Below are 42,273 nucleotides of genomic sequence, written 5' to 3' on the forward strand. Positions count from 1 at the left end.
CCGGTATAAGCCGCTTCCACTCTTCCCGTTACAATGTTATCTTCCAGATCAAGATAATATGTAATCTCCGGCTTGTCAGGCACAAAACTCATTGCCTCGGGAGCATTATCTACTATATTCGCATAATCTTTTATACTTGGCAATACATTGGAATAAAACCTGCCTATATTTCTTCTTCCTATCTTTATCTCCCGATACCCGTATCCTGAATCATTCATTGCTTTAAATATCTTCAGAAGATTTTCATCGCATCTGTTAAGATAATTATCTTTAATGCAGTATACATAATTGCTTGATACAAACGACAGTGGAAAATCCACTTCCAGATTTATACCTGCAAACAGATCTCTGTCATAAATAGGATTTATCTCAATAGTAATCTTTTCATTGAAGTCTCTAAGCTCAATATCCGTAACAGTCTTCTTAGAAAAGTACTCTGTTGTCAGCTCTACTTTTTCTCCAAAAAGTAAGTTGAAAATATCATCTATATTTGCTCCGTCTACCTGTATTCTTGATACATTAAGACCTGTCTTTACATAATCAAGCAGTTTATAGCTTATAGATGCCTCCGTATCCACAAGTCCTTCAATAAACTTTACATACTTTATACTCTTATCGTCAAATGCCGCATAGCCAAGCTTAACACTGTCATTTTTCCCAAGAGGATAAATTTCATTATCTCTTAGTGCATCAACAAAATTTCTATAGCTTTTTATCTGTACAAACTTCTTTCTGCCGATTTTAAACTGTATATATAAGCTGCTATCATACGTGCTCTTATATGACATTATAAGCTTAGGTACTATATGTACAGGTTCTTCATTAAGATCGGTTTCTTCATCAAAATACGAAAGGAATGCCTCTCCGAAGTAATTTGTTTCATCTCCAAGCTCATGGCTGTCTAAATACGCATTTAAAAGAAATACTGCTGCAACCACATGTTCACAATTCCTTGTATCATTAAAGTAACCTCTAATTCTGTTTTTATCCAAGCATTTCGAACAATTACAATGTGCACTTCTTAAACTGTCTTTGCCAAACTCTATATCCACTTTGCAATTTTCGGATGATTCAACTTTTGCAACCGCTCTTCCACACACATTCGGGTCCTGAGTATAATACCCGTATACATTTCCATATGCTATTATACCGTCACTTACATCGGTCAGGCGTATCTGATTGTTTTTTATCAGCTCTTTGGCCTTCTTTGCAGTATCGGCAGACATAGAAAGGCTATCTATAATAGCCTCTCCGTCGAAGTATTTATAAATAGCCTTTTTCTCTTCCGTATCCGATGCGGATATCATATCCGCCTTTATATTTTCCATATCTTCTTTTTCTTTTTTTAAATCGGCAGCTGTCTTCATGCCTTTAAGAAAGCGAAAATCCATTTTTATTCCTCATTCTTTAATATATCGATAGCGGTACTGAGCTGATTGTCGGAATCGGTTCCTATCTTTGCACCTTCATTCAAATCAACCTCTACATCAGGCTTTATTCCTACCTTATGTAAGTCATAACCTGACGGCGGATAGTAATGCTGTGTAGTAATTTTAACTGCGGTACCGTCTCCAAGCGGAAGTACATTTTGTACTATACCCTTACCGAATGTAGTTTTTCCTACCACTTTACCCCACTCAAAGTCTCTAAATGTAGCTGTAAAAACCTCCGATGCGGATGCCGAGTTCTCATTTACAAGTACAACCATAGGAATCTTCAACTCATGACTTCCGTCAGAATAATATTCCTCTCTTTCTCCGTACTTATCTTCTGTATATAAAACCAATCCCTCAGGCAGAATATAATCAAGCATATCCACCACCTGATCAAGCAATCCTCCGGGATTTCCACGAAGGTCCACTATCAATTTTTTCATTCCCTGTGACTGTAACGACTCTATATTTGATTTGAACTGTTCTGAGGTAACCGCATCAAACTGACTTACGGCTATATAGCCGATATTGTTATCAAGCATTTTACCCGCTACGGTCTCCACCTCTATAGATCTTCTTGTAAGGTCAAGTTCAACTTCTTTTCTGTCATCACCTCTGAGGACTGTCATTTTAAAACTTGTGCCCTCTTCACCTCTGATTTTGGTCTTTACAAGTATATCCATATCCGTTCCGGCAACTTCTTCACCGTCTATCTTATAGATAATATCTCCGACCTGAAGCCCCGCATCATTTGCCGGACTGTTATCAAATATCTTTACAATAGTGATAATCTTAGTATTCGGATTTTGTGAAACCATGGCACCTATACCTGAGTACTTACCCTCGGTATCTTCATTGAGCGCCTTGTATTCCTCCTTTGTATAATATACTGTATAAGGATCTCCCAGGCCGTTCATCATTCCGGCGTAAATACCGTCTTCCACCTTTGTCATATCTTCATCAAAGAGAAAATATCTGTCTATAATATTTTGTAGAACCGATGTCTTTTCTTCAATTTTTTTATAGTCAAGCTTATTATTTCTCTTTAAAAACAGAGACAGTACATTTCCGTTATTGAATGCAAAAGCAAAACCTACATATACTAAAACAAACGATGTCATAATTCCCAGAATAAATCCTATAACCCCGTTCATTCTTCCTTTTCTTTTTTGATTTCTTTCCCGGTTTCTTTCTTCTCTTAAACCCGGTCCTTCCATGCCGGCTCTTCCTTGTTGCCTTTCATTGATATATTTCTCATAGTCATCTATTTCACGATGCTCAAACATATAACACCTCCATTTTCTCTATCCTCTACTATATCACACATTAAAAATAAAGGGGAGATATAAATCTCCCCATATCATAATTTATTAAATTTTATTTTCAAGCTTAGTAACCGAGCTTATCCATGTATGACATATACTTTACAACCATCAATGCAATCTTAAAAGTGATTGCATCCTCAAACATTCTAAGATCAAGTCCTGTACTCTTTTGAAGCTTATCCAAACGATATACCAAAGTATTTCTGTGGATAAAGAGCTGTCTTGATGTCTCGGATACATTTAAGCTGTTTTCAAAGAATTTGTTGATTGTAGTAAGTGTCTCTTCGTCAAGATCCTCAGGATTCTTTCCGTCAAATATCTCCTTGATAAACATCTTGCAAAGAGGTATAGGTAACTGATATATAAGTCTTCCTATTCCAAGTCTTGAATATGCAACAATGTTCTCCGCAGCATAGAATATCTTACCTACATCAAGTGCCATCTTAGCCTCTTTATAAGACTTTGACACCTCTTTAATCTCATTTACTATAGTTCCGTAAGCAACTGTAACGTTCAAAATTCCGATAGAATTAAGCTCATCAATAACAGATCTTGCCACTCTGTCCAGATCCTCGTATGCAGATCCTTCCTTCATCTCTTTTACAAGAATGATATCTCTCTCATCAACAGCTGTAACAAAGTCCTTATTTCTTGATGCAAAAAGAGCTTTTACAGCTTCAAGACTTGATACATCTCTCTCATTCTTTGTTTCAATAATATACACCACTCTTCTTACAGTAGTCTCGATATGTAATTTCTTTGCTCTGTTGTAGATATCTACAAGCAACAAATTGTCAAGCAAGAGATTCTTTATGAAGTTGTCTTTATCAAATCTCTCCTTATACGCTATAAGAAGGTTCTCCACCTGGAATGATGCCATTCTTCCCACCATATAGGTGTCATCGGTTGTTCCCTCAACCATAAGAACATACTCAAGCTGGTGCTCATCAAAAATCTTGAAAAACTGGAATCCTCCTATTGCCTGAGAGTCTGCCAAAGAACTCGCAAATGTACTTACCTGTAATCCGTAAGTATCGGCCTCGGCAAAAGTTGTTGCTAAAACCTTACCCTCAATGTCACAAACACAAAGTTCTGTTCTCGTAATACTCTTTAAACCATCTATGGTATTTTGAAGAATCTGGTTTGAGATCATATAACTATCTCCTTTACTCTATTACTTTTCTCTACCATCTCATACAAAAATCAGAATGAGACAGTCATTAATCGGTCGTCATATTTGACAACAATTAATTTTCGAATTCGATCTGCTCTAAATACCTGATAGCAGATATTAACAAGTTTCACATAAATAATAATGCATTATCACAAGTAAATCAATAGGAAATACGATTTTTTTTAATTTGTTTATGTAATTTTGCCTATACATAACAGGGTATGCAGGTGTTCTATTAAAAATTTACCATATCTATAAAGAACGTCATGTACCGTTTTTACTTATTGTGTATTTTATATGAAAACTTTAAAAGTTTATTTCACCTGTAAATACATACTCGGCTTTACCTCTCATATATATCTCATCACCGACAAGACTGATATCAAGATTCCCTCCAAGCAGGTGAACTCTTACCGTAGTTTCACATAATCCTCTTTTCATTGTAGCAAACGCACTTGCACATGCCCCCGTACCGCAGGCAAGAGTTTCTCCCGAGCCTCTCTCCCATACTCTCATATGAATATTCTTTCTGTCTTCTATATAGATAAATTCTGAATTTACCTTTTGAGGAAATCTCTCATGTTTCTCATAGTACTCGCCGACATTTTCAAGATTCATCTCTTTAAGTTTTTTCAAAGAATTTACATAATATACGGCATGCGGATTTCCTATATCCACTCCTATAAACTCTTTCTCTTCACCGTTTATCAATATCTTCTCAGGAAAATCGGATGTAATGGTTGCCTTGCCCATGTTTACATTAATATATTCGGCAACACCGTCTTTTGGCTCCACTTCAATATACTTAATACCTGCGCCTGTTTCCATGGTAAACTTTTCAGACTTCACATAGCCATGGTCGTATACATATTTAGCCACACATCTTGAGCCGTTTCCACACATAAGCCCCCTACTTCCGTCGGCATTGTACATATCCATCTTTACATCCGCTATATCTGAAGGGCATATAAGTATCAGACCGTCACTTCCGATACCGAAATGTCTGTCACTTACCTTTACAGCAACCTCACTTGGATTTTCCACCTTTTCCTTGAAGCAGTCCACATATACATAGTCGTTTCCCGCTCCCTGCATTTTTACAAACTTCATACTATTCTCCATCTATATTTATTCCTTACCACCATATAACAAACAAATCTTTTTTGCCGTATTGATAATGGTTTCTCCGTTTTTCATACTGCTGATCTGCAAATATTTATGCGCCTCAGGCTCAGTCATATTTTTGTGCTTTATCAAAAGTTCCTTGGCTTTTTGTATAGCCATAAAATTTTTGCCGCCTCGCTCTTCCTGCTTTTTCTTTCTTTTCCGCTCATAATAAAGTTTATCCGATATTTCACTCACCTTTTTTACCAGTTCTATTACTTTAAAAGGCATCGGTAAAAAGTTTATATCATCATCAGGCGCCTCATTAAGCTTGCCCGGTGAACATACCAGCAAAAGCTCGCAGGTTTCATTCATATTCTCCTTAAGCTCCATATATTGCATATCATTAAGCTGATAAGCACAGACCACAATGCCATAATCAATATCGTCAGACAGATTTATTGCCTGAGCACCTGATGCCACTACTCCGACAATAGAATATCCGTTTTTTATCAAAATCGACCTCAAAACCTTGCTGTCACCCGGATTTGGAAATGCAATGATTATATCCGACATTACTGTCCTTTCTCCTTGATTAAAAAATCAAAAGTTCTTTACTAGAATCTTTCCAGATATTTCTTAATCTCCCAGTCTGTTATAGCATTGTTAAACTCGTTCCATTCGATTTTCTTTGCCTCTACGTACTCATTAAATATTTGAGTTCCAAGCTTTTCCTTCACAAAATTTGAATTTTCAAATTCATCAATCGCCTCACTTAATGTATCCGGAAGCTTTTTAATATTATAATTTTTTCCTGAGTACATATTTTCATTAATAGCATCTTCAAGCTCCATACTGTTTTCAAGTCCGTCCAGTATTGAATATATAAGCATAGCTATACAAAGATACGGATTTGTAGCGGAATCGGGACTTCTAAGCTCAAGTTTTATCTGATTGTTTCTTTCTGTCGGTATTCTAAGAAGAGCACTTCTGTTGGAATTTGAACTCCATGACACATAAACCGGTGCATCAAAATTCGGCTTCAATCTCTTATACGAATTTACCAAAGGATTATTTATAAGTGATAATTCCCTTGAGTGATGAAGAATTCCTGCAATTGTTGATTTTGCCCTGTCACTGAGCTTAGCATTATCTTCAAATATATTCTTTCCGTTATCGTCAAAAGCGGATATTTTAAAATGCATTCCGCTTCCGTTTTCATTCTCAAAAAGTTTCGGCATAAAGGAAGCACTGAGACCATGTCTTTTTGCCAAAGTTTTTACCGCCATTCTGAATGTCTGAATGGCGTCCGCACATTTTAATGCATCCTGATCCGTAAAGTCTATCTCGTGCTGTGCCTTTGCTATCTCATGATGTGAAGACTTTATCTTTATACCCATCTCTTCCAAAGTCAGTACAATATCTCTTCTGATATTTTCAGACATATCAAGAGGGCCGATATCAAAATAGCTGGCCTTTTCCCTCACATTCAGACTTACCTCACCTTTATCATCAGTGTTGAGCAAAAAGAATTCACACTCGGCTTCAATAAATATATTAAGTCCTAACCTCCTTGCTTTATCATATGCATCAAGCAATACCGCCCTTGGGTCGGCTTCAAAAACGCTTCCGTCAGTTCTGTGAATATTGCAGATAAATCTTGCAACCTTCCCCTGCTGCGGCCTCCATGGGAATATACAAAAGGTAGAAAGATCCGGATGTAAATACAAATCCGAATCTTCTATAGGTGCAAATCCCTTTACACTTGAACCGTCAAAAAGGATCCTGTTTTCCATGGCATCCTCAAGCTGGCTTGCAGTTATTGCGATATTTTTCAAAGTTCCGAAAATATCGGTAAACTGTAATCTGATAAATTCTACATCTTCCTCTTCAACTATGGCAAAAATCTCTTCCTTCGTCATTGCTCACCTTTTCTTTAAAACTTATTAAGCACCCTTTTTAACCTTTCGAGTGCATCATCAACATCTTCTTTTGAAATAATAAGTGGCGGAATAAATCTCAATACATTGCTTCCGGCATTTATAAGCACCATTTTCTCATCAACAAGCGCAGACCTTATAATATCAGCCACAGTCATATCAAACTCTACTCCCAGAAGTAATCCCCTGCCTCTGACCTCTTTTATAAAAGGATATAAGTCTGCAAGTTCCGTAAGTTTTTCTTTGAGATAATCTCCCACTACTTTTACATTTCCCGTTATGTCATCTTCCTTAAAGATATCAAGTACCTTGGATGCCACCGCACATACCAAAGGATTCCCTCCATATGTAGAACCGTGATCTCCGGGCTTTAATACATCGCTTGCCTTACCCGATGTCAAAAATGCACCTATAGGTACTCCGTTACCAAGTGCCTTTGCCACCGTCATAACATCAGGCTTGATGCCGTATTCCTGCCAGGAAAAATACTGTCCTGTTCTTCCCATTCCACATTGAATTTCATCCAAAATCAGTATCAAATCATGTTCATCCGTAAGCTTTTTAATACCTTCAAGAAACTCTTTCGTTGCAGGATGAATTCCACCCTCACCCTGTACCGTCTCAAGTATTATAGCACAGGTTTTGTCACTAACAAGATTTTTTACAGACTCTATATCATTATATTTTGCAAATTTTACTCCCGGAATCAGCGGATAAAAATCCTCCCTGTAATGCTCATTTCCTGTTACCGAAAGTGCTCCCAGACTTCTGCCGTGAAAACTTCCTTCCATTGCAATTATTTCAAATCTTCCACCGGTTTTTGTACCGTACTTTTTTGCAATCTTTATCGCACCCTCTATAGCTTCCGTACCTGAGTTTGTAAAAAACACCTTTTCCATCCGGCTGATATCAAGAAGTTTTTCTCCGGCCTCTATCACAGGCTCATTATAAAAATAGTTTGATATATGCCAAAGCTTATCCGCCTGAGATTTTAATGCCTCATTTATTCCCCTATAGTTATAACCGAGTCCCTGTACCGCAATACCTGCAAAAAAATCCAGATATTCATTTCCGTCGGTATCAAAAAGTTTTATCCCGTCACCGTGGTCAAATACCACCTGATACCTGTTGTATGTCTTTAATAATAATTGCTCGGCGCAATCTATTGAATCTTTCATCTTCATAGCTGATCTCCTACTATCATGGTGCCTATACCCTTGTTTGTAAACATCTCAAGCAAAAGGCAATGTGCAACTCTGCCGTCGGCAATCGTCACCCTGTTTACTCCGTTTTTTACCGCATCTATACAATTTGAAAGCTTCGGCAGCATACCTCCACCCATCTGTCCGTTTTCTATAAACTTTTCAATTTCACTTATGCTTATCTTCTCTATCAGGCTGCTCTTATCATTAAAGTCCTTGTATACACCTTCAACATCTGTAAGAAATGCCAGCTTTTCAGCCTTCAGCGCCTTTGCAATTGCACATGCCGCATCGTCCGCATTTACATTGTAGCTTGTATACTCTTTATCAAAACCTACAGGGCATATGACAGGTAAAAAATCTTTTTCCAAAAGATCAAAGATGATGTCGGGGTTTACCTCACTTACTTCTCCGACAAGGCCTATGTCATCACCTTCCACTTCCTTTTTATGGCAATGTAAAAGGGAACCGTCCTTTCCGCTGATACCTACCGCCTTCATTCCAAGTTCTCCAATCATCTGCACCAGCTCTTTATTTACTTTGTTTAACACCATTTCAACAACTTCCATGGTTGCATCATCCGTAAACCTTAAGCCGTTTACAAAATGAGGTTCAATATTCACCTTTTCAAGCCACTTGGAAATCTCCTTGCCTCCTCCGTGAACTATAACAGGCTGCATACCTACAAGCTTTAAAAGTACGATATCCTGTATTACCTTTTTCTTTAAGTTCTCATCAAGCATTGCGGAACCGCCATACTTTACGACCACTATCTTTTTATTAAACGCCTGTATATAAGGCAAAGCCTCTATAAGAGTCCCCGCCTTCTCAAGTAATTTATCCATTACACACCTCTCTAGCTTCTGTAGTCCGCATTTATTTTTACATAGTCAAATGTCAAATCACATCCCCATGCCGTTGCACAAAAATCTCCCATATTTAACTTTACCAAAGCTCTTACTTCCTTTGCGGATAAGATTTTGGTAGCTTTTTCCTCATCAAATCCTACAGATACACCGTCCTTATATATCAGAATCTTTCCGTTTTCACTCTCAAAGTAAAGCTCCATATTGTCGGGATCAAACTTTTCACCACTGTAGCCAAGCGCACAAAGTATTCTTCCCCAGTTGGCATCATGTCCGAATATGGCAGCCTTTGTAAGTGATGAGGTAACTACAGATTTTGCCAAGGTTCTTGCAGTCTCCTTAGTCTTTGCACCCTCCACCACGACTTCAAAAAGTGCAGTTGCTCCCTCGCCGTCTCCTGCAATCATCTTTGAAAGAGTGGTTGTAACAAAATTTAAATTGCTTTTAAATACTTTGTAGTCTTCACTGTTTTCATCAACTATTTTTTCATTTTCAGCTAAACCGTTTGCAAGTATTATAAGAGAATCGTTTGTAGATGTATCACCGTCCACACTTACCATATTGAAAGTATCCACCACATCATCTCTGAGCGCCTTTAACAAAAGCTCCTTTGAGATGTTCACATCTGTTGTGATAAATCCAAGCATTGTGCACATATTCGGATGTATCATACCCGAGCCCTTACACATAGCTCCCATCTTTACCGTCTTTTTTGATATTTCAAACTCTATTGCAACTTCCTTTGAGACTGTATCAGTAGTCATTATAGCTTTAGCTGCTTCATTGGCAGCTTTCTCACCCTGCTCTAAAGAGTCTGAAAGCGATTCTATTCCGGCACAAATCTTGTCTATAGGAAGCTGCATACCTATAACACCTGTGGATGCCAAAAGTATCGAATCTTCTTCCACTCCCAGCTTGTCAGCCGCTTTTTTTGCACTCTGTTTACAGTACTCCATGCCCTCATCCTTGGTACAGGCATTTGCAATACCTGAATTTATAACTATTGCATTTACAACAGTTTCACTGTCCGTTATTTTTCTGTCCCAAAGTACAGGTGCAGCCTTTACAAGATTTGTGGTATAGACTCCTGCAGATATTGCAGGGACTTTGGAAAAAATCATGGCCATATCGGTTCTGTTTTTATATTTTATATTCGCCTCGATTGCACTTGCCAAAAATCCCTTCGGTGCACATATTCCGCCATTTATTATCTTCATACTTTCTCCTTATATATTGTTATGATTTATACTCTTTATATAAATCTCCTAGGCTGTATCGCCGATTATGCTACTATACTTGATATATTTTCCTCATTCAGTACAAGCTCATAGCTGTTTATATCCTTATTTTGCTTCCAGTTTTGACTCTTCCAAAAAATATTTCCTGCAAGATTTTGCTTGAATGCTATAAGAGTTATCTTACTTATTCCTTCGGCATTTACCCTTTCTATAGCTTCCTTTACCATCTTTGCCGCTATATTCTCACCTCTGTACTGTGAATCCACACATACATGATAAAATGTCGCCTGTCTGCCGTCATGACCTGAAAGTATGGTTCCTACTATTTTGTTATCTTTTACAGCCACAACACTAAGCCCGATATTTCTTTCAAGAAATCTTTTTATATGTTCAAAATCATCATCAACCGCCCTGATCCTAAAACCCTTTATACTTTGCCAAAGAGACATTACCTCAGTGTAGTCCTCTATTGTCATTGTCCTTATTTCTGTATCTTTTCTTATCATATTGACATCGGTAAACTTTTTAATCCACATTCTTCATCTATCCCAAACATTAAATTCATATTCTGTATGGCCTGACCTGCCGCTCCCTTTATCAGGTTGTCAATCGCACCGGTCACTACTATCCTGTTTGTCCTATTATCTATTACATAGCCTATATCTACAAAATTGCTTCCCTTAACAAATCTTGTTTCCGCATTCTCATTTTTTCTAAGCAGTCTTATAAACTTCTCATTTGCATACTCACTCTCGTAGGCATTTTTTATATCCTCTTCGGTGGTACCTGCCTTTAGTGAAGCATATGCAGTCACCAAAATTCCTCTCATCATCGGAACCAGATGAGGTGTAAAACTTATTACAATATCCTCTCCTGCCGCCTTTGAAAGCTGAGCTTCTATCTCAGGGGTATGTCTGTGACTGCCTATTCCATAAGCCTTCATATTTTCATTTACTTCACAAAAAAGATTGTCAACCTTGCCACTTCTTCCTGCACCTGAGATTCCCGACTTTGCATCTATTATGATACTTTTTTCATCTATCAGCTTATGCTTTAAAAGCGGTTGCAATGAAAGTATTGAGCAAGTAGGGTAACATCCCGGATTTGCAACCAGTCTTGCTTTCTTTATCTCTTCACGGTAAAGCTCAGGCAATCCGTATACCGCCTCTTTTATAAGCCCCTTAGACTTGTGCTCAAGCTTATACCACTTTTCATATACATCCACATCCTTTATTCTGAAGTCCGCCGAAAGGTCTATTACCTTGGCATTTGCAAGTACTTCATCATTTATATTCTCAGCCAGAAAGCCTTGAGGTGTGGCCGTAAATATAATGTCCGCTTTCTTTGACAGTTCCGAAACATTGTCGTTTTCACAGACATCATCTGCATATTTATACATACTTCTAAAAATACCGGAATAGCTCTCACCTGCAAAGCTCTTTGAACCGTATCCCACTATTTTTACATCTTCTCTTTGCAATAACAGTCTTACAAGCTCAGCTCCTGCATATCCCGTAGCTCCCACAATACTCGCCTTTATCATAAAAACACCTCATTTCCCTTCCTGCTATTTTATAATTACTTTTATAGTTTCATAATTATACACTTTTTATGAATAAAATCAAGGTTTTGTGCATAAAAATTTTGGGCAAATAAAAGAGTCCGGTAGTTTGACGTGCTGATACTCAGCTTTATGTAATCAAATATTTACATTTGATTACAGCAGTATTATACTAAAAATGTAATGATATTTATATTCGGAGGCATTAAATATGGCAAGTACACTTATCCAATTTAGAACAGAAGAAACTGAAAAAATTAAGTCCATGCAAATTCTTGATAAACTCGGGCTCTCACTTCCGGCATATCTTAAAATGTGTATGTCAAGACTCAATCAGGAACAGGGTATTCCGTTTAGTATGAAGCTTGACAGCACTGATACTCCCGGAATCAGTGCTTTAAAAAAAGCAAGCAAGATTGCAGAGGAATATAATATTTCCGATATGTCACAGGATGAGATAAATGCAGAAATAGCAGAGGCAAGAAAATAATTATGAAGTATTTCGTGGTTATTGATACTAATGTTCTTGTCTCTGCAGTATTAAAATATAATTCTATTCCTGGAAGTATCATTGAGTTTGCCTTCAATGGTAAAATCATACCTGTATTAAATAAAGAAATCGAATCAGAATATAGAAATGTTTTATTGCGTCCAAAATTTCATTTAACAACTGATATTGTAGATGATATCATAAACGAATTTAAGCAAAGAGGACTGTATATTAATGGGACTCATGTGGATATTGAATTACCTGATCCTAAAGATGTTGTTTTTTACGAAGTTGTTATGGAACAGAGAGAATCAACTCAAACTTGGCTTGTGACAGGAAATATAAAACATTTTCCAATTGAGACATTTATTGTAACTCCAAGGCAAATGCTTGATATTATTTTAAATGAAGACGATTATTAAAAACATATGGGCCTGTCATTTCATGACAGACCCAAATATATTAGTTAGTATAGATTTTTACATTAACTCCCATATATCCTACTGCATCCAGTGGCTCTCCACCTTCTGTACTATACAGCTCCGGTTCTCCTCCAACAAACGCAATAGTTACATTTTTACCTTCATACCCTCTCCAAGAAACAAAACTTCCATCCGGTGTATTTTCTGATGCATTACGAAAATGTATTCTTGACACTGTAGTAACTCTTCTATCTTCTAAAGTAACACAATCTGTTACTACCATCTGCCTTGGATTATTCAAAGTTAGTATTGCAAAGTTTATATTATCAGGGTACATACTAAGTATTATTCTTCCTGATTGTTGATTATAATATTGTGCCAAGCCTGTTCTTTTATCGTAATATCCAAGATTTCCTGTAACACTTATACATCTTTGTACTGCTCCGTTTACTGTCCAAGCACAATTTTGATCAACGGTGTAGCCATCTGGAGTAGTTGTATTTATATAGCAATTTCCATTCTCGTCAAAGCGATAGCACTCTGCATATCCGTCCAAGTTTCCATCAATCCAAACCCACTCATTTACAGGATATGAGCCCTCTTCTCTTATTATATATTACTGAATCAAAAGCTCATCAAACATCACAAAATCCAAGTCAGGACTATCACTTATTGTAAAGTAGGCATTGAACTTTCTTGCCGGAATATATCCCAATCCCTCTTTATAAAGAAGCACATCACCTGTAATCTTCACTCTATTGCCTTCAATACTTAGTTGCAAATCATTTTCTGACAGATATGCCATACCTGCATCTCCAAAGTCTCCACTTGCCATTACCCAGTATTTATTCTCTTTTATAGTTGCATACTTTGCAAATGCCTGTATATCACTTTCATTACTTGAGCCTGTAAGGTCTTTCATAATAGCCATTATATTTTCCTTACCGGCTACTTTATAAGGCTCGTATCCCTTATTTACATTTGTAAGCCTATAATCTCCGTGTTGGTAGATATATGCATATGTCAAAAATGCTTTATCTTCTGAAGTGAAATTCTCTCTTTTTACATTCATCTTCAAAGTCTTTTGAGAATTATATTTATAATTGAATACCATTGCAACTATATCAAACATACGCAACATATCATAATCATAGAAATCACCATAAAAATTGTTCAAATCTCTTTCATCAATCCAATGACCTGCAAGATTTATTTTATAGCCATCAGGACTTATAGTTGCACTTATAGGATGAGTATTATCAGCTATGTAATACCAAAGTGATCTTCCCTCATAGTTCACATTAACCCATTCATTTCTTGCATACTCACCATTGTCTTTCTTATAAACACAGCCCTCATTATTTTCACATAAAAGTCCTACAAATCTTTTGTTTGAATACGCAAACACATTAGCTATACTTGTAAATGTAAGCAATGCAGCCATTAAACCAATATATAATTTTTTCATACTATCACCTCATTATAAACAAAAACAAATTCACATCAATACAAAAACATCACTCTCAAACCTTCATAATCTATCACCTCTTATATCTATATATTTACACTTCTAACAATTTTTTTTGCGTTGTGATAAATACTTGTATAATTTAATCTTAATATTTTTGTAATAAAAAGTCAATGTTGTATAGATTTTTAGTTGCACTATTATAAACTTTTTAATAGACTTAAGATTAAGTGTTTTTGTATAGACCTCTCAGACATAAATCTCCTTATTACCCTCTTTATAGTACATCGTATCAATCCAATTAAAGACATACAAAAAGGACACCCTTTACAGTGTCCTAATTATTTTAAGTCATACCAAGTCATTTACATCTTTTCATTTAAATATTTCTGGAACTTACTTACGCTTAGGTTTGCTCTTTTTGCAGCATCTTCTACTGAAATTATTCCATCTTTTACAAGCATAAGTAATGTATTTATTACACCTTCTTTTCTGCCCTCTTTTATCCACTTATTTTTAGATTTTTCTAATACTTCCTGATCAATGTCCTCTTTAAATATGTCATATAACTCTTTCATCGCATCCGTCATCTTATTACCCTCCTTAACATACTTAAAATCATATTTCATTTTAGATGTTACAGGAAAATTGTCACTGTAACAATCATCTTTTGTAAAAACTCCCATTAGTTCAGATAATATGGTACCGTCATTTATATTGGCACTGATATATATTTCTTTAAGCCCATTGTCAACTTCCGTATTACTTCCGTCTATCACCCTTTTTATTAAATATGAGCTCTTATTTTCTTTGAATATATCAAAATTGCAAATATATATCATACATACTTCCGGCACATTATCAAAGCTTTCGCCTTTTTTCATCAAGCTTGTAGTCAATACACTACTGTAATATCTCACTCTTTTTTGATGATTTACATTGTCAGCATTTTGAACCTCAATATTCACTCGCCTTCCGTCTCTTAACTCACAATATGCATCAAGTATAACGGAGCGTCTTTCTATATTAGTTATAGCATATTGTGACTTATTATTTAAGACCTTCAGCTGATAATCTTGCAAAAATGTTCTTAATATTTCTTCACAAAACTCCTTATTCTCTGCCATTTTTCTAAATATAATGTCATCAATTGGATTTAACTTTTGTATGTATTCTTTGAATTTTTGTATAGACCTGTCAGACATAAACCTCCCTTATAAATAGAACTTTTTAAAATTAGAAAATATAAGAAATGTAGATACAAAATTATTAGATATAATGAATTTGTATTTTTAATTATTATAATCAATGATTTTGATTAAATCAATAAAAAATCCCGAGTTTCCTCGGGTTGAAAATTAAAATAAATCACTATGGCCACCTGTTCTGATAAGTCTTAGTATCAATTCATCATCCATAGCTTAAGCATCTAACGCTCTCATCAAATCTTTTACACTATCAAATGGGCCGTATATGTCTTCATTATTTTTTGCAGACTCCATAGCTTTATATGTGGTTTCGTTCGGCTCATCTATTTTCACCTCAAATGGTAGGCCATGACATCTAAGAGCCTGTCTGTAAAAAATTCCTGTTGCGGTACTCAAATCCAATCCCAATGCCTTAAACGGTTCCAATGCTTGTACTTTCAACTCACTGTCCATCCTTAATGTAAGATTTCCCTTTGCCATTTCCGCACCTCCTATCTAACATAAGTATAGCAAAAGATATGTATATTACAAGTGCATTGCAATAAAAAGCCCCGGTATCCTATTGCAATAAAAAGCCCCGGTATCCCTGAGGCTTTTTTATTATCCTTTTTCACTTCCACCAACGTACCATGAAAGTTTCGATATTTTAAATTTCGATTCTTATTCCATCTTGTCCCTATCCTCTTTCTCCTTCAGCGCCATCTCCTGAGCAAGATTCACTATCTTATTTTCAAGAAGTGACATATGTATACTCATAAAGAAAAGCTTGATAAGGAGCATGCCTATTATTATCAGATATACGATGTTTGCAGGGGATTTGGCACCTACAAGATCTGATATAAAATAAATTATTCTTGGGAATATGGCAAAAATTATAAGTACGATGGCAAAAACCACCCAAAACAGTCCGTCTTCAATTCTTATCTTTGATTTTCTTATTTTTCTTATAATGACAAAAAATGACATTATTGATATCAAAATCAAACCTATTCTTAGTATAGCAGTCATATTATTTCTTCTTCTCTCTAAAACTTTGAATAAATATAATGGAGCAAAGCATTCTAAACATATATTTGGCGGCATTTATAGGAGTAAGATAACTTATTCCGGCCACTCTTTCATCCATCTCACCCTGTATCTCACATACTTTCACGCCTTGCTTTATCAGATAGGATATTGTGTCCGGCTCCGGTGCATAGTTAAGTCTAAGCGCAAACTCAGCAATCAGTTTTTCATTATACATTCTCATACCTGAGGTAGGATCATGGATAGTAGCACCTGTACTTAATTTTATTGCAAGAGCAATAAGTCTGGAACCGAGCATTCTCGGAGTGAACGGCTTTTTCTTGGTGACAAACCTTGAAATGATGACTATATCACATTCCTCACATTTTTTCCTCATTTCAGGAATGTATTCGGGTCTGTGCTGTCCGTCACCGTCAAATTGCACAGCGTATTTATAGCCATGCTTGTGGGCATATTTCATACCGGTTTGAAAAGCACCTGCAAGGCCCAAGTTTACCGGCAAATCTATAATGTTAAATCCTCTTTCTCTGCAGATTTTGGATGTAGAGTCAATGGAGCCGTCATTTACAATTACATAGTCCACATCATTTAATGTATTTGTAAGTCGCTCTATTACATTTGCAATATTCTTTTCTTCATTAAACGCCGGTATTATTACCAATGTATCAGCCATATCTATCTCCAAAACTCTCTGTTCATACTAAAGGCTCTAACAATACTCTTCGGCAGTTTTTTATAATTTTTTCCTGCCAAAAATCCCGCATATTTACAGGCACTTATATATATAAGCCTGATTGCACTGATATATGAATGTGTGGAAAGAAGGTGCTCCATGGTTTTTAATACCATTTTTTTGCCTTCGTTCTCACTTTTTATATTCTTAAAGATATCAGAATTGCTTGCCTGCGATACTCCGATATCAAAATTTCTTTTAAACTGCGCAGCTCCGCTGTAGTTGTGAGAATGTATTACCTTTGCCCATGCTTCATATTTTATAAAATATCCGTTTTCTATAAGCTTGTAGGCAAAAAGCATATCTTCATTCAAAATCTGTCCGGTGTCAAATCTTCCCAAAGCATCAAAAGTTTCTCTTTCATATGCCGCACAGACATTTGAAGCAAAATATGTCTTAATTCCAAGCGTCTGTCTTTCATTAAATGACTTTATAATTGACTCTGCAGGATAATTAAATTCTCTTGTAAATTTCTCGATTTTATTTGCAATTTTATCCGGTACCTGTCTTGCATAAGTCATCTTTATAGACTTATCCATACCTCTAAGCAAATATTCAATAGTCTTCTTATCAAAACAGACCGCATCCTGAGTCATGCAAACAAAATACTCAGCCTTTGACTTTGATACTCCGAAGTTTCTGGTAGCACCATGGTCAAAATCCTGCTTTTCTATATGCTCCAATATAAGTTCGGTATTGCTTTCTTCAAAAAGCTCTTTTAATTTCTCTTCTATCCCGGTCTTATCCCATATATTTTTATCTGTATTTATAATAATAATCTTACCCGGCGCCACTGTCTGAGCCAGAAGTCTTTTTATTGATACCAAAAATTTATTGTCAGGTTTGTATGTAGGTATTATTACATCTACTAAATTCATTTTTTAACCTTTCTGAGTCCGAAAATCACTGCAACAAGGAATGATATTGAAAGTAACAGCATTGTTATCATATATGCAAAAGCCGCTCCGTTCATTCCGAAACTCTTTACCATAAAATCACTGATAAAGTATGCAAACACTGCCCCTACAGCATATATTGAAAATATAACTCCTGTCATTTCAAAGATAACCAAACAGTAATATCCGAGATTTACTATTGCATAAAGTCCGCCGCCAAGTATTACCAAAACCAAGGCCGGTTTGTAAGGCTCTATTGCATTTCCTACACTTCCAAGTGCAAGTTTCAAAACAGGAATTCCCAAAGTATATGCCGTTCCCATTCCAAATAAAGTTGCTACAAATATAAATACCGCAATCTTTGATATGGTCGAAATAAACTTTTTTCTGTTACCTGTCTTATACAGCAATGAAAGTTTTGTAAGTATCGGCCTTATTATAAAACCTGCCATCAGATTTATAATGGATGTCGGGATAAATATTATACTGAAGTAGCCGTTTAGCTCCTCTCCGAGTCTGTAATTTACAGCGTACTTTGCGGCGGCGAAGATATAAAGATCTATAAAAGCTCCTAAAAAAAGCCATTTGCTCTTATTTATTAAGCTTATATAAGAATTCTTTTTTACAACTTTATCAGGGCCTAATCTTCTTAAAGGCAGTATATCAAATATTATTGCGGCTATCACTATACTTGGCAAAAGTGCCAAAGAACTTAATTTTAAATCCTTTGTAACTCCAAGTGTAGCGAGGAATATGCCTACACAAAATATTGTTCTGAAAAGCGTTGCCTTTCCTGTCATATCAAGCCTGTCCTGTCTTTGCATTTCAGACTCAAATATATCACAAAATCCGTCTAAAATCTTATACAGTGACAAAATCATGTATACTTCAAAGACATAGCTGTCTTTAGTCATAATAATCGTATATACAAAACCTGCTAAAACAGCCAGAGCCGAGGTAATAACTCTAAGCCTCAGATAATCTCCGAAACTGTATTCATTTGAAACATCGGTAACCTGTATCGGTCTCATTCCAAAGTATGAGACTATATAAAGCTGTTGGCCCAATGTAGAAAATCCGAAGAAAAATATTCCTCCTGCATATGCTCCTGCAAGCTTTGTTACAGCCACACCCAGAAGCATACTTGTAACAGCATATACAAGGCTTCCCAGCATATTCCAAAAATATGCACTTCTTTCTTTACTGTCCATAATATATCCAAATCTATTTTAATTCCACCATGGTTATTTCTTTTGCAAAGCAGGCGTATTTTTTAACACTTAAATCATTAAGTTCCATGCCGCCAAAAAGTCTTATAATTGCTTCCAGCTCGTTTACACCGGCATTGTGAGTAAAAGGATAGCCTCCTCCAAATCTCGCATTCATATCTATTATATAGGCTTTCCCGTCTGATAAGAGTATATCCATATCAAGATTTCCTATGTGAGAAAGGCTTTTTGCTATCTTCAGTCCTACTGCTTTAAGCTCGCTGTTTTCGGTAACCTCTGCAATATCGGTTTCACCGGATCTCATTGCATATTTTCTCTTTACCGTAACACTTAAGTTCTCGCCTTCAAGATCATTGAAAATATCCAGCCCGAACTCATCTCCTTTGATTTTTTCCTGTATAAGTATTGCTCTGTTCATATCGGCATTTGACTCAAATCTTAAATAAGATTTTTGAATACTTCTCTTTGCCTTTTCATAGAGAACTTCAAGTTCTTTTTTATTCTCGGCTTCAAATATGCTTAGAGAGCCCATTCCCCATCTGGGTTTTAAAATATAAGTTTTTTTATGAAAATCAGCATATTCAAGTGCCTTATCAAGATCCAAATAGGTCTCCGGCACAGGCATATTTATCTTCTCAAAATATTTAAGCATTTCAAATTTATCATTACAAATATTTATAACATCCTCATTTGAAACAATGACCTTTACACCCAAAGCCTCAAATTCGGCTTTATTCTTTGCAAGTATCATAAGGTCAATGTCAAAGAGTGAAATTAAAATATCTATTTTTTCATTTTTGCATATTTCCAGTAGAAACGGAATATATTCTTCATCATATATAAGCGGTGACTCAAAAGCCTTATCAGATACACTCATAGCTGTTGTATTCATATCCGAATTTGTTGCTATTATCTTCCCCTCTAATCCGAGGTTCTTATATATATCCCTTAAATAATCGATTATATATGCTCTTCTACCTACACTGGTCAAAAGTATATTCATTATTATCTCACCTTACTCATTATCATCTTAAAGTTCTCATTTTTCATAACTACAGCCAATTCTATATAAATAATTACACCAAGCACTATCTGTATCAAAAGACTTAAAATACCGATTCCTATATGCTTACCTGCAATGTAAATAATAATTCCCATAATTATAGCAGGGATGAAGTTATTTAAAGCATCCATACTCTGTTCTTTTAGCGTGTAACCCAAAAGCCTTTCGTTCGGTGCTGCATTGATATATGCACAGATCAAATCTGAAAAGGCCTTAAGTCCTACAAACACAAATACATTATACCTTATTCCTATCAGCAATATGGCAATTCCAAGAATCTTTTTTATAATCTCAAGCTTTAAGAATATATCGCTTCTGCCCATAGCATTTAACGCCTCAAGGTTTGATACATGAATCGGCCAAAACACATATGAAAAACACATCATCTGCAAAAACGGTATTGCAATCCTCCACTTCTCTCCAAGCAGTAAAAGTATCAGATTGTCACTGACTGCCGCCAGTCCGCACATCATAGGTGCCACCACAAATGTGGAAAGTCTTACCGAGGACTTTAAAAGTGATTTTACATCTTCCTTACTTTCCTGTTTCTTTGACATGGCGGGAAGAAGTACGGACTGTATAGCTGATGAAAGATTGCTTACTACCAGCTTTGGAAATTGCTCACCTCTGTTGAATGAGCCAAGCATATCTTCACTGTATGCCTTACCTATGACAAGTCCATGTATATTTGTAAAAATCGTATCTATAAGTGATGCCGCCAGGAGCTTCGAGCCATAGGCAAACATGGTTTTTAATCTCTCCAAGCTGAACTTAAGCCCCGGAAAATATTTTATACCTATACCGAGTATTATAAGAAGCGCAAAATAATAGACTATCTGCTGAAAAACCAAGGCCCAGACCTTGGCTCCCTCAAGTGCCATAATTACACTCAAGCTGCCTGAAATCACAGATGAAAGAAATGTTGCTATGAAAAGTGTTTTAAACTTCATATTTCTGGCAACATATGAATTTTCTATTGATATAATACTTCCCGGCAGTATTATTATGCCCATAACTCTAAGTATATTGGTAAGCTCGGGATTTTTATAGATACCGGCTATTATGGGAGAGCCCAAAAATAGCAGTATATATATCGCCACCGATAAAAGTACATTAAAAATCAGCACAGATGAAAAGTCCAAATCATCTGCATGAAACTTTTGTATCAGTGCTGAAGCAAAACCGTTTTGTACCAAAACATTTGCTATTGTCGTAAATATCAAAACTATTGCAACTATTCCATATTCTGACGGACTTAAAAGCCTTGCAAGGAGCACAGATACTATAAATTGGACTCCCTGTGAACCTCCGTTTTCAAGTATTTTCCAAAAAAGAGATGTGGAAATCTCACTTTTATTTTTTTTATTCATCAGATATTCAACATCTCTCCTATTGTAAGTATTTTTGAACTTTTAAAAAATGAATATTTCAAGATATCCCTTATCTTTGATATCCTGTTTTTAGATTTCATATTTACAAAGGCATTTAAATATTTGTGTGCATAATAGGTATCGGCCAACCTGCTTTTTCCAAGTTCATCCTTATATAATCTTAAAAACTCCTCCACCTGTGCAAACATACAGTCATAATTTTCTCTTATCCTTTGTTTGTTCCTCTTTTTTATATTACAAAGTTCAAGCGGATTCTTTGCACCAAGTTCATTGCTTTCGTGTTGACGATATTTTACCAGGCACTCATTAAGAAATCCCACCTTACCGAATGTAAAAGCGATCAGTCCAAGCCACCAGTCGTGCATAAAAGAAACCTCAGGCCTTTTATATATATCAAGCAATGCTTTATTTATAATCACCGTATTTCCTGTAATATTGTTTTCAACAAGATATCTTGAAAAACTTTTTTCGGTACTTATTGTATAGAGGTATTTTGACTCCTTTTTTGCATACTTTATGGCTTCACTCATACCTGTAAGCTCGGACATTTTTTTGTTTTGTGAATTCAAGTTTTCATCCACTATCTCCAAATCCGAATGCACAAGTATCGGCGTTTCTTTGCCATACCTTCTTTCAAGCCTTTGTACAGCCTTCAAGCTTTTTTTGAGTCTATCGCTTTGCCAAAAGTCATCCTGATCGCAGAGTGCAATATATTCGGCATCAGCCATATCAAGCAGATTGTAAAAGTTTTCCTTTGCGCTGTGAGTATTGCTCTGAACGACCTTTATTTGTTCCCCCAATACACTCTCATAGCTTCTTAATATTTCAAAAGTATAATCGCTTGAATTATCGTCACTTGCAAGTATTTTGTAGTCCGTATAGCTTTGACCTATTATACTTTCTATCTGCTCAGGCAAAAATCTTTCACCGTTAAAGGTCGCAAGTAAAATCTCTATCATAAGCTTTCCTACAGTAACCCGAAAATAATCACTTCAAGTCTTACAAATGCAAAGAAAACTTTTGCAAACATCTGCTGAAGTAAATTTATCTTCAGATAATTTTTATAAAAATACATTGTGGACTCTTCTCTTATTTTCTGGCGTGAATAAAGGCTCTTTAAACTTTTTTTAATGCTCGCGGAATGTATATGCTTATACTTATATCCTGTAATAACAGCAGTCTTTAGGCCGATACCTTCCATCTTTTTTGAAAGCAGATCCTCCTCACCGTATAGAAACATCTTTTCATCATAACCGCCGACCTTTATAAAGGCGTCAACTCTTACCATAAGGAGTGCACCAAGTACGGCGCCCACTTTTCTTATCTTTGCATTATAAAAGTTCCTGTCATAATGAAGTGACTTTGTAAATATTCGTCTGCATATCGGACCGTTCTCCGCCAAGGAATGAAGAAAATCTCTCATCGGCCAACATGACGCACCTTTAAGTACATTTTCTCTGCTGCCGTATACATCATTTGTTTCTACCAAAGGAGCGCATATGCCGATATTTTCATTTTTTTCCATAGCGGACTTTAATACTTTAATCACTCGTTCTTCAAAATCCGTATCAGGATTTGCTATCAAAGCCAAATCCATTCCAAGCTTCTTTGCCACGAAAATACCGATATTATTTCCGGCACCATATCCCTTGTTTTCATGATTTTCTACAAAGTATATTTTTTCATTATCCTCGCAGTAGCTTTTCAATCTGATTCTTGAATCGTCATTTGAAGCATTATCTACCACAATTACTTTATCAAATACATCATAATGTGCAACATTCCCAAGAACCTTTAAGGTATTATCCGCATCATTATAATTTAATACTACTAAAGCTAATTTCATTTGCTCTCCTTATTTTCTTTCAGAATGCTTCTTGTATGCTTTATCTATGTAATACTCGGATATCCTTTTTCTTAATGTAGGACAAATAAATGTAACCAAATCCATTATATGGTATATAAGCATATACAAATTCTTTCCCTTTTCTATAGGAACATCTCTAAAAGGAGTCTTCTTCTTAAAGTAATCATATGCTTTCTTATATGGATTCATACTCCCTGCAATCCAAGGCCTTTCATCTCCGGCAAAATGTAATATCACCGGTCTTCTCTTTGCTTCCTTTAGATCCTTCTTTGTGTATGAAAGGCTTGCACCATAAACTTTAATAAATGAATTGTATGAAAAATATTTATAATTTGAAAAGAAATTATACTTAGGTAAAAGCTTCTTTATCTTCCATCTGAGTACACCGTTTATGGCATCCTGCTCACCGAAAAGACTTTTATCCCATATACTTTTGCTGTAACTTATAGTCTTTTCACCGAGATTATTCTCTCTCCACTTTTTTAAATCTATAAGCAGGAGTCCTGCATTTACATAGGATGCCTCATAGTCAAGTCCTATTTCATACCTTACTCTCTCAAGTACTGTAGGCTCTTCCACTGCAGCTATTATATTTTCTCCAAGCTCTGTATTGTATAATTTCCTTATAGAATGCAATATAACCATATCGCAATCCAGATAAAGTACTCTTTCCACATCTTCCGGCAAAATCTCGCCTACAAGCAGTCTACCCATCTTACTGATATCAAATGTCGAGTCCTGTATACCTGTATCAAAATATTTTGATGTATCATTCAGTTCTATTATTTCTACATCTCTGCCGAACTTCTTTGCTATACTTTTCAACTTACCCAAAGAGTCCTCACCAATTCCTGTGGAAATGATGAAGACTCTGATATCTTTTTCGTATCTGTTTCTCTCATATAGCGAATATAAGCTGACACCCAGGTGCACTGCAAATTTCTCATTTGCTATATAAACTATATTCATACTTACCTCATTTATTATTATATGAACATAAAGGAATACACACTTTAATACGCATGTATTCCTTTAATTAAAAGTACTTTTAATAGAACAATCTATTTACTGCAGAGAATAAAGCTCTGATAGATGATCTTGTGATATTACCTGAAATACCCACACCATAAGTGGTCTTTCCGCTTTCCACATCAAGCATATGGATATATGAAGCCGCCTTTGCGTTTGAACCTGATGTAAGAGCATGCTCATTATAATCAAGAACCTTAATTCCCTTGCCGACAACATTTTCAAGACCTCTCTTAACAGCATCGATAGGACCGTTTCCGGTACTCTCAAATACTTTCTCTTCGCCGTTAAATGTGTATGTAACCTTAACATATGTAGAGAAATCTCCGTCCTCATCTGCATCTGTAATAATGCATTTTTCAAAATACAGAGGTTCTTTCTTCTCAATGTAATTCTTTTCAAATTCCTTGTAGATTTCTTCCGGTGAAACTTCACCCTGTGCTTCTGAAATCTTCTGAATAATATCTGCGAATTCCTTGTGCATACCCTTCGGCAGTTTGAAGCCGTAGAATGTATCCATAACAAATGCAACTCCGCCCTTTCCGGACTGTGAGTTTATTCTTACTACCGGCTCATACTCACGACCTATATCTGCAGGGTCTATAGGCAGATAAGGAACCTCCCAGTATGGATTGTTTCTCTGTCTCATCGCCTGAACACCCTTATTTATAGCATCCTGATGTGAACCTGAAAAAGCTGTAAATACAAGCTTTCCTGCATATGGATGTCTCGGGTCAATGCTCATCTTTGTGGTTCTCTCATATACATCTATGATTTCTTTAATATTGCTGATATTAAGATTCGGATCAATACCCTGTGAAAACATATTGTAGGCAATATTAAGTATATCCACATTTCCTGTTCTCTCACCGTTTCCAAAAAGTGTACCCTCCATTCTGTCGGCTCCTGCCAAAAGCGCAAGCTCCGCAACAGCTGTACCTGTACCTCTGTCATTATGAGGATGTGTAGAAAGTATAATCGCCTCTCTGTTTTTTAGGTGTGTACCCATCCACTCTATTCTGTCTGCAAATACATTAGGTGTTGTCATCTCAACAGTGTTCGGCAGATTGATTATTATCTTATTATCTTTTGTAGCGCCCCATGCATCTACAACTGCGTCACATACATCAAGTGCAAAATCAAGTTCTGTTCCCATAAAGCTCTCAGGTGAATATTCCAATATAATTTCACCGTCATGGTCTTTCATATACTTCTTTACAAGATCCACACCTTCAAGTGCAATATTTTTTATTCCTTCTCTATCAAGAGCGTATACTACATCTCTTTGTAATGTATCAGTGGAATTATAGATATGCATTATACATTTTTTAATTCCCTTTATAGCTTCAAAGCTTCTTTTTATAAGATGCTCTCTACACTGGCAAAGTATCTGTACCACTACATCATCAGGAATCAATTTTCTGTCCACAAGCTGACGAAGGAAATCAAATTCTATCTGGGATGCCGCCGGGAAACCTATCTCTATTTCCTTAAAGCCCAACTTTACAAGCAGATTAAACATTTCTATTTTTTCTTCCACCACCATCGGCTCGACCAATGCCTGATTGCCGTCTCTTAGATCTGATGAACACCATATAGGTGCCTTTTCTATTTGCTTATTCGGCCATGTTCTCTCTTTGAAATCCACTACGGGATTTCTTTTATATCTTTCAATATGATACATTTAATCTCTCCTCTTTCCTAATCTAAGTTTAAGCTTTGTCCCATTCTCTAATTTTTGTCCCCCCTATATTAAAAGTCCTTCTTTTTCCATAACTTTTATTACTTCATCTGTATATTTTTCGCATTCTTCCATGCTCTTTGCTTCTACCATTACTCTGATAAGAGGCTCTGTACCGCTTGGACGAAGAAGTATTCTTCCGTCATCTCCAAGTGCTTTGCTTACAGCATCTACAGCCTCAAGCACCGCCTTGTTTTCTCCGGCTTTTTGCTTATCCACAACTCTCACATTCTTTAGAACCTGTGGGAATATATCCACTTCACTTGCAAGTTTTGACAGAGTCTGCTTGGTTTCAAGCACCACCTCCATTACCTTAAGAGAAGTAAGTATTCCGTCACCTGTTGTGGCATGTTTTGCAAATATAATATGTCCCGACTGCTCACCGCCAAGGCAGTGACCGTTGTTTTGCATATTCTCATATACATATTTATCACCTACAGCAGTCTTTTCAAAATTTATATTTTCTCTTTCAAAGGCTTTATACAATCCGAAGTTTGACATAACGGTTGTAACTACAGTATTGTTGAAAAGTTCTCCCCTCTCCTTCATATACTTACCGCAAATATAAAGGATCAAGTCTCCGTCCACCACATTGCCGTTCTCATCAACACAAAGACATCTGTCGGCATCTCCGTCATAGGCAAAACCTATATCACAACCGTTTTCCAAAACGCATTTTTGTAGACTCTCTATATGTGTTGAACCGCAGTCGGTATTTATATTTATACCGTCAGGATTGTTGTGAATCACATAGGTATCAGCTCCCAAGGCATCAAAAACATTCTTTGCAATACTTGAAGCCGAACCGTTTGCAAGATCCAGTGCCACCTTCTTTCCCTTAAAGGATCTGGTAGCTATAGAGATAAGATAGCCGATATATCTGTTTCTGCCTGCTGCATAGTCTATAGTTCTTCCGATATCTTCCTTTATTGCAAAAGGAATAGCATCTGCAGGTCCGTCGATATAGCTTTCTATTTTTTCTATAACTTCCTCTTCAAGCTTTTCACCCTTGCCGTTGATTACCTTTATACCGTTATCATAGTATGGATTATGGCTTGCGGAAATCATTATTCCGCAGTCAAAATCATCGCTTCTTACAACATAGGATACACTTGGTGTTGTAGTAACATGTAGCAGATATACGTCCGCTCCGGATGCTGTAAGTCCCGCCACCAAAGAATATTCAAACATATAGCTTGATCTTCTTGTATCCTTACCTATAGCAACTCTGCATTTTTTCCCGTCCTTAGAGTAGAAGCTTCCCAAAAATCTTCCGACCTTATATGCATGTTCAACTGTAAGGTCTATGTTTGCTTCTCCTCTAAATCCGTCTGTACCGAAATATTTTCCCATTAGCCATTCTCCAGTTCTGACAAGTATCTCTTTAGGGCATCCTGCCATGAAGGCAAAAGCTCAAATCCGTTCTTTGTCAGCTTTGATTTATCCATTCTTGAGTTGTGAGGTCTCTTTGCCTTCACCGGGAAAGCGTCAGAGTTCACAGGTGTGACTGCCACATCAAGGTTTGCCTGCTTAAATATCTCACAGGCAAATTCATACCAGGAACAAAGACCCTCATTAGTAGCATGATATCTTCCGTATTTATCGGTTAAAATCATATCCACCAAAAGTCTTGAAAGATCGGGAGTATATGTAGGTGAGCCGATTTGATCGTTTACCACACTTACAGCTCCTCTTTCCTTTCCAAGTCTAAGCATTGTTTTTATAAAGTTGTTTCCATGAAGGCCGAATACCCAAGAAATTCTTACTATAAAATATTTCTCAAGTAATTCCTCAACATATAGCTCTCCCTTATATTTTGCCATACCGTAAATATTAAGAGGTGCTCTATTATCATCCGGTTCCCATGGTCTTTCGCCCTCTCCGTCAAATACATAGTCTGTAGAAATATACATCATGGAAAGGTCAAGTTCCTTTGCCACCTTCGCAATATTTTTTGTACCTTCCGCATTTATCTTAGTTACAAGGGCTTCATTATCTTCTGCCGCATCCACTGCGGTATATGCCGCACAGTGGATGATTGCATCAAGCTTTTTTTCACCGTTGATTTTTTCTATTACTTCCTTTGTCGCCTCAGAATCTGTAATATCCAAATCATCAATGTCTATACCCACTGCATCAATATTTCTATTTGACAACTCGCAAAGAAGATCACTTCCAAGCTGACCCTTTGCGCCTGTTACCAATACTCTCATTAAAGTCTTTCTCCATACATATTCTCAAAATACTTTGTGTATTCACCGCTGATGATATGCTCCCACCACTCTTTATTGTTAAGATACCATTCAATAGTTTTTACAATACCTGTATCAAATGTATACTCAGGCTTCCATCCAAGCTCAGTCTCCATCTTGGTCGGATCTATAGCATATCTTCTGTCATGTCCCGGTCTGTCTGTTACAAATTTTATAAGACTCTCAGGCTTACCAAGTGCCTTAAGTATTGTCTTTACAACTTCAAGATTGGTTCTCTCATTATGTCCGCCGATATTGTAAACTTCACCGACTCTACCTTTTCTTACTACCAAATCGATTGCTTTACAGTGGTCTGTAACATAGAGCCAGTCTCTTACATTATCACCTTTTCCGTATACAGGAAGTTCTTCATCATTAAGTGCTCTGCTTATGATAAGCGGAATAAGCTTCTCAGGGAAGTGGTACGGTCCGTAGTTGTTTGAACATCTTGACACTGTCACAGGAAGGCCATATGTTCTATGGTATGCAAGCACGAAAAGGTCCGCACTTGCCTTTGATGATGAATATGGGCTTGATGTATGTAGCGGTGTCTCTTCTGTAAAGAATAAATCAGGTCTGTCAAGTGGAAGATCTCCGTATACCTCATCTGTTGATACCTGATGGTATCTTTTAATTCCGTACTTTCTGCAGGCATCAAGTAAAGTTGTTGTTCCCATAACATTTGTTCTTACGAAACTCTCAGGATCTGTGATTGATCTGTCTACATGACTCTCTGCAGCAAAGTTGATTACAACATCAGGCTTCTCTTCTTCAAACAGCTTGAAAATAAATTCTCTGTCTGCGATATCGCCTTTTACAAACTTGTAATTCGGTGCATTTTCCACCGGCTTTAAAGTCTCCAGATTTCCTGCGTATGTAAGAAGATCAAGGTTTATAATCATATCCTCAGGATACTGATTTACCATATAGTGAACAAAATTTCCGCCTATAAACCCTGCACCGCCAGTAACAATAATTTTCATAGTTAACCTCTTTTATAGTTTTAATTATATCAAACAGCTTGAGTCTTTAAAGGTTCTCAGGCCTAATAAATCGTAAATTATGACTAATGTATATTATCTATATATTTACCGTCATATACATCTTTCAGATATTTACCATACTGATTTTTCTTAAATATTTCATAAGCCTTTAAAAGATCTTCATCACTTATCCAGCCGTTTAAGTATGCTATTTCCTCTAAACATCCGATCTTTCTGTGCTGATGTGTTTCAATGGTATATACAAAGTTGGTAGCCTCCACAAGACTTTCATGTGTTCCTGTATCCAGCCATGTAAATCCCTTTCCAAGCAGCTGTACATCAAGTTCTCCCTTTTCAAGATAGATTCTGTTAAGATCTGTTATCTCAAGTTCTCCTCTGGCAGACGGCTTTAAGTTCTTGGCATACTCCACTACATCATTGTCATAGAAGTAAAGTCCTGTAACACAGTAATTGCTCTTCGGCTTTTCCGGTTTCTCTTCTATTGAAATCGCTTTACCGTTTTTATCAAACTCAACGATTCCGAATCTTTCAGGATCATCTACATAGTATCCGAATACTGTAGCTCCTTTTGCCTTTGAAGCTGCTGATTTTAAATGATTCTTAAGCCCGTGTCCGTGGAAAATATTGTCTCCGAGTATCATCGCCACAGGCTCATTGCCTATGAACTTCTCTCCGATAATAAATGCCTGTGCCAGTCCGTCAGGACTTGGCTGAACGGCATACTCTAATTTAAGTCCGAAATGCGCACCGTCTCCAAGCAATTCTTTAAATCTCGGAGTATCATCCGGTGTGGAAATTATAAGTATCTCTCTAATCCCTGCCTCCATCAATACGGAAATAGGATAATAAATCATAGGTTTGTCATAAATAGGCAATAGCTGTTTTGATGTAACCTTTGTAAGCGGATATAATCTTGTGCCGCTACCACCTGCTAATATAATACCCTTCATTGTTCGTCCTCACTTTCGCTAGGGCTTTTTCAACCTCAAAGCCGTTATGAATATAACTTTCAATAACTTTTATAATACCATAATTTGACAAATCTGTGAAGAAATAAAAAAGGATTGTATGTTACTATCCTTTTAAAACAAACATACAATCCTTATAATTTATTTATATCCTGCTACATCCAGACGAACCAATGCTCTTCTGAGTGCAAGCTCAGCTCTGGCAACATCTATACCGTCTCTTTGAGAAAGTCTTTTTTCGGCTCTCTCTTTTGCTTCTTTGGCTCTGTTAACATCTATCTCATCACTGTACTCACATGAATCGGCAAGTATTGTGACTTCATCCTGTAAGATCTCCGCAAAGCCTGAGTGAAGAGCACAAGTCTTTACACTTCCGTCCTCACAATGTATAGATAATTTACCCGGTGCTATTACATTTACCATAGGGATGTGCTTGGCATATATACCGACATTTCCCTGTGTTGTGGTAAACTCCACCATTGTAGCATCCCCTTCAAAAAAAACATGGTCGGGACACATTATTTTTAATGCAAACTTGTCCATACTACCTCCTATTTAGAGGCACGCTCTACAACCTCGTCGATAGTTCCTGCATTTAGGAAATATTGCTCAGGTATATCGTCATGCTTTCCTTCAAGAATTTCTCTAAATCCTCTGATAGTCTCTGATAGAGGTACATATTTTCCGTCAATTCCTGTAAACTGTGTTGCCACGAAGAAAGGCTGTGAAAGGAATCTCTGGATCTTTCTTGCTCTTGCTACAGTAAGCTTATCTTCTTCAGAAAGCTCATCCATACCAAGCATGGCAATAATATCCTGTAACTCTTTATATTTCTGCAATACCTCTTGCACTCTCTGTGCTACCTGATAATGCTCTTCTCCAACTATATGAGGTGAAAGTATTCTTGAAGTGGAACCAAGAGGATCTACCGCAGGATAAATACCCATCTCCACTATAGAACGGTCAAGAACCGTAGTAGCATCAAGGTGAGCGAATGTATTTGCAGGAGCAGGGTCGGTAAGGTCATCCGCAGGCACATATACAGCCTGAACGGATGTGATGGAACCGTTCTTTGTAGAAGTGATTCTCTCCTGAAGCGCACCCATCTCTGTTTGAAGTGTAGGCTGATAACCTACCGCAGAAGGCATACGTCCAAGAAGTGCTGAAACCTCTGAACCGGCCTGTGTAAATCTGAAGATATTGTCGATGAAAAGAAGTACATCCTTTCCACCCTGATCTCTAAAATACTCCGCCATCGTAAGACCTGTAAGTCCTACTCTCATTCTCGCACCCGGCGGCTCATTCATCTGACCGAATACCATGGTTGTCTTATTGATAACTCCCGAGTCGGTCATTTCGTGGTATAAGTCATTACCCTCTCTGGTTCTCTCACCTACACCTGTAAATACTGAATATCCACCATGCTCTGTTGCGATATTTCTGATAAGCTCCTGTATAAGTACGGTTTTTCCTACACCCGCACCACCAAAGAGTCCTATCTTTCCACCCTTTTGGTATGGACATAAAAGGTCAACTACCTTGATTCCCGTCTCAAGAATCTCAGTCTGAGTAGACTGCTCCTCAAAGCTTGGAGCCTTTCTATGTATAGGAAGATACTCCTCTACCTTAGGTGGTTCTTTCTTATCAATTGCCTCTCCGAGTACATTGAAAATTCTACCAAGAGTGTTTTCACCGACAGGAACTGAAATAGGTGCTCCTGTAGCTCTTGCTTCCATTCCACGAACAAGTCCGTCTGTGCTTCCCATGGCAATTGTTCTTACTATATCATCTCCCAGATGCTGTGCAACCTCTACAGTGAGCACTCCGTCCGCTGTATCTATCTTTATTGCCTCATTGATCTGTGGCAAGTGTCCTCTGGAAAACTTAATATCCAAAACGGCACCGATAATCTGGGTTATTTTGCCAATATTTGGCTCTGCCATCAACTTTTCTCCTTCCTCTTCTTCATCCGTTTCCGGTAGTTATTCTATGGCGTTGGCTCCGGCCACAATCTCTGTAAGCTCTTGAGTGATAGCACCCTGACGAGCTCTGTTATACTGTAAGCCGAGCTTATCTATAAGTTCTTCCGCATTTGATGTTGCGGAATCCATAGCGGTCATTCTGGCACCGTTTTCTGAAGCAACAGACTGCATCAGACCGCCATAAATAACAGAAGAAATGTATTTTGGAATTATAGCATCCAATACTTCATCTTCATTGGGAGAATAATTCATAAGGGCTCTCGGACCCTCACTTTCTGTAGTCTCAGGCTGTAATAAATCTTCCTTGCTGATAGGAAGCAATTTCAAAAGTACAGGATCATGTACCACCGTATTTTTGAAATTGGTATATATCACATAAATCTCTGAGAGCTTTCCGCTTTCATAGTCGTCAAGCAATACCTTTGTAATATCTGCGGCATCCTTGTACAACGGCTCTTCCACAATCTCTGAAAAGTCTCCCTCTACTTCAAAGCCTTTATGTAAGAGTGTATCTCTACCTTTTTTACCCGCTGCATATATAAGTGTTTCATTGCTTTTGAATTCGCTTATTACCTGCCTGCTTACAGCATTGTTATAGCCTCCTGCAAGACCTCTGTTACCTGTAATAACCAATACGCCTATCTTACCGCCGTCATTTTTCTTAAGATACTTATGAGATATATTCTCACTTTTCTCAAGCATTGATGCGATAGTTTGATACATTACGGTAAAGTAAGGCTTGGAAGCATCCGCTTTTGTCCTTGCTTTTTGAAGCTTAACCGTTGCTACAAGTTTCATGGCTTTGGTAATCTGAGCAGTGCTTTGTATCGCCGCACGCCTACGCTTTATTTCCTTCATTGAAGCCATAATACACCTGCACTATGCTTTCTTACATTCATTGATAACATCTGTAAGTCTTTTTGCCAAATCGTCGGAAATTTCTTTCTTATCTCTAATTTCAGCAGCTATCTCAGGATGCTTGCTCTCTATAAATCTGAACAACTTATCCTGGAACTCAAGTACCTTCTCTGTAGGAACATCAAGCAAAAGTTTCTTTGTAGCAGCAAAGATAATGATTATCTGATATTCAACCGCCATCGGCTTATAGTTAGGCTGCTTTAAGATTTCTCTGATTCTCTCACCCTGTGCCAACTGATTCTTTGTAGCTTCATCAAGCTCCGAACCGAACTGTGCAAATGATGCAAGCTCTCTGTACTGTGCAAGCTCCAATCTTATAGGTCCTGCAATCTTCTTCATAGCCTTTATCTGTGCGGAACCACCTACTCTTGATACTGAAAGTCCGGCATTGATAGCAGGTCTGAATCCCGAATTGAACATCTCTGTCTCAAGATAGATCTGACCGTCTGTAATAGAAATAACATTTGTAGGGATATACGCTGAAACGTCTCCTGCCTGTGTCTCTATTATAGGCAATGCGGTAAGTGAACCGCCGCCAAGATCATCCGACAATCTTGAAGCTCTCTCAAGAAGTCTTGAGTGAAGATAGAATACATCACCCGGATAAGCCTCACGGCCCGGTGGTCTCTTAAGAAGAAGTGAAAGTGTACGATATGCGGCAGCATGCTTTGTAAGATCATCGTATACTACAAGCACATCCTCTCCTCTTTCCATCCATTCCTCACCTATGGCACAGCCTGAGTAAGGTGCGATATATTGAAGCGGCGCAAGATCACTTGCAGTAGAAACCACTACTGTAGTGTAGTCCATAGCACCGTAATCCTCAAAAGTCTTTACAATTGATGCAACAGTGGAAGCCTTCTGCCCTATAGCGACATAGATACAATGAACATTCTGTCCTTTTTGATTGATTATAGTATCTACAGCGATAGAAGTCTTTCCTGTCTGTCTGTCACCGATTATAAGCTCTCTTTGTCCTCTTCCTATAGGAATCATGGCATCAATAGCCTTTATTCCTGTTTGAAGCGGTGTATCTACAGATTTTCTTTCGATAACACCGTGTGCAACTCTCTCTATTCTTCTAAAGGTATCTGTAGTTATAGGTCCCTTTCCGTCGATCGGCTGTCCAAGCGCGTTTACAACTCTACCTGTAAGTGCATCTCCTACAGGAACCTCTACAACTCTACCTGTGGTCTTTACTGTATCACCCTCGCTGATATTCTTCTTATCACCAAGTAAAACAGCACCGACATTGTCCTCTTCCAAGTTAAGAACCATGCCGTAAACATCTCCCGGGAATTCCAGAAGCTCACCCTGCATAGCCTTTGCAAGACCATGTATTCTGGCAATACCGTCTGCCACCTGGATAACAGTACCCACATCTGATACCTCGAGTTTAGTTGAATACTTATTTATCTGCTCTTTTATAACTGAGCTGATTTCTTCAGGTCTTAGATTCACTAGACTCGTACCTCTTTTCTTTAAACTTTTTGCCGGTAATACGGCTTATGATAACATTTTTCTCATCTTATCAATTCTTGTTTTTACACTTGAATCCACAACTCTGTCACCGATTCTGATGACAATACCGCCTATGATACTCTCATCTACCACATATTCTACTTCAAGAGATTTATAATGTGATGACTTCAAAAGTTCATCCACTATTCTCTCTTTCTTTGAATCATCAAGTGGCAATGCGGTGGTAACAGTTGCCTTTCCGATAAGAAGAAGCTCCTTTACACAATCTATAACATAATCAAGTATAGGTATAAGTTCAGCCTGTCTCTTCTTTTCGATTATAGTCAATAAAAATCCCAATGAATCAACACTGATGTGATTCTCAAATATTCCCTTTATAAAGTCGATTTTTTCCTCATCATCCATCTTAGGTGAATCAAGAAGTTCTATAATCTCGACATTCTCAAGTAAAATGTTTTTTACGGATTTTATCTCTTCAAGTGCATCAATCAGATTGTTCTTTTCAGATACTACCGACACATAAGCATCTCCATATACTTTGGACACTAATTTTGCCATGTACCATCTCCGATTTCTTTTAAAGTCTCTTCAACAAGTCTATCCTGCACTTCAACATTCATTGCAGAATTGACTGCCTTGCTTGCAATAATCGAAGCAACATCCACTATATTTGATTTTACTTCTTCCATGGCTTTTTTCTTTGCCAACTCTATTTCGTTGTTAGCCCTGTCAGTAATTCTTCTAGCTTCCGCCTTTGCTTCTTCTATGATTTCGTTTTCTCTATCCTTTGCCCTTTTTCTGGCATCCTCTAAGATAGCGTCAGCCTGCTTTTGGAAAGAGGCCAATTTTTCTTCGTACTCCGCCTTAAGAGCATCAGCTTTTGCCTTTGCATCTTTCGCACTTTCCAGGTCTCCGGCAACTCGCTCTCTTCTTTTTTTGAGCATTTCCTTAGCCGGATCAAAAAGCAAATAGGAAAGAATAAAGAACAAGAAAAGGACCGCAAAGCCTGTGATGGCTGAATCAGCCAAAAGCTGAGGGTCAAATCCTATCAGTCTTTCCATAAAACCTCCAAATTAAGCGCCGAAAGGCTTAACGAACATAAGAATCATAGCAACTACGAGTCCGTAAAGACCTGTTGTCTCTGCAACCGCCTGTCCAAGAAGCATTGTTGATGTGATATCCGCTCTTGCTCCCGGGTTTCTACCTACTGCAGCCGCACCATGTCCTGCCGCAATACCCTGTCCGACACCCGGTCCGATACCTGCTATCATTGCAAGTCCTGCACCTATAGCAGAGCAACCAAATATAAAATCCTGTCCTGTCATATTCATAAATAACCTCCAAAATATATGATATCAAGTAAGGCACTTCCTCACTTAAATCCATGAAAATATTTTACTATTCAATGAACTATTCTAATTTGTCATTGATATAGACCATGCTAAGCATACAGAAAACATATGTCTGTAATGCTCCTGAAAATACATCTGTATACAGATGTAAGAATGACGGCACACCAATCTTTAAAAAGATCGGCATCATACCATACCAAAGCCCCATGATCAAAACACCTGAAAGCACGTTTGCAAAAAGACGCAATGATATAGATATCGGGTTTGCTATCTCACCGATAACATTTATCGGAAAGAGCAACGGTATCGGCTCAAAAAGCGATGTAAAATGTTTTAACTTTCTGTTCTTTATACCCTGGAAATTTACTATTAAAAATGTAAAAAATCCAAGTAAGAATGTTACACCATAATCCGCTGTCGGGTTTCTAAGTCCGAGCAAACCGCTGAAGTTAGAAACAAAAATAAAGATAAAAATTGTTCCTATATAGTTTAAGAATCTATCCTTGTTTGCACCAAGTATAGTATCGGTCATTCCCTCTAACGCTTCAATACCACATTCCAAAAAGTTTACAAATCCGCTTGGGACATTGTATGGATCTGCCGCCTTTATTGCTCTGTTTGCAAAAACAGCAAATACAGTAATCAATAAGACAACGATCAACAAGGAAACTGTAGTCGTAGTCAAATAGAGTTCCTGTCCAAAAAGCTTATACTTAAATAGGCCATGAATCATGAAATCCAAATTTTTGCTTCCGGCTGCACTTTCAGCTAAAATACTTAAGCTCATGTCTCCTCCTTTCTTCCTTTTTCAAATATTTTTTTAAACAATGGATACATATATGCACCCGATTTCAGTCCGAAAACAGATATGACAATCGCGAGTGCATTTATGTATCTACTATTCCAAAATATTGCAACAACAATAAATAGAGCCGCCTTCCTAAGCAAAGAATGAATCATAATCTTTCTCTGTGCAAAAGAAGGATTTCCCCCGTACAGGCTGTCTTCTGTGGATATTCCCATATCAATGACCATGCCTATTACCAAAATAGTGCCTGTCAGTATACCAAGTTCGACCGGTAAAAGTGAATACTTCATAATCCTCGTAAACGGGATTGCCGCCAGGCTCAAAATGATTTCATAAAGTAAAACTCCCATACCCATATAAAGGCATGTTCTTCTTGTTTCCTTATTCATCCTTATTCTTAAAAATCCTACTTTCTCTTTTTGGCAAAACAAAAGTATTTTCTTGTTTTTGCAGGTTTGTTTCTTCTTTCTTTTTGTCCATCTTTTTTATGGTATTCATGATAAGTCTATACCCTGACATACATCCGCTTATTACCCCGAGAAGCATAAAGATCAGAGTAAACGGAAAGTGAAATCTTTCCTCCAATTTCATACCCAAAAATGTACATAGTAAAATCGGTGTAACCATGGTAAAGCCGACCTGCGAAATCAGTGACAAATATTTTAAGGCTTCCATATCTCACACCTCCTACTATACTCCAAAACCTCAAAAACTTTCAATATTGCATTTTATACTAATTTTTTTTTTGGTTTTCTTATTATACCTATATAATTCTTACTTGTCTATATCCGTGTTATTTTTATCAGTATCATTGTTAAATTAAAAACTTATTTTCAAAAAAATTATACAAAAATTTTTTGAGCTTAAAGATGATAAAATGGTGTTCTGTAAATCGTAAATATTTGTTATAATATAGGAACTATTTTATTGTTGACTAAGATGCTATAATAACTTGATATAGGGAATCGTGAGATTAAAATCTGTTTTATTCCCGATTAATCTGATAAAAGGAGGAAATATGAAACATAATATCAGGAAAATGTTGGTTACAGGTATGATAAGCGGCTTGCTTTCACTTTCTGCCGTTTCTGCGGTATATGCTGCAAACGGTTGGAAAGAGTCAAACGGTACCTGGACCTATCTGGATGACAACGGACAATTGCATAAAAGTTGGCTCCCGTCCTCAAACGGGTATTATTATATGGATCTTTCTACAGGCGTTATGGTGACCGGATGGAAGAAAATCGATTCCAAATGGTATTACTTTAAGTCTAACGGAATAATGGCTACAGGCTGGTTCAAAGTTGATAATGACTGGTATTACACACTCAGCAGCGGAAACCTTGTGCAAAACAGCTGGTTAAAGAGCGATTCTAACTACTTCTACCTTAAGGGTACAGGTGTCATGGCCAAAGGTTGGAGGCAAATGGACGGTGCATGGTATTATTTCAAGCCTGACGGAAGAGCCGCTTTCGGTTGGACAAAAATAGGCGACAAGACCTATTATTTCTCCAGTTCCGCAAAGATGTATACATCATGGAATCAAATCGACGGTATTTACTACTATTTCAATGCTGACGGTTCTATGAAAACAGGTTGGATAAATGACGGTACTCATAAGTTCTATATGGAAGAAGCTGAAGGCGAAAATCACGGTAAAATGATATTCGGTCTGAAGAAGATTTCCGGAGCATCTTACTATTTCAATGAAAAAGGTCATATGATTACCGGTTGGTTACAATCAAACGGCAAATATTATTACTTTGATGCCGACGGAAAGATGGTTACCGGTAAATCCATAAATATAGAGGGAAAAGAATACACATTCGATGCAAATGGTGTATGTACAAATCTTAGTGGCACTCCTAGCAGTGTCACTAATGCTATATCCGAAACAAAAAAATCGGACGGCAAGAGCAGTACGGCAGCACCTACTGCAGCCGCTAATGAGGCACCTACAGTTGCACCCGGAGCTAAAATCGAATCTTCAAGTTCTCCTTCCACTTCAGCTGCCCAGACTTCGGCAGAGGCAAAACCCGGAAGCAAAGAAACAACAGCTCCCGCTTCACCGGTTGATGAAGCAAAAGCAAAAAATAATAAAGAGGAAGCGAAAAGTCCGGCTGATGAGAGCAAAAAGAATGCACAAAGCTCTTCTTCAAGCAAGGATGAAGTAGGTTTAAAACCCGGTGAAATATCCGGACCGAAATAGAGGTAAAAAATGCATTTTAATAAATTTATAAAAACGGCTATATCTTTGTCACTTGCACTGTCTTTGCTTAGTCCGGTTACATCATTTGCAGCCAATGAATGGACAATGCAAACACCGGGAGTATATCAAATGCTTGACGGATCATCCCTCACCGGAGTAGTTGCAAGAGGTATTGACCTTTCACATTATCAAGGTGATGTTGACTGGGACAAGGTTGCCGCAGATGATGTTCAGTTCATCATACACGGTACCAGATACAAAGGTCAGATTGATCCTGTTATAAGAAGAAATCTTACTGAAGCAAACAAAAGAGGTATAAAGCTCGGAGTATATATTTATTCCTATGCAATGACAGTCGCACAGGCTGATGCAGAAGCCGATTTTGTTCTGGATATAATAAAGGATTATCCTATTTCATATCCTGTAGCTTTTGACGTGGAGGATGCCAATACACAGGGTAAACTTCCGAAAGACGAGCTTACCGCTATAATAAAGACATTCTGTAATAAGGTGGAAGCCGCAGGATATTATCCTATCGTATATGCAAACGACTATTGGATTGCAAATAAGCTTGATATGAATGCTCTGAAAAAATACGATATCTGGGTTGCCAGATATAATGTAAAGCATTCATATCCGGATCCTGTTATTTGGCAGGCTACAAGCACAGGTAAGGTAAACGGTATAAAAGGTAATGTAGATATTGACTTCCAATATAAATCTTTTTCCGACAAAATCCCTGCAAATACCTGGAGAACCATTGCAGGAAAGAGATATTATTACAAAGACTACAATATGGTAAAGGATTCATGGGTACATGACTCCAACAATTCCTACTATATGGATTCAAACGGTTTGGCAAAGACCGGTTGGTTTACTTCAAATAATGCAAGCTATTATCTGGATCCGACAAAAAGCGGCGCCGCAAAAAAGGGATGGTACAAGGAAAATTCCGATTGGTACTATCTTGACAGTACCGACGGAAAGCTGATGACCGGTTGGATCACTGACGGCAGCAAAAGATACTACGCCGACAAAGACGGTAGAATGCAGACAGGTTGGCTTGTAGACGGTAAAAACACATATTTCCTTGCTCCGTCAGGTGTTATGACTACCGGTTGGGTAAATGACAATAACACATGGTACTACATGGATAACAGCGGTAGAATGCAGACAGGCTGGATAGACTCGGGAAATCAGAGATATTACATGGATAATACCGGTAAGATGCAAACCGGTTGGACTGATGTTGGAAATTCAAGATACTTCCTCACCAAGTCAGGTGCTATGTATAAGGGTTGGCTGAACGATTCAGGTGCCTGGTATTATATGGATAATAGCGGTGCTATGAAGACAGGTTGGATAAACGATAAGAACACTTGGTACTACACGGATAACACCGGTAAAATGCAAACAGGCTGGATAAATGACGGAAAGAACAGATATTTCCTTACCGACTCCGGTGCTATGAAAACAGGTTGGTTAAAGGATGGCAACGACTGGTATTATATTGACAAGTCAGGCTCTATATCAACCGGATGGGTCAATGACGGCGGTACTTGGTACTATTTGGACGGCTCAGGCAAGATGCAGACCGGCTGGCTTGATCTAAACAATCAAAGATACTTCCTCTCTCCAAGCGGTGCTATGAAGACAGGTTGGATAAATGTAGATAAAAACTGGTATTACATGAATAATTCAGGAAGTATGGCAAGAGGCATGATAAATATCAATAATGTTTCATACTATCTTGATGAAAGCGGAAAGATGCTTTCCAATACAACAGTAAATGTAAACGGTACAGACTACAATATAGATGCGTCAGGCGCTATGTCTCAGATTGTTCCTGCGACAACAGCAAGTCCTGAGACTTCATCAGCCGTTTCTACACAAGCAAGTGTAGGACCGGCAGGAAACTAAATTAAAATGATAAAGAGGAGCTGTCGGGAAATACTGAATTTTAATCCCTACAGAACTAAATAGAAATATCCTGACAAGTACAAGGCGTTTTGGCTTTGTGACTTTGTCAGGATATTTTGTTTTTCTATTATGCTGTCTATTTTTGGGCACAAAACCCCCTTGGCTGAGATTTTGCTTTTGCATTTTTTACTATGCGGTTTTCTCCTGTATTTTTCCTTCAAATTTCTTTAGTTTTGCGTAGAGAAAACGATGATATTTGTTTATATTTCTTCCTATTGCAAAAAGCATAAATTCTTTATATACCTTATCTGAAGAACGATAGTTAAAGCGTCGGAAATCTTCATTCTCTTTAATATCTCCAAAATGACCTTCTGTTTGAATAGAGCGTGTCTGTCGTTTCAGAATACCTTTTTCACTCTGTATGTTAGTATGTGACTTCTCTCGAAGCTCTTCCCATACTTCATTGATCTTCATCACTTTGTTCTTATCAACATCTTTATCAGGATTATATTTGTATAAGCATTTAGACTTATGTTCACATCCACTACAGTCTGAACATCCATATACTTCATATGTTTGTGTATAACCATTCTGTCTTTTCTTTTCAGTGTTGATATGTCTCAGTTCACGACCGTCATGACAGATATAGACTTGTTCATCCTCAAATACCATTGTCTTCATGTTGTAGTATTTACCTATATCGTTACTGTATGCTCTTGTTTTTCTTTTCTCATGATCCTGCAGTTTTATATAACTGTCTATCTTATTTTCTTTTAGATATAAGAGATTTTTCTCACTACAATAACCGCTGTCTGCTGTCACTTCTTCAAGTACTTCTCCAAATGCTTCCTTATGCTTTTCAAGGACCGGAATTAATGTATTATAATCTGTACGATCATTACTTACATAACTATGTACAATAAAATAATTCTCTACTGCTATCTGTACATTGTATGCAGGCTTTAGCTGCCC

Annotated in this window: 44 protein-coding genes (1 of these 44 cut by a window edge); 4 read left to right on the forward strand and 40 right to left on the reverse strand. The window is 37.3% G+C overall.

Annotated elements, in window-relative coordinates:
- From EHV10_RS08420 to argC, 11 genes are all read right to left on the reverse strand, one after another.
- Positions 1 to 1,391 carry the 5' end (the start) of an SNF2-related protein gene (locus EHV10_RS08420; protein WP_128674264.1) on the reverse strand. 2,035 nt of this gene lie to the left of the window's left edge, so only the first 1,391 of its 3,426 coding nucleotides appear in the window; the start codon lies at positions 1,389 to 1,391; its stop codon lies beyond the left edge, outside the window.
- Between the two features lie 2 nt (positions 1,392 to 1,393).
- Positions 1,394 to 2,719: a S41 family peptidase gene (locus tag EHV10_RS08425; protein WP_128674265.1), complete on the reverse strand. Its 1,326-nt coding sequence runs from the start codon at positions 2,717 to 2,719 to the stop codon at positions 1,394 to 1,396.
- A gap of 103 nt (positions 2,720 to 2,822) precedes the next feature.
- Positions 2,823 to 3,911 carry a PucR family transcriptional regulator gene (locus EHV10_RS08430; protein WP_007594353.1) on the reverse strand — a complete coding sequence of 363 codons (1,089 nt, stop codon included), beginning with the start codon at positions 3,909 to 3,911 and terminating at the stop codon, positions 2,823 to 2,825.
- 327 nt (positions 3,912 to 4,238) lie between these two features.
- A complete protein-coding gene (dapF, locus tag EHV10_RS08435) occupies positions 4,239 to 5,042 on the reverse strand; it encodes a diaminopimelate epimerase (protein WP_128674266.1) in 804 nt (267 codons plus the stop codon).
- Positions 5,043 to 5,060: 18 nt separating this feature from the next.
- Positions 5,061 to 5,612 (reverse strand): ANTAR domain-containing response regulator, encoded by a 552-nt coding sequence (locus tag EHV10_RS08440; RefSeq protein ID WP_009663904.1) that lies wholly within the window; start codon positions 5,610 to 5,612, stop codon positions 5,061 to 5,063.
- A gap of 41 nt (positions 5,613 to 5,653) precedes the next feature.
- A complete protein-coding gene (glnA, locus tag EHV10_RS08445) occupies positions 5,654 to 6,958 on the reverse strand; it encodes a type I glutamate--ammonia ligase (RefSeq protein WP_128674267.1) in 1,305 nt (434 codons plus the stop codon).
- A gap of 14 nt (positions 6,959 to 6,972) precedes the next feature.
- Complete coding sequence (locus tag EHV10_RS08450) at positions 6,973 to 8,160, reverse strand: aspartate aminotransferase family protein (protein ID WP_128674268.1); 1,188 nt, start codon at positions 8,158 to 8,160, stop codon at positions 6,973 to 6,975.
- On the reverse strand, positions 8,157 to 9,023 hold the full coding sequence (argB, locus tag EHV10_RS08455) for an acetylglutamate kinase (protein ID WP_128674269.1): 867 nt from the start codon (positions 9,021 to 9,023) through the stop codon (positions 8,157 to 8,159). Before argB ends, EHV10_RS08450 begins: the two co-directional genes overlap by 4 nt.
- A gap of 11 nt (positions 9,024 to 9,034) precedes the next feature.
- Entirely contained in the window at positions 9,035 to 10,261 is a 1,227-nt protein-coding gene (gene argJ, locus EHV10_RS08460) for a bifunctional ornithine acetyltransferase/N-acetylglutamate synthase (protein WP_128674270.1), read from the reverse strand.
- Positions 10,262 to 10,326: 65 nt separating this feature from the next.
- Positions 10,327 to 10,818 carry a GNAT family N-acetyltransferase gene (locus tag EHV10_RS08465; protein ID WP_128674271.1) on the reverse strand — a complete coding sequence of 164 codons (492 nt, stop codon included), beginning with the start codon at positions 10,816 to 10,818 and terminating at the stop codon, positions 10,327 to 10,329.
- On the reverse strand, positions 10,785 to 11,825 hold the full coding sequence (gene argC, locus EHV10_RS08470) for an N-acetyl-gamma-glutamyl-phosphate reductase (protein ID WP_128674272.1): 1,041 nt from the start codon (positions 11,823 to 11,825) through the stop codon (positions 10,785 to 10,787). Before argC ends, EHV10_RS08465 begins: the two co-directional genes overlap by 34 nt.
- 229 nt (positions 11,826 to 12,054) lie before the next feature.
- On the opposite strand from argC, the gene EHV10_RS08475 reads away from it, so the two are divergent.
- Both EHV10_RS08475 and EHV10_RS08480 read left to right on the forward strand, forming a co-directional pair.
- Positions 12,055 to 12,333, forward strand: a complete 279-nt coding sequence (locus EHV10_RS08475) for a type II toxin-antitoxin system RelB/DinJ family antitoxin (protein ID WP_128674273.1) — start codon at positions 12,055 to 12,057, stop codon at positions 12,331 to 12,333.
- A 2-nt stretch (positions 12,334 to 12,335) separates the two neighbouring features.
- Positions 12,336 to 12,755 carry a putative toxin-antitoxin system toxin component, PIN family gene (locus tag EHV10_RS08480; RefSeq protein ID WP_128674274.1) on the forward strand — a complete coding sequence of 140 codons (420 nt, stop codon included), beginning with the start codon at positions 12,336 to 12,338 and terminating at the stop codon, positions 12,753 to 12,755.
- Between the two features lie 40 nt (positions 12,756 to 12,795).
- Here the strand turns inward: EHV10_RS08480 and EHV10_RS08485 are convergent, their stop codons facing one another.
- The 28 genes from EHV10_RS08485 to EHV10_RS08620 all read right to left on the reverse strand — a co-directional run bounded on the left by EHV10_RS08485 (position 12,796) and on the right by EHV10_RS08620 (position 37,847).
- Entirely contained in the window at positions 12,796 to 13,311 is a 516-nt protein-coding gene (locus EHV10_RS08485; protein ID WP_128674275.1) for a hypothetical protein, read from the reverse strand.
- Positions 13,312 to 13,371: 60 nt separating this feature from the next.
- Positions 13,372 to 14,223, reverse strand: a complete 852-nt coding sequence (locus tag EHV10_RS08490) for a hypothetical protein (protein WP_128674276.1) — start codon at positions 14,221 to 14,223, stop codon at positions 13,372 to 13,374.
- 365 nt (positions 14,224 to 14,588) lie between these two features.
- Positions 14,589 to 15,428: an Rpn family recombination-promoting nuclease/putative transposase gene (locus EHV10_RS08495; protein WP_128674277.1), complete on the reverse strand. Its 840-nt coding sequence runs from the start codon at positions 15,426 to 15,428 to the stop codon at positions 14,589 to 14,591.
- Positions 15,429 to 15,644: 216 nt separating this feature from the next.
- Positions 15,645 to 15,911, reverse strand: a complete 267-nt coding sequence (locus tag EHV10_RS08500; protein ID WP_128674278.1) for a type II toxin-antitoxin system RelB/DinJ family antitoxin — start codon at positions 15,909 to 15,911, stop codon at positions 15,645 to 15,647.
- A 180-nt stretch (positions 15,912 to 16,091) separates the two neighbouring features.
- Positions 16,092 to 16,439 carry a DUF2304 domain-containing protein gene (locus EHV10_RS08505; protein ID WP_128674279.1) on the reverse strand — a complete coding sequence of 116 codons (348 nt, stop codon included), beginning with the start codon at positions 16,437 to 16,439 and terminating at the stop codon, positions 16,092 to 16,094.
- A 1-nt stretch (position 16,440) separates the two neighbouring features.
- On the reverse strand, positions 16,441 to 17,130 hold the full coding sequence (locus EHV10_RS08510) for a glycosyltransferase family 2 protein (protein WP_128674280.1): 690 nt from the start codon (positions 17,128 to 17,130) through the stop codon (positions 16,441 to 16,443).
- A gap of 2 nt (positions 17,131 to 17,132) precedes the next feature.
- Positions 17,133 to 18,068, reverse strand: coding sequence for a glycosyltransferase family 2 protein (locus EHV10_RS08515; protein ID WP_128674281.1), 936 nt, complete (start codon positions 18,066 to 18,068; stop codon positions 17,133 to 17,135).
- The gene (locus EHV10_RS08520; protein WP_128674282.1) at positions 18,065 to 19,297 is read right to left on the reverse strand and encodes a lipopolysaccharide biosynthesis protein; all 1,233 of its coding nucleotides are present in this window, start codon (positions 19,295 to 19,297) and stop codon (positions 18,065 to 18,067) included. Before EHV10_RS08520 ends, EHV10_RS08515 begins: the two co-directional genes overlap by 4 nt.
- 13 nt (positions 19,298 to 19,310) lie before the next feature.
- On the reverse strand, positions 19,311 to 20,318 hold the full coding sequence (locus EHV10_RS08525) for an ATP-grasp domain-containing protein (RefSeq protein WP_128674283.1): 1,008 nt from the start codon (positions 20,316 to 20,318) through the stop codon (positions 19,311 to 19,313).
- 2 nt (positions 20,319 to 20,320) lie between these two features.
- Positions 20,321 to 21,748, reverse strand: a complete 1,428-nt coding sequence (locus tag EHV10_RS08530) for a lipopolysaccharide biosynthesis protein (protein WP_128674284.1) — start codon at positions 21,746 to 21,748, stop codon at positions 20,321 to 20,323.
- Positions 21,748 to 22,728: a glycosyltransferase family 2 protein gene (locus EHV10_RS08535; protein ID WP_128674285.1), complete on the reverse strand. Its 981-nt coding sequence runs from the start codon at positions 22,726 to 22,728 to the stop codon at positions 21,748 to 21,750. The genes EHV10_RS08530 and EHV10_RS08535 overlap by 1 nt, the downstream gene beginning before the upstream one ends.
- Before the next feature lie 8 nt (positions 22,729 to 22,736).
- The gene (locus EHV10_RS08540) at positions 22,737 to 23,615 is read right to left on the reverse strand and encodes a glycosyltransferase (protein ID WP_128674286.1); all 879 of its coding nucleotides are present in this window, start codon (positions 23,613 to 23,615) and stop codon (positions 22,737 to 22,739) included.
- Between the two features lie 9 nt (positions 23,616 to 23,624).
- Entirely contained in the window at positions 23,625 to 24,605 is a 981-nt protein-coding gene (locus EHV10_RS08545) for a glycosyltransferase family 8 protein (protein ID WP_128674287.1), read from the reverse strand.
- Positions 24,606 to 24,684: 79 nt separating this feature from the next.
- Positions 24,685 to 26,349 (reverse strand): 2-isopropylmalate synthase, encoded by a 1,665-nt coding sequence (gene leuA / locus EHV10_RS08550; protein ID WP_128674288.1) that lies wholly within the window; start codon positions 26,347 to 26,349, stop codon positions 24,685 to 24,687.
- 63 nt (positions 26,350 to 26,412) lie between these two features.
- Positions 26,413 to 27,759 carry a phosphoglucosamine mutase gene (gene glmM / locus EHV10_RS08555; protein WP_128674289.1) on the reverse strand — a complete coding sequence of 449 codons (1,347 nt, stop codon included), beginning with the start codon at positions 27,757 to 27,759 and terminating at the stop codon, positions 26,413 to 26,415.
- Positions 27,759 to 28,619 (reverse strand): dTDP-4-dehydrorhamnose reductase, encoded by an 861-nt coding sequence (gene rfbD, locus EHV10_RS08560; RefSeq protein ID WP_128674290.1) that lies wholly within the window; start codon positions 28,617 to 28,619, stop codon positions 27,759 to 27,761. The genes glmM and rfbD overlap by 1 nt, the downstream gene beginning before the upstream one ends.
- Positions 28,619 to 29,641: a dTDP-glucose 4,6-dehydratase gene (gene rfbB, locus EHV10_RS08565; RefSeq protein WP_128674291.1), complete on the reverse strand. Its 1,023-nt coding sequence runs from the start codon at positions 29,639 to 29,641 to the stop codon at positions 28,619 to 28,621. Before rfbB ends, rfbD begins: the two co-directional genes overlap by 1 nt.
- 83 nt (positions 29,642 to 29,724) lie before the next feature.
- A complete protein-coding gene (gene rfbA / locus EHV10_RS08570; RefSeq protein ID WP_128674292.1) occupies positions 29,725 to 30,612 on the reverse strand; it encodes a glucose-1-phosphate thymidylyltransferase RfbA in 888 nt (295 codons plus the stop codon).
- Positions 30,613 to 30,771: 159 nt separating this feature from the next.
- Entirely contained in the window at positions 30,772 to 31,173 is a 402-nt protein-coding gene (gene atpC, locus EHV10_RS08575; RefSeq protein WP_128674293.1) for an ATP synthase F1 subunit epsilon, read from the reverse strand.
- Between the two features lie 8 nt (positions 31,174 to 31,181).
- Positions 31,182 to 32,573: a F0F1 ATP synthase subunit beta gene (gene atpD, locus EHV10_RS08580; protein WP_128674294.1), complete on the reverse strand. Its 1,392-nt coding sequence runs from the start codon at positions 32,571 to 32,573 to the stop codon at positions 31,182 to 31,184.
- Between the two features lie 39 nt (positions 32,574 to 32,612).
- Complete coding sequence (gene atpG, locus EHV10_RS08585) at positions 32,613 to 33,479, reverse strand: ATP synthase F1 subunit gamma (protein ID WP_128674295.1); 867 nt, start codon at positions 33,477 to 33,479, stop codon at positions 32,613 to 32,615.
- 12 nt (positions 33,480 to 33,491) lie between these two features.
- On the reverse strand, positions 33,492 to 34,991 hold the full coding sequence (gene atpA, locus EHV10_RS08590) for a F0F1 ATP synthase subunit alpha (RefSeq protein WP_128674296.1): 1,500 nt from the start codon (positions 34,989 to 34,991) through the stop codon (positions 33,492 to 33,494).
- A gap of 45 nt (positions 34,992 to 35,036) precedes the next feature.
- A complete protein-coding gene (gene atpH / locus EHV10_RS08595) occupies positions 35,037 to 35,570 on the reverse strand; it encodes an ATP synthase F1 subunit delta (protein ID WP_007594431.1) in 534 nt (177 codons plus the stop codon).
- Positions 35,558 to 36,073 (reverse strand): F0F1 ATP synthase subunit B, encoded by a 516-nt coding sequence (gene atpF / locus EHV10_RS08600; protein WP_128674297.1) that lies wholly within the window; start codon positions 36,071 to 36,073, stop codon positions 35,558 to 35,560. Before atpF ends, atpH begins: the two co-directional genes overlap by 13 nt.
- Positions 36,074 to 36,085: 12 nt before the next feature.
- On the reverse strand, positions 36,086 to 36,343 hold the full coding sequence (atpE, locus tag EHV10_RS08605; protein ID WP_007594440.1) for an ATP synthase F0 subunit C: 258 nt from the start codon (positions 36,341 to 36,343) through the stop codon (positions 36,086 to 36,088).
- A 79-nt stretch (positions 36,344 to 36,422) separates the two neighbouring features.
- Positions 36,423 to 37,151, reverse strand: coding sequence for a F0F1 ATP synthase subunit A (atpB, locus tag EHV10_RS08610; RefSeq protein WP_128674298.1), 729 nt, complete (start codon positions 37,149 to 37,151; stop codon positions 36,423 to 36,425).
- Complete coding sequence (locus tag EHV10_RS08615; RefSeq protein WP_128674299.1) at positions 37,148 to 37,561, reverse strand: hypothetical protein; 414 nt, start codon at positions 37,559 to 37,561, stop codon at positions 37,148 to 37,150. The genes atpB and EHV10_RS08615 overlap by 4 nt, the downstream gene beginning before the upstream one ends.
- Positions 37,554 to 37,847: an AtpZ/AtpI family protein gene (locus EHV10_RS08620; RefSeq protein ID WP_128674300.1), complete on the reverse strand. Its 294-nt coding sequence runs from the start codon at positions 37,845 to 37,847 to the stop codon at positions 37,554 to 37,556. The genes EHV10_RS08615 and EHV10_RS08620 overlap by 8 nt, the downstream gene beginning before the upstream one ends.
- A gap of 343 nt (positions 37,848 to 38,190) precedes the next feature.
- Between EHV10_RS08620 and EHV10_RS08625 the strand changes: the two genes are divergently transcribed.
- Positions 38,191 to 39,381: a cell wall-binding protein gene (locus tag EHV10_RS08625; RefSeq protein ID WP_128674301.1), complete on the forward strand. Its 1,191-nt coding sequence runs from the start codon at positions 38,191 to 38,193 to the stop codon at positions 39,379 to 39,381.
- 9 nt (positions 39,382 to 39,390) lie between these two features.
- A complete protein-coding gene (locus EHV10_RS08630) occupies positions 39,391 to 41,301 on the forward strand; it encodes a GH25 family lysozyme (protein ID WP_128674302.1) in 1,911 nt (636 codons plus the stop codon).
- A 189-nt stretch (positions 41,302 to 41,490) separates the two neighbouring features.
- On the opposite strand, the gene EHV10_RS08635 is transcribed toward EHV10_RS08630, so the two are convergent.
- On the reverse strand, positions 41,491 to 42,273 hold a 783-nt coding region (locus tag EHV10_RS08635), incomplete at its 5' end, for a transposase (protein WP_148092613.1).

It is taken from the genome of Lachnoanaerobaculum gingivalis, from assembly GCF_003862475.1.
Lineage (GTDB): Bacteria > Bacillota > Clostridia > Lachnospirales > Lachnospiraceae > Lachnoanaerobaculum > Lachnoanaerobaculum gingivalis.

Excerpts from the sequence above, each read along its gene's own strand:
- EHV10_RS08425 (WP_128674265.1), bottom strand. The coding sequence starts at position 2,719 with ATGTTTGAGCATCGTGAAATAGATGACTATGAGAAATATATCAATGAA.
- EHV10_RS08430 (WP_007594353.1), bottom strand. The coding sequence starts at position 3,911 with ATGATCTCAAACCAGATTCTTCAAAATACCATAGATGGTTTAAAGAGT.
- dapF (WP_128674266.1), bottom strand. The coding sequence starts at position 5,042 with ATGAAGTTTGTAAAAATGCAGGGAGCGGGAAACGACTATGTATATGTG.
- EHV10_RS08440 (WP_009663904.1), bottom strand. The coding sequence starts at position 5,612 with ATGTCGGATATAATCATTGCATTTCCAAATCCGGGTGACAGCAAGGTT.
- glnA (WP_128674267.1), bottom strand. The coding sequence starts at position 6,958 with ATGACGAAGGAAGAGATTTTTGCCATAGTTGAAGAGGAAGATGTAGAA.
- EHV10_RS08450 (WP_128674268.1), bottom strand. The coding sequence starts at position 8,160 with ATGAAGATGAAAGATTCAATAGATTGCGCCGAGCAATTATTATTAAAG.
- argB (WP_128674269.1), bottom strand. The coding sequence starts at position 9,023 with ATGGATAAATTACTTGAGAAGGCGGGGACTCTTATAGAGGCTTTGCCT.
- argJ (WP_128674270.1), bottom strand. The coding sequence starts at position 10,261 with ATGAAGATAATAAATGGCGGAATATGTGCACCGAAGGGATTTTTGGCA.
- EHV10_RS08465 (WP_128674271.1), bottom strand. The coding sequence starts at position 10,818 with ATGTGGATTAAAAAGTTTACCGATGTCAATATGATAAGAAAAGATACA.
- argC (WP_128674272.1), bottom strand. The coding sequence starts at position 11,825 with ATGATAAAGGCGAGTATTGTGGGAGCTACGGGATATGCAGGAGCTGAG.
- EHV10_RS08475 (WP_128674273.1), top strand. The coding sequence starts at position 12,055 with ATGGCAAGTACACTTATCCAATTTAGAACAGAAGAAACTGAAAAAATT.
- EHV10_RS08480 (WP_128674274.1), top strand. The coding sequence starts at position 12,336 with ATGAAGTATTTCGTGGTTATTGATACTAATGTTCTTGTCTCTGCAGTA.
- EHV10_RS08490 (WP_128674276.1), bottom strand. The coding sequence starts at position 14,223 with ATGAAAAAATTATATATTGGTTTAATGGCTGCATTGCTTACATTTACA.
- EHV10_RS08495 (WP_128674277.1), bottom strand. The coding sequence starts at position 15,428 with ATGTCTGACAGGTCTATACAAAAATTCAAAGAATACATACAAAAGTTA.
- EHV10_RS08500 (WP_128674278.1), bottom strand. The coding sequence starts at position 15,911 with ATGGCAAAGGGAAATCTTACATTAAGGATGGACAGTGAGTTGAAAGTA.
- EHV10_RS08505 (WP_128674279.1), bottom strand. The coding sequence starts at position 16,439 with ATGACTGCTATACTAAGAATAGGTTTGATTTTGATATCAATAATGTCA.
- EHV10_RS08510 (WP_128674280.1), bottom strand. The coding sequence starts at position 17,130 with ATGGCTGATACATTGGTAATAATACCGGCGTTTAATGAAGAAAAGAAT.
- EHV10_RS08515 (WP_128674281.1), bottom strand. The coding sequence starts at position 18,068 with ATGAATTTAGTAGATGTAATAATACCTACATACAAACCTGACAATAAA.
- EHV10_RS08520 (WP_128674282.1), bottom strand. The coding sequence starts at position 19,297 with ATGGACAGTAAAGAAAGAAGTGCATATTTTTGGAATATGCTGGGAAGC.
- EHV10_RS08525 (WP_128674283.1), bottom strand. The coding sequence starts at position 20,318 with ATGAATATACTTTTGACCAGTGTAGGTAGAAGAGCATATATAATCGAT.
- EHV10_RS08530 (WP_128674284.1), bottom strand. The coding sequence starts at position 21,748 with ATGAATAAAAAAAATAAAAGTGAGATTTCCACATCTCTTTTTTGGAAA.
- EHV10_RS08535 (WP_128674285.1), bottom strand. The coding sequence starts at position 22,728 with ATGATAGAGATTTTACTTGCGACCTTTAACGGTGAAAGATTTTTGCCT.
- EHV10_RS08540 (WP_128674286.1), bottom strand. The coding sequence starts at position 23,615 with ATGAAATTAGCTTTAGTAGTATTAAATTATAATGATGCGGATAATACC.
- EHV10_RS08545 (WP_128674287.1), bottom strand. The coding sequence starts at position 24,605 with ATGAATATAGTTTATATAGCAAATGAGAAATTTGCAGTGCACCTGGGT.
- leuA (WP_128674288.1), bottom strand. The coding sequence starts at position 26,349 with ATGTATCATATTGAAAGATATAAAAGAAATCCCGTAGTGGATTTCAAA.
- glmM (WP_128674289.1), bottom strand. The coding sequence starts at position 27,759 with ATGGGAAAATATTTCGGTACAGACGGATTTAGAGGAGAAGCAAACATA.
- rfbD (WP_128674290.1), bottom strand. The coding sequence starts at position 28,619 with ATGAGAGTATTGGTAACAGGCGCAAAGGGTCAGCTTGGAAGTGATCTT.
- rfbB (WP_128674291.1), bottom strand. The coding sequence starts at position 29,641 with ATGAAAATTATTGTTACTGGCGGTGCAGGGTTTATAGGCGGAAATTTT.
- rfbA (WP_128674292.1), bottom strand. The coding sequence starts at position 30,612 with ATGAAGGGTATTATATTAGCAGGTGGTAGCGGCACAAGATTATATCCG.
- atpC (WP_128674293.1), bottom strand. The coding sequence starts at position 31,173 with ATGGACAAGTTTGCATTAAAAATAATGTGTCCCGACCATGTTTTTTTT.
- atpD (WP_128674294.1), bottom strand. The coding sequence starts at position 32,573 with ATGGCAGAGCCAAATATTGGCAAAATAACCCAGATTATCGGTGCCGTT.
- atpG (WP_128674295.1), bottom strand. The coding sequence starts at position 33,479 with ATGGCTTCAATGAAGGAAATAAAGCGTAGGCGTGCGGCGATACAAAGC.
- atpH (WP_007594431.1), bottom strand. The coding sequence starts at position 35,570 with ATGGCAAAATTAGTGTCCAAAGTATATGGAGATGCTTATGTGTCGGTA.
- atpF (WP_128674297.1), bottom strand. The coding sequence starts at position 36,073 with ATGGAAAGACTGATAGGATTTGACCCTCAGCTTTTGGCTGATTCAGCC.
- atpE (WP_007594440.1), bottom strand. The coding sequence starts at position 36,343 with ATGAATATGACAGGACAGGATTTTATATTTGGTTGCTCTGCTATAGGT.
- atpB (WP_128674298.1), bottom strand. The coding sequence starts at position 37,151 with ATGAGCTTAAGTATTTTAGCTGAAAGTGCAGCCGGAAGCAAAAATTTG.
- EHV10_RS08615 (WP_128674299.1), bottom strand. The coding sequence starts at position 37,561 with ATGAATAAGGAAACAAGAAGAACATGCCTTTATATGGGTATGGGAGTT.
- EHV10_RS08620 (WP_128674300.1), bottom strand. The coding sequence starts at position 37,847 with ATGGAAGCCTTAAAATATTTGTCACTGATTTCGCAGGTCGGCTTTACC.
- EHV10_RS08625 (WP_128674301.1), top strand. The coding sequence starts at position 38,191 with ATGAAACATAATATCAGGAAAATGTTGGTTACAGGTATGATAAGCGGC.
- EHV10_RS08630 (WP_128674302.1), top strand. The coding sequence starts at position 39,391 with ATGCATTTTAATAAATTTATAAAAACGGCTATATCTTTGTCACTTGCA.